At 61.6% G+C, this 47,732-nt stretch carries 46 protein-coding genes and 2 pseudogenes; 28 read left to right on the forward strand and 20 right to left on the reverse strand.

All coding sequences use genetic code 11. The annotated features are described in order from the left end of the window. Nucleotides 1–180: 180 nt before the first annotated feature. Both GIW02_RS16835 and GIW02_RS16840 read right to left on the reverse strand, forming a co-directional pair. Nucleotides 181–1,749 carry a phospholipase D family protein gene (locus GIW02_RS16835; protein WP_236411426.1) on the reverse strand — a complete coding sequence of 523 codons (1,569 nt, stop codon included), beginning with the start codon at nt 1,747–1,749 and terminating at the stop codon, nt 181–183. A gap of 62 nt (nt 1,750–1,811) precedes the next feature. Then, nucleotides 1,812–3,236, reverse strand: a complete 1,425-nt coding sequence (locus tag GIW02_RS16840; protein ID WP_236411428.1) for an aminotransferase-like domain-containing protein — start codon at nt 3,234–3,236, stop codon at nt 1,812–1,814. Nucleotides 3,237–3,402: 166 nt separating this feature from the next. Between GIW02_RS16840 and GIW02_RS16845 the strand changes: the two genes are divergently transcribed. Then, nucleotides 3,403–3,627, forward strand: a complete 225-nt coding sequence (locus GIW02_RS16845; protein WP_236411493.1) for a DUF1127 domain-containing protein — start codon at nt 3,403–3,405, stop codon at nt 3,625–3,627. Here the strand turns inward: GIW02_RS16845 and GIW02_RS16850 are convergent, their stop codons facing one another. After that, nucleotides 3,628–4,920, reverse strand: coding sequence for an NAD(P)/FAD-dependent oxidoreductase (locus GIW02_RS16850; protein ID WP_236411430.1), 1,293 nt, complete (start codon nt 4,918–4,920; stop codon nt 3,628–3,630). 115 nt (nt 4,921–5,035) lie between these two features. On the opposite strand from GIW02_RS16850, the gene GIW02_RS16855 reads away from it, so the two are divergent. Then, on the forward strand, nt 5,036–5,389 hold the full coding sequence (locus GIW02_RS16855) for a YkgJ family cysteine cluster protein (protein ID WP_236411432.1): 354 nt from the start codon (nt 5,036–5,038) through the stop codon (nt 5,387–5,389). A 132-nt stretch (nt 5,390–5,521) separates the two neighbouring features. Here the strand turns inward: GIW02_RS16855 and GIW02_RS16860 are convergent, their stop codons facing one another. Next, nucleotides 5,522–6,010, reverse strand: coding sequence for an Lrp/AsnC ligand binding domain-containing protein (locus GIW02_RS16860; protein WP_003176896.1), 489 nt, complete (start codon nt 6,008–6,010; stop codon nt 5,522–5,524). Nucleotides 6,011–6,166: 156 nt separating this feature from the next. Here GIW02_RS16860 and dadA point away from each other — a divergent pair, with 156 nt between their 5' ends. From dadA to GIW02_RS16890, 6 genes are all read left to right on the forward strand, one after another. Beyond that, on the forward strand, nt 6,167–7,468 hold the full coding sequence (dadA, locus tag GIW02_RS16865) for a D-amino acid dehydrogenase (protein ID WP_236411433.1): 1,302 nt from the start codon (nt 6,167–6,169) through the stop codon (nt 7,466–7,468). Beyond that, on the forward strand, nt 7,440–7,793 hold the full coding sequence (locus GIW02_RS16870; protein WP_236411435.1) for a RidA family protein: 354 nt from the start codon (nt 7,440–7,442) through the stop codon (nt 7,791–7,793). Before dadA ends, GIW02_RS16870 begins: the two co-directional genes overlap by 29 nt. An 80-nt stretch (nt 7,794–7,873) precedes the next feature. After that, on the forward strand, nt 7,874–8,947 hold the full coding sequence (gene alr, locus GIW02_RS16875) for an alanine racemase (RefSeq protein WP_236411440.1): 1,074 nt from the start codon (nt 7,874–7,876) through the stop codon (nt 8,945–8,947). 116 nt (nt 8,948–9,063) lie between these two features. Next, the gene (locus GIW02_RS16880; RefSeq protein ID WP_003176893.1) at nt 9,064–9,612 is read left to right on the forward strand and encodes a cupin domain-containing protein; all 549 of its coding nucleotides are present in this window, start codon (nt 9,064–9,066) and stop codon (nt 9,610–9,612) included. A 181-nt stretch (nt 9,613–9,793) separates the two neighbouring features. Then, entirely contained in the window at nt 9,794–10,207 is a 414-nt protein-coding gene (locus tag GIW02_RS16885) for a c-type cytochrome (protein WP_236411494.1), read from the forward strand. A 137-nt stretch (nt 10,208–10,344) separates the two neighbouring features. Then, nucleotides 10,345–12,267 (forward strand): acetyl-CoA hydrolase/transferase C-terminal domain-containing protein, encoded by a 1,923-nt coding sequence (locus tag GIW02_RS16890; RefSeq protein WP_236411441.1) that lies wholly within the window; start codon nt 10,345–10,347, stop codon nt 12,265–12,267. A 60-nt stretch (nt 12,268–12,327) separates the two neighbouring features. On the opposite strand, the gene GIW02_RS16895 is transcribed toward GIW02_RS16890, so the two are convergent. After that, the gene (locus GIW02_RS16895) at nt 12,328–12,900 is read right to left on the reverse strand and encodes a xanthine phosphoribosyltransferase (protein ID WP_003195447.1); all 573 of its coding nucleotides are present in this window, start codon (nt 12,898–12,900) and stop codon (nt 12,328–12,330) included. A 58-nt stretch (nt 12,901–12,958) separates the two neighbouring features. Continuing rightward, complete coding sequence (gene rep, locus GIW02_RS16900; RefSeq protein WP_236411443.1) at nt 12,959–14,968, reverse strand: DNA helicase Rep; 2,010 nt, start codon at nt 14,966–14,968, stop codon at nt 12,959–12,961. 256 nt (nt 14,969–15,224) lie between these two features. Here rep and GIW02_RS16905 point away from each other — a divergent pair, with 256 nt between their 5' ends. Then, a complete protein-coding gene (locus GIW02_RS16905) occupies nt 15,225–16,889 on the forward strand; it encodes a bifunctional diguanylate cyclase/phosphodiesterase (protein ID WP_236411445.1) in 1,665 nt (554 codons plus the stop codon). 129 nt (nt 16,890–17,018) lie between these two features. On the opposite strand, the gene GIW02_RS16910 is transcribed toward GIW02_RS16905, so the two are convergent. Next, on the reverse strand, nt 17,019–18,422 hold the full coding sequence (locus tag GIW02_RS16910) for a NorM family multidrug efflux MATE transporter (RefSeq protein ID WP_236411447.1): 1,404 nt from the start codon (nt 18,420–18,422) through the stop codon (nt 17,019–17,021). 152 nt (nt 18,423–18,574) lie between these two features. On the opposite strand from GIW02_RS16910, the gene GIW02_RS16915 reads away from it, so the two are divergent. Beyond that, entirely contained in the window at nt 18,575–19,495 is a 921-nt protein-coding gene (locus GIW02_RS16915; protein ID WP_236411452.1) for a LysR substrate-binding domain-containing protein, read from the forward strand. A gap of 177 nt (nt 19,496–19,672) precedes the next feature. Further along, a complete protein-coding gene (locus GIW02_RS16920; RefSeq protein WP_236411454.1) occupies nt 19,673–21,649 on the forward strand; it encodes a methyl-accepting chemotaxis protein in 1,977 nt (658 codons plus the stop codon). A gap of 152 nt (nt 21,650–21,801) precedes the next feature. On the opposite strand, the gene GIW02_RS16925 is transcribed toward GIW02_RS16920, so the two are convergent. Then, nucleotides 21,802–23,298 carry a YifB family Mg chelatase-like AAA ATPase gene (locus GIW02_RS16925; RefSeq protein WP_236411456.1) on the reverse strand — a complete coding sequence of 499 codons (1,497 nt, stop codon included), beginning with the start codon at nt 23,296–23,298 and terminating at the stop codon, nt 21,802–21,804. Between the two features lie 216 nt (nt 23,299–23,514). Continuing rightward, a complete protein-coding gene (locus tag GIW02_RS16930) occupies nt 23,515–23,775 on the reverse strand; it encodes an accessory factor UbiK family protein (protein WP_155582475.1) in 261 nt (86 codons plus the stop codon). 421 nt (nt 23,776–24,196) lie between these two features. Here GIW02_RS16930 and glnK point away from each other — a divergent pair, with 421 nt between their 5' ends. From glnK to sutA, 4 genes are all read left to right on the forward strand, one after another. Next, on the forward strand, nt 24,197–24,535 hold the full coding sequence (gene glnK / locus GIW02_RS16935) for a P-II family nitrogen regulator (RefSeq protein WP_002555808.1): 339 nt from the start codon (nt 24,197–24,199) through the stop codon (nt 24,533–24,535). 34 nt (nt 24,536–24,569) lie between these two features. Beyond that, nucleotides 24,570–25,907, forward strand: a complete 1,338-nt coding sequence (locus tag GIW02_RS16940) for an ammonium transporter (RefSeq protein WP_116626970.1) — start codon at nt 24,570–24,572, stop codon at nt 25,905–25,907. A gap of 211 nt (nt 25,908–26,118) precedes the next feature. Continuing rightward, complete coding sequence (locus GIW02_RS16945) at nt 26,119–26,544, forward strand: secondary thiamine-phosphate synthase enzyme YjbQ (RefSeq protein ID WP_236411462.1); 426 nt, start codon at nt 26,119–26,121, stop codon at nt 26,542–26,544. A gap of 101 nt (nt 26,545–26,645) precedes the next feature. After that, nucleotides 26,646–26,972, forward strand: a complete 327-nt coding sequence (sutA, locus tag GIW02_RS16950; RefSeq protein ID WP_016975879.1) for a transcriptional regulator SutA — start codon at nt 26,646–26,648, stop codon at nt 26,970–26,972. A 208-nt stretch (nt 26,973–27,180) separates the two neighbouring features. Here the strand turns inward: sutA and GIW02_RS16955 are convergent, their stop codons facing one another. From GIW02_RS16955 to lptM, 6 genes are read right to left on the reverse strand one after another with little or no spacing between them, the layout of a single operon-like run. Next, on the reverse strand, nt 27,181–27,876 hold the full coding sequence (locus tag GIW02_RS16955) for an HAD-IA family hydrolase (RefSeq protein ID WP_236411463.1): 696 nt from the start codon (nt 27,874–27,876) through the stop codon (nt 27,181–27,183). Continuing rightward, on the reverse strand, nt 27,873–28,772 hold the full coding sequence (gene xerC, locus GIW02_RS16960; RefSeq protein ID WP_236411464.1) for a tyrosine recombinase XerC: 900 nt from the start codon (nt 28,770–28,772) through the stop codon (nt 27,873–27,875). Before xerC ends, GIW02_RS16955 begins: the two co-directional genes overlap by 4 nt. A 2-nt stretch (nt 28,773–28,774) precedes the next feature. Further along, complete coding sequence (locus tag GIW02_RS16965) at nt 28,775–29,491, reverse strand: DUF484 family protein (RefSeq protein ID WP_236411465.1); 717 nt, start codon at nt 29,489–29,491, stop codon at nt 28,775–28,777. A gap of 13 nt (nt 29,492–29,504) precedes the next feature. After that, the gene (gene dapF / locus GIW02_RS16970; protein ID WP_236411466.1) at nt 29,505–30,335 is read right to left on the reverse strand and encodes a diaminopimelate epimerase; all 831 of its coding nucleotides are present in this window, start codon (nt 30,333–30,335) and stop codon (nt 29,505–29,507) included. 3 nt (nt 30,336–30,338) lie between these two features. Then, entirely contained in the window at nt 30,339–31,586 is a 1,248-nt protein-coding gene (gene lysA, locus GIW02_RS16975; protein ID WP_236411467.1) for a diaminopimelate decarboxylase, read from the reverse strand. A gap of 9 nt (nt 31,587–31,595) precedes the next feature. After that, complete coding sequence (gene lptM / locus GIW02_RS16980) at nt 31,596–31,763, reverse strand: LPS translocon maturation chaperone LptM (RefSeq protein ID WP_017845169.1); 168 nt, start codon at nt 31,761–31,763, stop codon at nt 31,596–31,598. Between the two features lie 238 nt (nt 31,764–32,001). On the opposite strand from lptM, the gene cyaY reads away from it, so the two are divergent. From cyaY to rnk, 3 genes are all read left to right on the forward strand, one after another. Next, nucleotides 32,002–32,334, forward strand: coding sequence for an iron donor protein CyaY (cyaY, locus tag GIW02_RS16985; RefSeq protein WP_236411469.1), 333 nt, complete (start codon nt 32,002–32,004; stop codon nt 32,332–32,334). Nucleotides 32,335–32,336: 2 nt separating this feature from the next. Then, on the forward strand, nt 32,337–32,555 hold the full coding sequence (locus GIW02_RS16990; RefSeq protein ID WP_236411470.1) for a DUF1289 domain-containing protein: 219 nt from the start codon (nt 32,337–32,339) through the stop codon (nt 32,553–32,555). Nucleotides 32,556–32,686: 131 nt separating this feature from the next. Beyond that, entirely contained in the window at nt 32,687–33,100 is a 414-nt protein-coding gene (rnk, locus tag GIW02_RS16995) for a nucleoside diphosphate kinase regulator (protein ID WP_236411472.1), read from the forward strand. Nucleotides 33,101–33,111: 11 nt separating this feature from the next. On the opposite strand, the gene GIW02_RS17000 is transcribed toward rnk, so the two are convergent. The 3 genes from GIW02_RS17000 to GIW02_RS17010 form a co-directional block, all read right to left on the reverse strand. Next, on the reverse strand, nt 33,112–35,952 hold the full coding sequence (locus GIW02_RS17000) for a class I adenylate cyclase (protein WP_236411473.1): 2,841 nt from the start codon (nt 35,950–35,952) through the stop codon (nt 33,112–33,114). Nucleotides 35,953–36,121: 169 nt separating this feature from the next. Next, nucleotides 36,122–36,376, reverse strand: coding sequence for a TIGR02647 family protein (locus GIW02_RS17005; protein WP_010207442.1), 255 nt, complete (start codon nt 36,374–36,376; stop codon nt 36,122–36,124). Nucleotides 36,377–36,471: 95 nt separating this feature from the next. Further along, a complete protein-coding gene (locus GIW02_RS17010) occupies nt 36,472–36,756 on the reverse strand; it encodes a hypothetical protein (protein WP_122675340.1) in 285 nt (94 codons plus the stop codon). Between the two features lie 126 nt (nt 36,757–36,882). Between GIW02_RS17010 and GIW02_RS17015 the strand changes: the two genes are divergently transcribed. Beyond that, entirely contained in the window at nt 36,883–37,542 is a 660-nt protein-coding gene (locus tag GIW02_RS17015) for a glutathione S-transferase family protein (protein WP_236411475.1), read from the forward strand. Nucleotides 37,543–37,641: 99 nt separating this feature from the next. Here the strand turns inward: GIW02_RS17015 and argH are convergent, their stop codons facing one another. Then, the gene (argH, locus tag GIW02_RS17020; protein ID WP_024078056.1) at nt 37,642–39,036 is read right to left on the reverse strand and encodes an argininosuccinate lyase; all 1,395 of its coding nucleotides are present in this window, start codon (nt 39,034–39,036) and stop codon (nt 37,642–37,644) included. 392 nt (nt 39,037–39,428) lie between these two features. Here argH and GIW02_RS27365 point away from each other — a divergent pair. From GIW02_RS27365 to rsd, 8 genes and pseudogenes are all read left to right on the forward strand, one after another. Further along, nucleotides 39,429–39,545: pseudogene (locus tag GIW02_RS27365) on the forward strand (sensor histidine kinase); the annotation flags it as partial. Next, nucleotides 39,542–40,288: a LytR/AlgR family response regulator transcription factor gene (locus tag GIW02_RS17025; protein ID WP_236411481.1), complete on the forward strand. Its 747-nt coding sequence runs from the start codon at nt 39,542–39,544 to the stop codon at nt 40,286–40,288. The pseudogene GIW02_RS27365 and the gene GIW02_RS17025, both read left to right, overlap by 4 nt. Nucleotides 40,289–40,426: 138 nt before the next feature. Further along, a complete protein-coding gene (hemC, locus tag GIW02_RS17030) occupies nt 40,427–41,368 on the forward strand; it encodes a hydroxymethylbilane synthase (protein ID WP_236411482.1) in 942 nt (313 codons plus the stop codon). Next, nucleotides 41,365–42,123 (forward strand): uroporphyrinogen-III synthase, encoded by a 759-nt coding sequence (locus GIW02_RS17035; protein ID WP_236411484.1) that lies wholly within the window; start codon nt 41,365–41,367, stop codon nt 42,121–42,123. The genes hemC and GIW02_RS17035 overlap by 4 nt, the downstream gene beginning before the upstream one ends. Nucleotides 42,124–42,141: 18 nt before the next feature. Beyond that, nucleotides 42,142–43,266 carry a uroporphyrinogen-III C-methyltransferase gene (locus GIW02_RS17040; protein WP_236411486.1) on the forward strand — a complete coding sequence of 375 codons (1,125 nt, stop codon included), beginning with the start codon at nt 42,142–42,144 and terminating at the stop codon, nt 43,264–43,266. A 5-nt stretch (nt 43,267–43,271) separates the two neighbouring features. Beyond that, on the forward strand, nt 43,272–44,513 hold the full coding sequence (locus GIW02_RS17045; RefSeq protein ID WP_236411488.1) for a heme biosynthesis protein HemY: 1,242 nt from the start codon (nt 43,272–43,274) through the stop codon (nt 44,511–44,513). A gap of 236 nt (nt 44,514–44,749) precedes the next feature. Next, nucleotides 44,750–45,268 carry a disulfide bond formation protein B gene (locus GIW02_RS17050; RefSeq protein ID WP_236411489.1) on the forward strand — a complete coding sequence of 173 codons (519 nt, stop codon included), beginning with the start codon at nt 44,750–44,752 and terminating at the stop codon, nt 45,266–45,268. Nucleotides 45,269–45,476: 208 nt separating this feature from the next. Then, complete coding sequence (gene rsd, locus GIW02_RS17055; protein WP_236411490.1) at nt 45,477–45,935, forward strand: sigma D regulator; 459 nt, start codon at nt 45,477–45,479, stop codon at nt 45,933–45,935. Between the two features lie 51 nt (nt 45,936–45,986). Here the strand turns inward: rsd and GIW02_RS17060 are convergent, their stop codons facing one another. Next, a complete protein-coding gene (locus tag GIW02_RS17060) occupies nt 45,987–46,664 on the reverse strand; it encodes an FKBP-type peptidyl-prolyl cis-trans isomerase (RefSeq protein ID WP_236411491.1) in 678 nt (225 codons plus the stop codon). A 192-nt stretch (nt 46,665–46,856) separates the two neighbouring features. Here GIW02_RS17060 and GIW02_RS17065 point away from each other — a divergent pair. Further along, a pseudogene (locus tag GIW02_RS17065) lies at nt 46,857–47,675 on the forward strand (AlgP family protein); the annotation flags it as partial. Between the last annotated feature and the right edge of the window lie 57 nt (nt 47,676–47,732).

Raw genomic sequence — 47,732 nt, forward strand, 5'->3', positions numbered from 1 at the left:
TGGTGGTGCTGTTGCTGCGCCAAGGGGCATTTGGCGCCGCACAGCCGGCCTGACCTTGAAATGCATTCAAAATGTGGGAGGGGGCTTGCCCCCGATAGCGGCGGATCAGCCAGGACTTGTTGTGCCTGACACACTGTAATCGGGGGCAAGCCCCCTCCCACATTTTGAACTGTGATGATTCTAGAGCATGCGCTCAAGGCCGACGCTGGTGGCGAACCAGGCATTGAACCTGCGCCACCAACTGCCCGGCTCACGGGTCAGGGTGTGCAACTGGCCGTTGTCCTCGGTTACCCACACCACTTGGCCATCCTGCAGTTTCGCTTCGTAGCTCAAGGCCGGGGCCATGCCTTGCAGCGCCAGGTTGCGCACGTGCTCGGCCAGCTCGGGGCTGTCGACCAGCACGCCGACTTCGGTGTTCCACAGTACCGAGCGTGGGTCGAAGTTGAAGGAGCCGATAAACGACTTCGTGCGATCGAAGATCATTGCCTTGCTGTGCAGGCTCGAGTCCGAGCCCCGGAAGGTGCCGCGCCGGAACAGGTGCGGTCCACTGCCGGCGCTGGGGTCGCCCGGCTGGCGGCGCAGTTCGTAGAGTTTTACCCCGTGCTCCAGCAGCGCCTTGCGATAGGGCGCATAACCGCCGTGCACGGCGGGCACGTCGGTGGCTTCCAGAGCGTTGGTCAGCAGGCTCACCGACACGCCGGCGTCGGCGCGCCCCGTCAGGTACACCAGCCCAGGCTGCCCCGGTACGAAATACGCCGAGATCATCATCAGCTCATGGCTGACGCCCTCCAACTCCGGGGCCAACTGGGTGGTCAGCAGCAGCCGAGGGTCCGGGTCGGCCTTGGACAGCACCTTGCTCGGCGCGTCCCACAGTGCCTGGTTCCAGGCCCAGATCAGCTCGCGGCGCCAGGTGTCCATGCGCGGCTGGGTCTGGTAGGTGCGCAGGCGGTTGTACAGCGCGTGGTTCTGCTGGCGTGAGTCGGCCAGCGAGGCTTGCAGGCGCACGCGGGCGGCGGCCAGGTCGCCTTTGGACGGGGTGATGGAAACGAAGTCATCAATGGGTTTGCTCAGGGCGCTGTTCCAGTACTGGTCGAAACTGTGGCCGAGCTGCTCGGCCACCGGGCCCACGCTGAGCATGTCGATATCGGTGAAGTTCAGGTTGGGCTCGGCGTCGAAGTATTCATCCCCCAGATTACGCCCGCCGACGATGGCCACGCTGTTGTCCGCCAGCCACAACTTGTTGTGCATGCGCCGGTGTTGCAGCGACAGGTTGAACAAGCGCCCCATGGCCCGCGTCACGCCGGTGCTGCGGCCCAGGTGCAGGGGGTTGAACAGGCGAATCTCGATGTGCGGGTGAGCGGCGAGGGTGGCGATGATCTGGTCAAGGCCGTCGCTGGTGGTGTCGTCCAGCAGGATGCGCACGCGCACGCCACGGTCGGCGGCCTTGAGCAGTTCGTCCACCAGCATGCGTGTACTGATGCCGTCATGCACGATGTAGTACTGCAGGTCGAGGCTGGTCTGGGCGTTGCGGATCAGCTCGGCGCGGGCCATGAAGGCTTCGCTGCTGTTGGGCAGCAGGCGAAAGCCGGAGCGGCCTTGATAGGGCGCGGCCTGGGCCTGGATCGAACGGCCGAACGATGATTGCGCGGCGGGCAGCGCGTCGCTGGGGATGCGCGGTGTCGGCGTGGTGGCGCAACCGCCCAGGGCCAGGGCTCCCAACAGGAAAAACGGTAAAAGCCGTTGAATCATCAAGGGAGTCGCTTCCAGATCAGGGCGGTTGTCGGCATATGACGGCAATTTCCCGCGAAAGGTCAGTCGCTCGCCTCAGCGAGCATGTTGATTGCTGTCGCGCCAACTTTGCGTACCGCCTCTTCAATCTGCGCGGTTGGCTTGGCAGCGTAGTTCATGCGCAGGCAGTTGCGGTACTTGCCCGATGCAGAAAAGATACTGCCCACCGCGACCTGTACGCCTTGCTCCACGAGGGTGCGGTTGAGCTTGAGGGTGTCGAAGCCTTCTGGCAGCTCGATCCACAGCATGAAGCTGCCTTGTGGGCGGCTGGCGCGGGTGCCGGCCGGGAAATAACGGCTGACCCAGTCGAGCATCAGGTCGCGATTACGCTGGTATTGGGTGCGCATCCGCCGCAAATGCGGTTCGAAATGCCCGCCCTTGAGGAATTCGGCAATCGCAATCTGCGGCTGCGTGGCGGTTGAGCCGGTGCTGATGTATTTCATGTGCAGTACCCGTTCCAGATAACGACCGGGAGCCACCCAGCCGATGCGCAACCCGGGCGCGAGGGTTTTCGAGAAGGAGCTGCACAGCAATACGCGGCCATCTTCATCGAACGACTTGATGGTGCGCGGGCGTGGGTAGCTGTAGGCCAGTTCGCCATACACATCGTCTTCGATGATCGCCACATCGAAGCGCTGGGCCAGGGTCAGCAGCGCGCGTTTACGCGCCTCAGCCATGATGTAGCCCAAGGGGTTGTTGCAGTTGGGGGTCAACTGGATGACCTTGATCGGCCACTGTTCCAGCGCCAGCTCCAAGGCTTCCAGGCTGATGCCGGTGATCGGGTCGGTGGGGATTTCCAGGGCCTTCATGCCCAGGCCCTTGAGGGTCTGCATGGCGCCGTGGAAGCTGGGAGAGTCCACCGCCACGATGTCTCCCGGCTCGCAGATCGCATGGATGCTGGCGGACAGCGCCTCATGGCAACCGGTGGTGATCACAATGTCTTCGGCGGTCAGTTGGCAGCCGGAATCCAATGACAGTCGGGCAATCTGCTCACGCAGCTCCATACAGCCGAGAATATTGTCGTAATACAGCCCTGGCAGGTCCTGGCGCCGACTGACGCGGGCGAGGCTGCGTAGCAGGGGTTTGAGGGTCGGTGACAATACATCCGGCATGCCACGGCCCATCTGTATTACGTCTTTGCGCGGCACCGCGCGAATCAGCTCCAGCACCTGGTCCCACTGGGAAATATCCACCGGGCGCTGAGCCGGACGGCCGACTTCGGGCAGCGCCGGCAAGTCGCGGCCAACCGGAACAAAGTAGCCGGATTTCGGCTTGGGCGTTGCCAGGCCGTTGTCTTCCAGCAACCGATAAGCCTGTTGCACGGTGCTCAGGCTGACCCCATGTTCGACGCTCAAGGCCCGCACGGAAGGCAATCGATCGCCGGGGCGATAGAAGCCCTGCTCGATGCGCGTGCCCAGTAATTGCGCGAGGTTGACGTACAGGGTCATGGCGATCGCTCCCAAGAGACCATTACAGATGGGGCGAAAATACAGGATTCAGCCACGTAAAGGCAGCGTCTGTATGGATTTAATAAAGATAGGTTGAATCTGTAATGGTTTTTGCCGCTCGCCCATGCTGTTCACTCATGGCAACAAGCAAATGAGGGGCAGCAAAATGAACGGCATGACGGATGTGCGGCTGGTGTTACACAGTCAGGAACTGCAGGCGGAGCAGGCGCGGGCGACGTCGCCGCGTAACGTCAGCCGCTGGCATCTGTTCTGGCATCGTCGCCATACACGCAAGGCGCTGTTGCAATTGACGGGCGAGCAACTGCTCGACGTCGGTTTGACCGCCGAGCAGGCGCGCCAGGAAGGCTTGAAACCCTTCTGGCGCGAGTGATCAGAGCAGCTCTTTGAGCCGGTGCCAGAGCATCCCCAGCGCCAGCAAGGGTGAACGCAGGTGTTTGCCGCCAGGGAAGGTGATGTGCGGCACCTGGGCGAACAGGTCGAAACGCCCCTGTTGCTGGCCGCTGATGGCTTCGGCCAGCAGCTTGCCTGCCAGGTGCGTGGCGTTGAGACCATGGCCGGCGTAGGCCTGGGCGTAATACACATTGGGTTGATCGGCCAGCCGACCGATCTGCGGCAGGCGGTTGGCACCGATGCCGATCATGCCGCCCCATTGGAAGTCGATCTTGACGTCGGCCAACTGTGGAAACACCTGCAACATCTTGGGGCGCATATAGGCGCCGATGTCCTTGGGGTCGCGCCCGGAATAGTGGCAGGCGCCGCCGAACAGCAGGCGGCGGTCGGCAGACAGGCGGAAGTAGTCCACCGTCACGCGCTGATCGCACACCGCCATGTTCTGCGGCAACAGGCTGGCGGCCTGCGCCGCGCTCAATGGCTCGGTGGCAATGATGTAGCTGCCGGCGGGCAGCACTTTGCCGCTCAGCTGCGGATTCAGCCCATTCAGGTAGGCATTGCAGGCCAGTACCAGGGTGGTGGCGCGCACGCTGCCTTGGGCGGTGTGTACCTTGACCTCGGGGCCGTAGTCGATACGTGTCACGTGGGATTGCTCGAACAACTGCACGCCCAATTGCTGCGCGGCGGCGGCTTCGCCCAGCGCCAGGTTCAACGGGTGCAAATGCCCGGAGCCCATGTCGATCATGCCGCCCACGTAGCGCTCGGAGCCGATCACGCTGCCCATCTCGCCGGCTTGCAGCAGGCGCACTTCATGGCGATAGCCGAGGCTGCGCAGCTCCTCGGCGTCCTGCGCGAGGCCGTGCAGGTCGCGCGGCTTGTTGGCGAGGTCGCAGTAGCCCCAGGTCAGGTCGCAGGGGATCTGGTAGCGCTCGACGCGCTCGCGCACGATCTCCACGGCTTCCAGGCCCATCAGCTTCATCTGGCGCACGCCGTCGGTGCCGATCACGTGGGTGAACTGGTCCAGGCCGTGGCCGACGCCGCGAATCAACTGGCCGCCGTTACGCCCGCTGGCGCCCCAGGCGATCTTGCGCGCCTCCAGCAGCACCACGTTAAAGCCGCGTTCAGCCAGCTCCAGCGCCGTGTTGAGCCCGGAAAACCCACCGCCGACCACGCATACATCGGCACTCACTTCGCCGGTCAACGCCGGGTAATCGGGTTGCGGCACGCTGCTGGCGGCGTAGTAGGAAGCGGTGTGCCGGGCGCTGGCAGTCATGGGGAGCATCCCTGTTTGGAAAATTTGACGCAGGATACAGCGGTCGGACGAAGCTGTCTGCGCAGGGCGTTTTGCGTCAGAATCCACGCCTATTCGCCGTTGGGTATGTGTGTCGATGAGTTGCAACAGTCAGAAAATCAGCGCGCTGCGCAGGCAGATCCCCTCGTTCGAATGCGTTCCGGGTTGCCACGACTGCTGTGGGCCGGTGACCACTTCACCTGAGGAAATGTCGCGCCTGCCGCGCAAGACCGCCGCCGAGCAGGACGCGGCCATGGATGAGCTGAACTGCGTGCACCTCGGCCCCCAAGGCTGCACGGTGTACGACGAACGCCCGCTGATCTGCCGGCTGTTCGGCACTACCAAGACCCTGCCATGCCCCAACGGGCGGGGGCCGGTTGAGCTGATTCACCCACGGGTGGAGAAGCAGATCCATGCGTACATGGCGAGCACCCGGCAGGTGCTGGTCTAGCAGATGTACGCGGTCAAAATGTGGGAGGGGGCTTGCCCCCGATAGCTGTGGGTCAGTCAGAGATTTATCAGCTGATACACCCTCATCGGGAGCAAGCCCCCTCCCACATCTTGACTGAGTTGTACCAGGCAGTTAGTCCGGAATTGGCAGGTTCAGGCTCTCCTTCACCTCTTCCATCACGATATAGCTCTTGGATTCGCGCACGTGGGGCAACTTGAGCAAGATATCGCCAAGCAATTTACGGTAAGACGCCATCTCCGAAATCCGCGCTTTTACCAGGTAATCAAAGTCCCCCGACACCAGGTGGCACTCCAGCACGTGGGGCAGTTTGAGCACTGCGCGGCGGAATTCCTCAAAGGTGTCGCCAGACTTGTAATCCAGGCTGATCTCGACAAATACCAGCAAACTTCCCTTCAAATGCTGCGGATTAAGCCGCGCGTTGTAGCCCATGATGATCCCTTCACGCTCCAGGCGGCGTACCCGCTCGGTGCACGGCGTGGTCGACAGCCCGACCTTTTCCCCCAGCTCAGTGAACGAAATTCGCCCGTCGGTTTGCAGGATGCGCAGGATGTTGCGGTCGATCTTGTCCAGCTCCCGCTTAGTCTGGGTGTTGGTACGCATAGGGGATACGCCTCTGTGAAAAGGGTTTTTGCCGAGAATTGTCGCCAAATATAGGCAGTTATATAGTGAAATGCACTGGAGATTGTTTTTTACACTGCGCACATCATTGCTCGAATAACACACGTCAGCGGCCACGCCCGCGATGAGGATATAAAAATGCGCGTTCTGGTCTTGGGTAGCGGCGTCATTGGTGTGACCAGTGCCTACTATTTGGCTCGGGCCGGTTTTGATGTGGTCGTGGTCGACCGTCAACCTGCCGCTGCCATGGAAACCAGCTTCGCCAATGCCGGCCAGGTATCTCCTGGCTATGCCTCGCCATGGGCCGCGCCAGGCGTGCCGCTCAAGGCTATCAAGTGGCTGCTGCAGCGCCACGCACCGCTGGCAATCAAGGCCACGGCCGATATCGATCAATACCTGTGGATGGCGCAGATGCTGCGCAACTGCACCGCCAGCCGTTATGCGGTGAACAAGGAGCGCATGGTGCGCCTGTCCGAGTACAGCCGTGACTGCCTCGATGAGTTGCGTGCCGAAACCGGCATTGCCTACGAAGGCCGCAGCCTGGGGACTACGCAGCTGTTCCGCACCCAGGCCCAGCTGGATGGCGCGGCCAAGGATATCGCCGTGCTGCAAGACTCCGGCGTGCCGTTCGAGCTGCTCGACCGTGCCGGTATCGCCCGCGTTGAGCCGGCCCTGGCCAGCGTCACGGATATCCTCGCCGGCGCCTTGCGCCTGCCGAATGACCAGACGGGTGACTGCCAGATGTTCACCACGCGTCTTGTCGACATGTGCATGCAGCTGGGCGTGGAATTCCGTTTCGAACAAGACATCCAGCGCCTCGACTACGCCGGCGATCGCATCAATGGCGTGTGGATCGACGGCAAGCTGGAAACCGCCGACCGCTACGTACTGGCCCTCGGCAGCTACTCGCCGAAACTGCTCAAGCCGCTGGGGATCAAGGCGCCGGTGTACCCGCTCAAGGGCTACTCGCTGACCGTGCCGATCACCAACCCGGCGATGGCGCCGACGTCGACCATCCTGGACGAGACCTACAAGGTCGCGATCACCCGGTTCGACAACCGCATCCGCGTCGGCGGCATGGCGGAAATAGCCGGTTTTGACCTGTCACTTAACCCGCGTCGACGCGAAACCCTGGAGATGATCGTCAACGACCTTTATCCTCAGGGCGGCGACTTGGCCGAGGCCAGTTTCTGGACCGGCCTGCGCCCGACCACACCCGACGGTACGCCGATTGTCGGTGCCACGCCGTTCAAGAACCTGTTCCTGAACACCGGCCATGGCACCCTCGGTTGGACCATGGCGTGCGGCTCCGGTCGTTTGCTGGCCGACCTGATCGCGAAGAAAACCCCGCAGATCAGCGCCGAAGGCCTCGATATTTCCCGTTATGGCAACCACCAGGAGTCCGCACGACATGTCAATCCAGCGCCAGCTCACCAATGAGCGCATGAGTCAGATCGTTGTTCACAACGGCACTGTGTACCTGGCCGGGCAAGTCGGTGACGACCTGAACGCCGGGATTGAACAGCAGACCCGTGAAACCCTGGCCAATATCGAGCGTTTGCTGGACCTGGCGGGCACCGACAAAAGCAAACTGCTGTCGGTGACGATCTACCTGAAAGACATTGATGCCGACTTTGCCGGCATGAACGCGGTGTGGGATACCTGGCTGCCCAAAGGCGTCGCCCCGGCCCGTGCTACGGTTGAAGCCAAATTGTGCGAACCGCAAATCCTGGTAGAGCTGTCCGTCGTGGCTGCGCTGCCTTAAACAACGATCCCTCTCCCGGTGCCGATGCTGTCTGTCGGTGCCGGTTTTTTCTTCACTCTGCCGCCTAGAAGCCTGCCGCCATGCGTCCTGCCCGTGCCCTGATCGACCTCCAAGCCCTGCGCCACAACTACCAATTGGCCCGTGCAGTCACGGGGGCCAAGGCCCTCGCCGTGGTCAAGGCCGACGCCTATGGTCATGGCGCCGTGCGCGTGGCCCAGGCACTGGAAGCCGAGGCCGACGGATTTGCCGTGGCGTGCATCGAGGAGGCGCTGGAACTGCGCGCCGCTTGCATCCGCGCCCCGGTGCTGTTGCTGGAAGGGTTCTTCGAAGCTGACGAGTTGCCGCTGATCATCGAACATGATTTGTGGTGTGTGGTGCACTCGCTGTGGCAATTGGAGGCCATCGAACAGGCCCCGCTGAGCAAACCGCTGAACATCTGGCTCAAGCTCGATTCGGGCATGCACCGCGTCGGCCTGCACCCCAAGGATTATCACGAGGCGTACCAGCGCCTGTTGGCCAGCGGCAAGGTCGCCAAGATCGTTTTGATGAGCCACTTCGCCCGCGCCGATGAACTCGACTGTGTGCGCAGCAATGAACAGGTCGCCGTGTTTGACGCCGCGCGCCAAGGCTTGTCGGCAGAGGTCAGCCTGCGTAACTCGCCGTCGGTGATGGGCTGGCCGAATGTGTCCAGCGACTGGGTGCGCCCAGGCATCATGCTGTACGGTGCGACGCCGTTTGGTGAAGACCAGGCCATCGCCGCGCGCTTGCAACCGGTGATGACCCTGGAGTCGAAAGTCATCTGCGTGCGTGAGTTACCGGCCGGCGAGCCGGTGGGTTACGGCGCCAAGTTCATCACGCCCAAACCGATGCGCATCGGCGTGGTTGCCATGGGCTATGCCGACGGTTATCCGCGCCATGCGCCGACCGGCACGCCGGTACTGGTGGCGGGTCAGCGCAGCCAATTGCTCGGGCGTGTGTCGATGGACATGCTGTGCATCGACCTCACCGATGTGCCGCAGGCCGGTCTGGGTTCGACCGTTGAGCTGTGGGGCAAAAACATCCTCGCCAGTGACATTGCGGTCGCCGCCGAAACCATTCCTTACCAGATTTTCTGCAACCTGCGCCGCGTGCCAAGGCTCTATTCCGGCGCCTGACCGCCAGGTACGAACGCCGCTGCCCGGGATTTAGGCCCAAGTGTTGTAAATACTGAACGCTGTCGCCATGATAACGCTCAACTACAACAAAGCCTGAATCCTAGGAGGCTCCTGCATTGGACGTCGGCGAACGACTGCAATCCATCCGTAAACTCAAGGGTCTTTCCCAGCGCGAGCTCGCCAAGCGTGCGGGTGTCACCAACAGCACCATTTCGATGATCGAAAAAAACAGTGTCAGCCCCTCGATCAGCTCCTTGCGCAAGGTGCTGGGCGGCATCCCCATGTCCATGGTCGAGTTCTTTTCCGAGGAGATCCTCCAGGAAATACCGACCCAGATCGTCTATAAAGCCAATGAGCTTATCGATATCTCTGACGGCGCCGTGACCATGAAGCTGGTAGGCCGGGCGCACCCCAGCCGGGCGATCGCGTTTCTCAACGAGATTTACCCGCCGGGCGCCGATACAGGCGAAGAAATGCTCACCCACGAAGGCGAGGAAACCGGGATTCTGGTGGAAGGCCGCCTGGAATTGGTGGTCGGTCTTGAAACTTTTGTGCTCGAAGCCGGCGATAGCTACTACTTTGAAAGCACCAAGCCGCATCGTTTTCGCAACCCGTTCGACGTGCCGGCGCGACTAATCAGCGCAGCCACACCCGCGAACTTTTGACAAAAGAGGCGTCCTGCCAGCGTTGCAGAGACACCCGTAGCTGTATCCGCGAGGCTTAATCTCCCTTTATTTAATAGGGTTGTTTCGGCCGCACGGGCTAACCGTTATACTTTCGCCGCCTGCGAAACCGTGGCCGCAGGCGTGAATAGCCACCATTGAGGGTGAACGCGTGAACCTAATTATGAAAATGCTGGCTGCACCAGCAACCGTACTGGCCCTTTGGGCTGTCAGCGCTCAGGCTGCGACTGTTAACGATGAAATTGCCAAGCGCCTTGAGCCTGTCGGGCAAGTCTGCGTCCAGGGCCAGGAATGCAAGGGCATGGAAGTGGCCGTCGCCTCCGGTGGAGGCGCTGCGAAGACGCCGGATGAAATCATCGCCAAGCACTGCAACGCGTGCCACGGTACCGGCCTGTTGGGCGCGCCGAAAATCGGCGACACCGCCGCCTGGAAAGAACGCGCCGACCACCAGGGCGGCCTCGATGGCATCCTGGCCAAGGCGATCACCGGTATCAACGCCATGCCACCCAAAGGCACCTGCGCGGATTGCTCGGATGACGACCTGAAAGGCGCGATCAAGAAGATGTCCGGCCTGTAACCCGCCGACCTTCGCCAAAAATGCCGCTTACGAGCGGCTTTTTTGTGCCGCGGATTTGGCTTTCGAGGCTGTTCATTGCAGCAAAGACCCGGCAAGCTCGGTCCAACCCCTAATCATGGAATGTTCAGGAGGGTCGGATGGTGCAGTTGTGTTCAATCGAGCAAGCAGTTGACGACGTACTGGCGCGGTTGCCGGCGCATATCCACATGGGCATGCCCCTGGGTCTGGGCAAGCCGAACCTGTTTGCCAATGCGTTGTACCGGCGCATTGCCAAGTTGCCGGAGCGCTCGCTGACGATCTACACCGCGCTGAGCCTGGGCCGCCCTCCATTGGGTGATGGTTTGCAGAAGCGCTTTCTCGAACCTTTTATCGAGCGGGTGTTTGGCGATTATCCCGAGCTGGATTTTCTCGCCGACCTGCACAAGGACAGCCTGCCGAAAAATATCCGCGTGCAGCAGTTCTTCATGCAGCCCGGCAGCCTGCTGCACAGCGAACAGGCGCAGCAGGACTACGTGAGCAGCAACTACAGCCACGCAGCCCGCGACATCAATGCCGCCGGCCTCAACCTGGTGGCGCAACTGGTGGCCAGCAGTGCCGAACACCCGGATCGCCTGAGCCTGAGCTGCAACCCCGATATCACCCTCGACCTGCTGCCGATGATCGCCAAGCGCCGTGAGGCGGGGGAAACCATTCTGGTGGTCGGCCAGGTCCACAGTGATTTGCCCTACATGCCGGGCGATGCCGAATTGGGCATGGATGAATTCGACTACTTGCTCGACGAAAAGGACAACACCACGCTGTTTTCCACACCGAACATGCCGGTGGGGTTTCAGGACCACTTTATTGGCTTGCATGCCAGCACCCTGGTGCGCGATGGCGGCACATTGCAGATCGGCATCGGCTCCATGGGCGACGCGTTGACGGCTGCGCTGTTGGCCCGCCAAGCCGACAATGAGTCGTACCGCTTGCTGCTGACAGACCTCGACGTGTACCAGTGGGCCCCCTTGATCAGCCGTGAAGGCGGCGTCGAACCCTTCGCCCGTGGCCTCTACGGTTGCAGCGAAATGTTCGTCAACGGCTTGCTGGTGCTGGCGGACGCCGGCATCGTGCGACGCAAGGTGTACCCGGATGTGGCGACCCAGGAGCAGGCCAACGCCGGCCTGATCGACGATGCTGCGCAGCCCGATGGGGTGTCGATCCACGGCGGGTTCTTCCTCGGGCCGCGCAGTTTTTACCAGCGCCTGCAGGAAATGACCCACGCCAAGCGCCTCGGATTCAACATGACCCGCATCAGCTACATCAACGAGCTGTACGGCCAGGAAGCACTCAAGCGTTTGCAGCGCCTGGATGCGCGCTTTATCAACAGCGCGATCATGGTGACGCTGCTCGGCGCCGGTGTGGCCGATCAGTTGGAAGGCGGTGGTGTGCTCAGCGGCGTGGGCGGGCAGTACAACTTCGTGGCCCAGGGGCATGCGCTGGAGGGCGCGCGTTCGATCTTGATTCTGCGCAGCTGGCGCGAGTCGGCGGGGGAGGTCAGTTCCAATATCGTCTGGGAGTACGGCCACTGCACGATCCCTCGGCACCTGCGGGACATTGTCATCACCGAGTATGGAATCGCCGACCTGCGTGGGCAGACGGATGCCAAGGTGATCGAGGCATTGCTCAATATCACCGACTCACGTTTCCAGGCCGACTTGATCGAGCAGGCACAAAAGGCTGGCAAGTTACCCAAGGATTTCAAGCTGGACCCGCGCTTTGCAGACAATACGCCGGAGCGGCTACAGGGTATTCAAGCGCGGCATCGCCGGCTGTTCCCGGAGTATCCGCTGGGCAGCGACTTCACGGATGAGGAGCGGGACCTCTTGCGGGCGTTGAACTGGCTCAAGAGCAAATTCAAGCTGACGGAGATTCTGGAACTGGGCAAGGCGGCGCTGGATGCACCGGAGCCGGAGGCGTTTCCCGAGCATTTGAAGCGGATGCGCCTGGATCAGCCGGAGGGGCTGAAAGAAGACCTCTACCAGCGCCTGCTGCTCGCCGGCCTCCAGGCCACCACGCACTAACAATCAACACAAAACCAAATGTGGGAGGGGGCAAGCCCCCTCCCACATTTTGAATCGCGATTACTCGATGAAGGTGACTACACCACCCGCCAGCGACTTCACCCGCGCCAGCGACTCAACCCGATAACCCTGCGCGTCCAGCTCCGCACGGCCACCCTGGAACGACTTCTCGATCACAATCCCCAAACCGGCAACGGTCGCGCCAGCCTGCTTGATGATCGAGATCAGCGCCTGGGACGCCTTGCCGTTGGCGAGGAAGTCGTCGATCACCAGCACGCGGTCGCTGCTGGTGAGGTGGCGCGGGGAGATGGCCACGGTGCTTTCGGTTTTCTTGGTGAAGGAGTACACCGTTGCCGACAGCAGGTTTTCAGTCAGGGTCAGCGATTGCTGCTTGCGGGCGAAGATCACCGGCACGCCGAGGTTCAGGCCGGTCATGATTGCCGGCGCGATGCCAGAGGCTTCGATGGTGACGATCTTGGTGATCCCCGAATCCTTGAACAGCGCGGCGAATTCGTCGCCGATCAGCTTCATCAGCGCCGGGTCGATCTGGTGGTTCAAAAAGGCGTCGACCTTGAGTACCTGATCGGAAAGCACGATGCCTTCTTCGCGAATTTTCTTGTGCAGTGCTTCCACGGAAAGCTTCCTCTAATGGCGCGTTGTGCGCCGAAAGTAGATTAAAAAGTAGTCGATTCTAGCGCTTTAACATCGCGCGTATATCCGCCAGGGCGGTGTTGCCGCGAACTGCTTTCACCTCGGTGGGGGTGTCGTCATTGCCTTCCCAGGCCAGATCGTCCGGCGGTAGCTCGTCCAGGAACCGGCTGGGGGCACAATCGATGATTTCGCCGTATTGCTTGCGCTTGGCGGCGAAGGTGAAGGCCAGGGTCTGACGCGCGCGGGTAATGCCCACGTAGGCCAGGCGGCGTTCTTCCTCGATGGTGTCGGCTTCGATACTGGAGCGGTGCGGGAGGATTTCCTCTTCCATGCCCATGATGAACACGTAGGGGAATTCCAGGCCCTTGGACGCATGCAAGGTCATCATTTGCACCCCTTCGGCGCCGTCTTCCTCTTCCTGCTGGCGCTCGAGCATGTCGCGCAGCACCAGCTTGCCGATAGCGTCTTCGACGGTCATTTCGCCGTCTTCGTCTTTTTCCAGGGTGTTCTTCAGCGCTTCGATCAGGAACCAGACGTTGCCCATGCGGTAATCCGCAGCCTTGTCGCTGGAGCTGTTGGTGCGCAGCCAGTTTTCATAGTCGATGTCCATGACCATGCTGCGCAGGGCGCTGATCGGGTCTTCGCCGGCGCACTGCTCGCGCACCTTGTCCATGAAGCGCTTGAAGCGCGACAGGCGATCGGTGAAGCGCGTATCGAGGTGTTCGCCCAGGCCGATTTCATCGGTGGCGGCGTACATCGAGATTTTGCGTTCGGTGGCGTAGTTGCCAAGCTTTTCCAGGGTAGTCGAACCGATTTCCCGGCGTGGGACGTTGATCACCCGCAGGAAGGCGTTGTCGTCGTCCGGGTTCACGATCAGCCGGAAGTAGGCCATCAGGTCTTTTACTTCCTGGCGTCCGAAAAAGCTGTTGCCGCCCGACAGGCGATAGGGGATCTGATGGTGCTGCAACTTGAGCTCGATCAGCTTTGCCTGATAGTTGCCGCGATACAGGATCGCAAAGTCGCTGTAGGGCCGGTCGGTGCGCAGGTGCAGCGTCAGCAATTCGACCGCCACGCGCTCGGCTTCGGCATCTTCGTTGCGGCAGCGGATCACGCGGATCTCATCGCCGTGGCCCATTTCGCTCCACAGTTGTTTTTCAAACTCGTGGGGGTTGTTCGAGATCAGCACGTTGGCGCAACGCAGGATGCGGCTGGTGGAGCGGTAGTTTTGCTCCAGCATCACCACTTTCAAGGACGGGTAGTCGTCCTTGAGCAGCATCAGGTTTTCCGGGCGGGCGCCGCGCCAGGCGTAGATCGACTGGTCGTCGTCGCCCACCACGGTGAACTGGTTGCGCGTGCCGATCAGCAGCTTCACCAGCAAGTATTGGCTGGCGTTGGTGTCCTGGTACTCATCCACGAGCAGGTAGCGGACCTTGTTCTGCCACTTCTCGAGGATGTCTTTGTGCTCTTGGAACAGCTTGACCGGCAGCAGGATCAGGTCGTCGAAGTCCACCGCGTTGAACGCCTTGAGCGTGCGCTGGTAATGGGTGTAGACGATGGCGGCGGTCTGCTCCTTGGGGTTGCGCGCGGCTTCCAGGGCTTCGGCGGGCAGGATCAGGTCGTTTTTCCACGAGCCGATCATGTTCTTGATCTCGTCCACGCCGTCGTCGCCGGCGTACTCCTTTTGCATGATGTCGGTCATCAGGGCTTTGACGTCGGTCTCGTCGAAGATCGAGAAGCCCGGCTTGTAGCCCAGCCGCACATGCTCCTTGCGGATGATGTTCAGCCCCAGGTTGTGGAAGGTGCACACGGTGAGGCCACGGCCTTCGCCACCCTTGAGCAGGGTGCCGACACGCTCTTTCATTTCTCGCGCGGCCTTGTTGGTAAAGGTCATGGCGACGATGTACTGAGCGCGGATGCCGCAGCTCTGGATCAAGTGCGCGATCTTGCGGGTGATCACGCTGGTCTTGCCGGAGCCGGCACCGGCGAGCACCAATAGAGGGCCGCCGACGTAGTTCACGGCTTCTTGCTGCCGGGGATTGAGTCGGGACATACGGAATTCAGGGAGTCGTTATTCAAAAGGGCGGGCATTTTAACAGGCTGGCAGGATTCTGCTTCCTCAGAACGACAGTGTGACGTACCACTCGATCTAAATTTGCCGCTTTTGATAGTTTGCCGCAGGATGTCGGGGTTGTTTGAGACTAATGTTTACACTTTGCGTATTTGATAACCCCTATCATTGGTGATTATCAGGCCGCACGTCATAATGCCCGCCGCCAACGAAATCTTGCAGAGTCTAGGGAGCTAGCTTGTCTACGCCTGTCGAACCCTTGCGTTTGCTGCTACTGGCCGATATGCCTGAGTGGGCAGCGTTGTTGCGCGAGTGCCTGGCGCCGATGGGCGATGGGGCTGTGCTGATCAGTGCACCCAACTGGGACTCGGTGAGTCGTCTGTTCGATGACGACCACAGCGCCGTGCTGTTGACCACCCCCAGCCTGCAACCCGGCCCCGGCCGTTGCAGCCTGCCGTGTGTGTTGCTGTTGGAGCAGGAGCCGCTGGTTTCGCCGCTGGGCGTCAGCGATTGGCTGGTCCGTGACGGATTGGACACCCATACCCTGCGCCGCTGCCTGCGCCATGTGCGCGAGCGGGGCCTGCTGGAAAACACCCTGCAACGCCTGGCCGAGCAAGACCCGCTCACCGGTATCGCCAACCGCCAGGGCTTCCAGACCCTGCTGGCCGCGCGGCTGGCCGACAACGAAGGCCGCGGCCTGGCCCTCGGCCATCTGGACCTCGATAACTTTCGCCATGCCAACGATGCCCTCGGTCACCAGGCCGGTGATCGGTTGATCCTGCAAGTGGTCTCGCGGCTCAAGAACCAGCTTGAGGCCGGGGACCAATTGGCGCGCCTGGGCAGCGACGAATTTGCCCTGCTGATCGACACCCGCCGCGCGCCTCAGCGCGCCGAATGGATGGCCGAGCGCATCACCGAAGTAATGGCCGAACCCTACTGGGTGGACGGCGAAAGCCTGCTGATCGGCTGCAGCCTGGGGGTCGCGCATGCCCGTGCTCGTGCCGGCGCCGACCCGCTGATGTGGCACGCCCATATCGCCATGCAGCAAGCCAAGAGCACCCAGGGCTGCACCTTTCATATCTTCAACGAACGCATCAACCGCAACGCACGCAGCCTGGCCGACCTGGAAACCGAGCTGCGCCGCGCCCTGCGCCGTGACGAAATGGAGCTGCATTACCAGCCGCGCCTGGACCTCAATGACGGTCATATCGTCGGCCTGGAAGCGTTGGTGCGCTGGCGCCACGGCGAGCGTGGGCTGTTGCCGCCCAGCGAGTTCGTGCCCCTGGCCGAGCAAAGCGGCTTGATTGTGCCGTTGGGTTACTGGGTGATCTCCCGAGCCCTGCGCGACATGCAAGACCTGCGCGAGCGCGGCCTGCCGCCGTTGCACATGGCGGTCAACCTGTCGTTCCGTCAGTTCCAGGACAGCCAGTTGCTGTCCACCCTGAGCCGGCTGATTGCCGAGCGGGGCGTGGAAGCGCAATGGCTGGAGTTCGAACTCACCGAAACCGCCGTGATGCGCCGCAGCGACCTGGTCAAGCAGACCATGGACGCCCTCGGTCGCTTGGGCGTGCGGTTTTCCCTGGATGACTTCGGCACCGGTTTCTCCTCGTTCGTGCACCTTAATAGCCTGCCGATTGCGTTGCTCAAGATCGACAAGAGCTTTGTCGGCGGCATGGAAGAGCGCGAAGAGAACCGCAAGCTGGTGCACGCGATGATCAACCTGGCCCATAACCTCAACCTGGAGGTAGTGGCCGAAGGTGTGGAAACCTCTGAGCAGCTTGCCTTGCTGAGACTGTTTGGCTGCGACCAGGCCCAGGGATATCTGATCAGCAAGCCATTGCCGCTGCCGGAGTTGGTTCAATACCTGACACTCGGCAAAAGCCAGCAGGCGCTGCTGGGCTGATCTGCAAACCCAATCAAATGTGGGAGGGGGCTTGCTCCCGATGGCAGTGGGTCAGTCACCAGATGCAGTGACTGACACTCAGCTATCGAGAGCAAGCCCCCTCCCACATTGTTTGACCGAGCAGAGCACCTACTCTGTTTGGGCAGCCTGAAACGCAGCTTGAATGTCAGGCTCTTGCCGAATCATGCGCTTCATCTTCGCCTCAAACGCCCAGGTCAGGCTCACCGCCGCACAGGCCAGGCCCAGCGCCAGCCCCCACCACACACCGGTCGGCCCCCAGCCCAGGGTAAACGCCATCAACCACGCGGACGGCGCACCAATCAGCCAATAACAACCGAGCCCCACCAGAAACGTGGTCTTGGCGTCCTTGAGCCCACGGATACAGCCCATGGCGATAGTCTGCACGCCGTCGAACAGCTCGAACCAGGCCGCCACGGCCAACAGGCTCACGGCCAGGACGATCACGTCGTGGAATGCCGGGTCGTTATGGTCGAGGAACAATCCGATCAACGGGTCGGAAAACAGCCACAGGATGACGGCAAACCCCAACATCACCGTTGCACCAAATCCAATCCCCACGCGCCCGGCCAGGCGCGCCTGCAACAGGTGCCCGGCGCCGTAATGCTGGCCGATGCGCATGGTCACCGCGTAGGACATTCCCGCCGGCACCATAAACGCCACTGACACGATCTGCAGCGCGATCTGATGCGCCGCCAATTGCGTACTGCCCAGCGTGCCCATGCACAGCGCCGCGAAGGCAAACAAGCCGACTTCGACCGCATAAGTGCCGCCAATCGGCAGGCCCAGGCGCCATAATTCGCGCAAGTACCGGGTGTCGAGACGCAGCAGGCCGGTACTCAGCGGGTAGGCGGCGTAGGCGCGGTTGAGGTGGATGTACCCCATCAACGCCAGCGCCATGCCATTGGCCACTATCGCCGTGACCAGGCCTATGCCCATCAGGCCGAGTTTCGGCAGGCCGAACATGCCTTCGATCAGCGCATGGTTGAGCAGGTAGTTAGCCACCGCGCCGCCGAGGCTGATCACCATCACTGGCTTGGCCTTGCCAATCGCGCTGGTGAAGCCGCGCAACGCCATGAAGCTCAGGAAGCCCGGCAACGCGAAGGGCAGCATCGTCAGAAATTGCCCTGCCGAGTGCACGTTGGCTGGGGTCTGGCCGAACATCAGCAACACCGGCTTGAGGTTCCACAACAGCAGCGCCGCCGCCAGGGCCATCAACCATGCCAGCCACAGCCCGGCTTGCGTCAGGCGCGTGGCACCTTTGATATCGCCTGCGCCCTGACGAATCGCAACCAGGGTGCCCACGGCGGCGATCACACCGATGCAGAAGATCGACACAAACGAATAGCTCGCCGCGCCCAGCCCGCCGCCGGCCAGGGCCTGGGGGCTCAGGCGGGCCATCATGAGAGTGTCGGTCAGCACCATCAGCATGTGCGCCAACTGCGAGGCAATCAGCGGCCCTGACAGCCGCAGAATGGCCCAGAGTTCGGTACGCGCCGGATGCTGCATGATCATCACTCTCGAAATGTCTGAGGGTTGGGGGAGGGTTGATTCTCGGCGCTCTGCGCTGAATGCACAAAGGGATAAAAGCGATTGCTTGCATGATTAAAACTCATGCGATTGCGATTCTGGTAGGGTTTCAAAATTGCGCTGTCGGAGCTTTCCCAATGTCCCGCCGTCTTCCACCGCTTTATGCCCTGCGTGCCTTTGAAGCCGCCTCCCGGCATAACTCGTTTACCCGCGCGGCCGAAGAACTGTCGATCACCCAAAGTGCGGTGAGCCGACATATCCGCACACTCGAAGAGCATTTCGCCTGCCGCCTGTTTCAGCGCAGCGGGCGCAACTTGCAGCTCACCGAAGCCGCACGGCTGCTGTTACCCGGCGTGCGCGAAGGGTTCGCCGCGCTGGAGCGCGCCTGCCATACCCTGAACGCCGAAGACGACATCTTGCGCATGAAAGCGCCGTCCACGTTGACCATGCGCTGGTTGTTGGCGCGGCTCAGCCGCTTCCGGCATTTGCAGCCGGGCAATGAGGTGCAACTGACCAGTGCCTGGATGAGCGTGGACGAAGTGGACTTCAACCAGGAGCCGTTCGACTGTGCAGTGCTGTTGAGCTACGGGCACTTTCCGGCGGATTGGGAGGCCAGCTACCTGTTCCCCGAGCTGTTGATACCGGTCGGCGCGCCGAACCTGTTGAGCGACGGCCCCTGGGACGTGAACCGTCTGGCCAGCGCCGAGTTGTTGCACCCCACGCCTGACCGCAGGGACTGGCGCAACTGGCTGGAGCGCATGGGGTTGTCCTCCCAGGTGTCGCTCAAGGGCGGGCAGGTGTTCGACACCCTCGAACTGGGCATGATCGCCGCCGCGCGCGGCTACGGTGTGTCCATGGGCGACCTGCTGATGGTGGCCGAAGACGTGGCGCAGGGGCGGCTTAGCCTGCCGTGGCCTACCGCTGTCGCCAGCGGGGAAAGTTATTACCTGGTGTGGCCCAAGACCCGCCCCGGCGGTGAGCGCCTGCGCCGCCTGGCGGACTTTCTTCAGAGCGAAGTGAAGGCCATGGTTTTGCCCGCGGTAGAGCACCTGGATTGAAAGAACCCAGGCCCGCAATGCAATCGTTTGCGTGATACCCCTGTAAGCCGCTCAAGTATTGCCTCGCGCCGCCGAAGTAGGTGTGTTGGAACCATCGTGCACCAACGCTACCCACCAGATAATTTGCCGAGCAGCGCTATGAGATCAGGATGATCCTGGCCTCGGCCAGGAGCCCTCATGTCTCAACCTCGCGCCCGGATTGCCTCCCAGTTAGGCCTCGCATTAGCCGTGATTCTGGCTGTCGCCATCGGCGGCAGTACCGTTTTCGCCTTGCGTTCCCTCGACTCCGCCAACCTCGACACCCGCGAGGAGCACCTGGCCAGCGAAGCACGTTTGCTCGCCGACCAACTCAATACGTTCCACAGCACGTTGCGCGAGAGTACGCAGCGCCTGACTGGATTGTTTGAAAAGCGCTTCAGCGCCGGTTTGAGTGTGCAGGCCGATCAACTGGTCACCGTGGCCGGGGTGCAGACGCCGAGCCTGCTGCTGGGCAGCGAAGTGCTCAACAACAACTTCACCGAAGTTGACGAGTTCAAGCAGATGTCCGGCGGCGTGGCCACCGTGTTTGTGCGCAGCGGTGAGGACTTCATTCGCGTCAGTACGTCCCTGACCAAGCAGGACGGCAGCCGTGCCATTGGCACTGTGCTTGACCGCCAGGGCCCGGCCTACCAGCGTGTGCTCGGTGGCCAGGCGTATATCGGGCGCGCCGTTTTGTTCGATCGCTCCTACATGACCCAGTACAGCCCCGTTCGGGACAGCAGCGGCAAAGTGATTGCCGTGCTGTTCATCGGTTTTGACTACACCGACGCGCAGGCCGCTCAGTTTGAAAACCTCAAGCGCTTCCGCATCGGCCAGACCGGCTCCCTGGCGTTGCTCGACGAGCAGAAACGCTGGCTGGTGGCGCCGGCCGGTGTGCAGGCGTTGGATCAGTCGGTTCCAGTGATGCTGGATCTGGCCAAGACCCCGGGCAAAGGCCACTTCTGGAGCGACAAGAACGAAGACTTCTACAGCGTTTCGGTGCCGTTCGACGGTGGCCCGTGGGCGGTGGTCGCGAGCATGCCGAAAGCCGAGATCCGCGCGGTTACCTGGTCGGTCGGTATTCGCCTGGTGATCGGCAGCGTGCTGGCGATGTTGCTGGCAGTCGGTGCCACAGTCTGGCTGCTGCGCAGCAAATTGCAGCCGCTGAGTGACTTGGTGCGCCAGGCCGAAGCCCTGGGTGCGGGTGACTTGAGCGCACGTCTGAATGTGTCCAGCCATGACGAGATCGGCCAACTGGCCCGCAGCTTCAACCAGATGGGGGAAGCGCTGTCGACCATGGTTTCGCACATCCGCAAGGCCGCCGGAGAGGTCAACAGTCGTGCCCAGGCGCTGTCCGGTTTGTCGGGTGGCGCCTATGAAGGCATGGAGCAGCAGTCCGGCGAGATCACCAGCATGGCCGGCGCGGTGGAAGAGTTCAGCGCCACCTCGTTGAACATCGCCGATAACATGGGCAGCACCGAGCGCCTGGCCCAGGAAAACGCCCAGCAAACCCGCATCGGCCGCAACTCGATGCAAGAAGCGTCGTCGTCGCTGGAGCATATTGCGGCAGCGCTGAACAGCACCGCCACGGTGATCAACACCCTCGGCCAGCGCTCCCAGGAAATCGGCGGCATCGTCGGCGTGATTACGTCGATTGCCGAACAGACCAACCTGCTGGCGCTCAACGCCGCCATCGAAGCCGCCCGCGCCGGTGAGCAGGGCCGTGGTTTTGCCGTGGTGGCCGACGAGGTGCGTAACCTGGCGTCGCGTACCCGCGAGGCGACCGATGAAATTTCCGGGATGATCCAGAGCATCCAGAAGGAAACCGGCAACGCGATCAGCACCATGGAGCACGGCAATGTGCTGATGCAGGAAGGCCTGTCGCGCAACGCCGATGTGGCGTCGGCCCTGGCGCGTATCGACGAGCAAAGCCGCTCGGCCGGTCAGCAATTCGCGGCGATCACCACCGCGACCCAGGAGCAGAGCAGCACCGCCACCTTGCTCAGCAGCAACCTGCAAAGCATCGCGCTGGCCAACAGTGAGCAGCGCGAAGTGGTGTCCAACCTGGCGATCACGGCCAAGGAACTGGAAACGCTGGCGGCAGGCTTGCGCCATGAGGTGGATCGCTTCCGCTGAAAACCGGTCTTCCAGGCATAGCTGAGTCAATGTGGGAGGGAGGTTGCCCCCGATAGCGGTATATCAGTCAATTGATGGGTGACTGAGCCTCCGCCATCGAGGGCAAGTCGAATCGTCGCACCGGCCCTCCCACATTTGGACCTGCTTTAGGTTCAAGTTATTGCCGCTGGGCGGTATTGCAAGGCCTCCTTCAGGTGGTTGCGTGTGATGTTGTCCACCTGATCCAGGTCCGCCAGGGTGCGTGCCACCTTGAGCAGCCGGTGGGCCGCGCGCAGCGACAGCGTCAGCCTTTCGCAGGCAGTCTCCAGCCAGCCTTCATCGACTTTCGTCAGTTTGCAGTGCTGGCGTAGCCCCGGCAGGTCCAGAAAAGCATTCGCACAACCCTGACGTCGTAGCTGGCGCTCCCTGGCTTGGGCGACCTCTGCCGAGGCTTTGGCAGTGTTATCCCCAGCCGCTTGGGTCGGGTTCAACGCAGTGGTTTCGCGGGCTACGGTCAGGTGCAGGTCAATGCGGTCCAGCAACGGCCCGGATAGCTTGTTGCGATAGCGCTGGATCTGCTCCGGCGTACAACGACAACGCCCGCTGGGTTCGCCCAGGTAACCGCACGGGCAGGGGTTCATTGCCGCGACCAACTGAAAGCGCGCGGGGAAACTCACACGGTCGCGCGCCCGGGCAATCACGATATGCCCTGACTCCAGTGGCTCACGCAGCACTTCGAGGACCTTGCGATCAAATTCCGGCAACTCATCCAGAAACAACACCCCATGATGGGCGAGGGTGATTTCCCCCGGCTGCGGTTTCGACCCGCCGCCCACCAGCGCCGGGCCTGATGCGGAATGGTGCGGCTGGCGAAACGGGCGGTGCGGCCAATGGCTTAACGGCGCCAGGCTGACCACGGACTGAATCGCCGCGACTTCAAGCGCTTCCTGCTCGCTCAGTGGCGGCAACAACCCCGGCAGGCGGCTGGCGAGCAAGGTCTTGCCGGTGCCCGGTGGGCCGCTGAACAGCAGGTTATGCGCTCCGGCGGCGGCAATCAGCAACGCGCGCTTGGCGCCTGATTGCCCCTGCACTTCACTCAGGTCCGGGTACGGCTTGTTCAAGTACAGCAAACCGTCGGACTTGTAAGGCTCAATCGGCACTAGCCCGTTCAGGTGCGCCACCACTTGCAGCAAGTGATCCACCGCGATCACCTTCAATCCCGACGCCAGGCACGCTTCCTCGGCATTGGCCCTGGGCACTATCACCGTGCGCCCGGCCTTGCGCGCCGCCAGCGCGGCCGGCAACACGCCTTTCACCGCCCGCACTGCGCCGGACAGCGCCAGCTCGCCCAGGCACTCCACGTCGTCGAGCATCAGCGCCGGCACCTGCACGCTCGCCGCCAGAATGCCCAGGGCAATCGCCAGGTCAAAACGCCCGCCGTCCTTGGGCAGGTCGGCGGGCGCGAGGTTGAGGGTGATGCGCCGTGAGGGGTATTGCAGGGCCGAGTTGAGAATGGCGCTGCGCACGCGGTCCTTGCTTTCCTTGACCGCGGTTTCGGGCAGGCCCACCAGCGTGAGGGACGGCAGACCATTGGCCATATGCACTTCAACGGTGACGGCAGGGGCTTCGACGCCAATTTGGGCGCGGCTGTGGACGATGGCGAGGGACATGCTCGTTCCTTGAGGGGGAGGGCCGCTTCCTGCGGTTTTTCAAGGGTAGACGAGGTGGGGAAGAGCGACGCGGGGGAGGTTTTACAGAACGTATCCGTGTGGCAATGCAAATCATATGTGGGAGGGGGCTTGCTCCCGATGGCGGTGTGTCAGTCAATATTTTCTGTGACTGACACTCCCTCATCGGGGGCAAGCCCCCTCCCACATTGACCGCGTTTATTCAGCCGTAGGCGTCAACCGTGCTTCCAGCTCAGCGACCTTGGCCTCCAGGCTCTCCAGGCGCGCACGGGTGCGGGCCAGCACGACCATCTGGCTATCGAACTCCTCGCGGCTCACCAGATCGAGTTTGCTGAAGCCACTCTGCAGCAGCGCCTTGAACTGGCTTTCGATTTCGTTGCGGGGCAGCGGGGTGTCGCCGCTGAACAGGCGAGAGGCGTGGCCGCTGAGGGCATCGAGGAGGTCTTTGGGCGCGAGCATGGGAAACATTCCGGAAAAACTGTTGGCGGGCAGTGTATCACGCAGCGTCTATAGTCTTTTTCACGACCCGGTGCGCACGCTTTTCGCGCATTGAGCCGGGCAGTGGCGCACTGTTTTCGTGCGCATTGGCGCTGCCAACCCGCCCCACCGGTGGGCATAAGTGGGCAAAGGACTGATTTCAGTGATTTTTACGGAGCTGGCAAGGTTTCTGCTTAGACGATCATGACCCATGCACTGATGCAGTCGCTGTGACGAATGCAGTGCGCCGACGGATCAGGGGTACAGGTTTCGTCACCAGTGGTTCGCGGGCGTCGCCAAGGCAACTGCCTGCGACGACGCGTTACAAAGCCAGGCACTGCGCTTAGACTTGAGACGGGTTTGTTTTCCTGGGGCAAGTCCACCAATTCGGGAGAGAGTTTTCATGAAGCTAGTCACTGCCATCATCAAGCCGTTCAAGTTGGACGATGTACGCGAGTCGTTGTCCGAGATCGGCGTGCAGGGCATTACCGTTACTGAGGTCAAAGGCTTCGGTCGGCAGAAGGGTCACACCGAGCTGTATCGCGGCGCGGAATACGTGGTCGACTTCCTGCCTAAGGTGAAGATTGATGTCGCCATTGACGACAAGGATCTTGATCGGGTTATCGAGGCGATAACCAAGGCCGCCAACACCGGCAAGATCGGTGACGGCAAGATCTTCGTGGTCAATCTGGAACAGGCTATTCGCATCCGTACCGGCGAAACCGATACCGACGCAATCTAAGCCGCCAAACCCCAACGCCCCAGGAGAAAACAATATGACTCTGCGTAAATTCGCAGGGCTCGGAGCCCTGTTGTCCATCGTAATGCCAAGCCTGGCCATGGCGGCAGACGAAGTGGCTGCTCCAGTCCTCAATTCCGGCGACACCGCATGGATGCTGACGGCCACCGCACTGGTGCTGTTCATGACCATCCCTGGCCTGGCGCTGTTCTACGGCGGCATGGTCCGCTCCAAAAATATTCTGTCGGTGATGATGCAGTGCTTCGCCATCACTGGCCTGATCAGCATTCTCTGGGTCGTCTACGGTTACAGCATCGCGTTCGATACCACCGGTATGGAACAGGGTGTGGTCAACTTCAACTCCTTCTTCGGCGGCATGGGCAAGGCGTTCCTGGCAGGTGTCACCCCGGCCAGCATCACTGGGCCTGCGGCGCTGTTCCCGGAAGCTGTGTTCATCACCTTCCAGATGACCTTCGCTATCATCACCCCGGCGCTGATCGTCGGTGCGTTCGCTGAGCGTATGAAGTTCTCCGCGATGCTGATTTTCATGGGCATCTGGTTCACCCTGGTCTATGCACCGATCGCGCACATGGTCTGGAGCGGCAACGGCGGCCTGATGTGGGACTGGGGCGTGCTGGACTTCGCTGGCGGCACCGTGGTGCACATCAACGCCGGTGTGGCTGGCCTGGTGGCGTGCATCGTGCTCGGCAAGCGCAAAGGCTTCCCGACTACCCCGATGGCACCTCATAACCTGGGTTACACCCTGGTGGGCGCGGCCATGCTGTGGATCGGCTGGTTCGGCTTCAACGCAGGTTCTGCGGCTGCCGCCAACGGCACCGCCGGCATGGCGATGCTGGTGACTCAGATCGCCACCGCCGCTGCGGCACTGGGCTGGATGTTCGCCGAGTGGATCACCCACGGTAAGCCAAGCGCACTGGGCATCGCCTCGGGTGTGGTTGCCGGCCTGGTTGCCGTTACCCCGGCCGCTGGCACCGTAGGCCCGATGGGCGCCTTGGTGATCGGCCTGGTGGCCGGTGTGGTCTGCTTCTTCTGCGCCACCAGCCTCAAGCGCAAGCTGGGCTACGACGACTCCCTGGACGCGTTCGGCGTGCACGGTATCGGCGGCATCGTTGGTGCGATCCTTACCGGTGTGTTCGCAGCCCCTGCTCTGGGCGGCTTCGGCACTGTGACCGACATTGCGGCCCAAGTCTGGATCCAGTGCAAAGGCGTCGGCTTCACCGTGATCTACACGGCTATCGTGACCTTCATCATCCTCAAGGTGCTGGACATGGTCATGGGCCTGCGGGTTACCGAGGAAGAAGAGGCGGTCGGCCTCGACCTGGCACAACACAACGAACGCGGCTACAACTTGTAAGTATGCGAAAAAAAGATGCCCGGCTTGCCGGGCATTTTTTTGCCTGGCGTTTGTCAGTGGTAAGACGCGGTAACGGTTTTTGTACCCAGTTTGTGAGCGGGCGCACGCGGTACTTTCAGGCATGCGAATGTCTTACAGGCACGTGGGCGTATTCGGCACTTTGTTTTTTCCCAGAGCGCGCTAGAATGCGCGCCGATGGGCGGAGAACTGTATGTGGCAACAGACCCTGATTACCCTGCGGGCCAAGCCCCGGGGCTTTCACCTGGTGACAGACGAGTTACTGGCCGGCTTGCCTGAGTTGAAGGCTTGTCGCGTAGGCCTGTTGCATTTGTGGCTGCAGCACACCTCGGCCTCGTTGACGGTCAACGAGAATGCCGACCCGGCGGTTCGCCGTGACTTCGAGCGTTTCTTCAATTCACTGGTGCCGCAAGGCCAGGCAGGACTGGAGCACAACGACGAAGGCCCGGATGATCTGCCGGCGCACTTCAAGGCCAGCCTCCTGGGCTGCCAGCTGAGTTTGCCGGTGAAGGCCGGCCGCTTGGCGATGGGGACCTGGCAAGGTGTTTATCTGGGCGAGCACCGTGATCATGGCGGTGCTCGTAAAGTCCTCGCCACTCTGCACGGTGATGGGGCATAAGCCACTGGTTAACCAGTGGACGTTGATTTTTTCCGGCAACCTCGACAGAGGGCGAAGCTGGGCTATAACTAATCTGCTTTTCGCAAGTCATGAGGTAGAACATGAGCGACGATGATCTGGAAAACGACGAACTCGAAGTAGGTGACGAAGACGACACCGAAGAAGGTCTTGAAGCGGCGGCGGAAGACGTTGCTGACGACGACGGTGGCGATGATGCGCCTGCTCCTGCTGCCAAGGGCAAGGCCAAGGCTGCCGTGTCGGTAGACGAACTGCCGAGTGTTGAGGCCAAGAACAAAGAGCGCGATGCGCTGGCCCGTGCGATGGAAGAATTCCTCGCCAAAGGCGGCAAAGTGCAGGAAGTCGAGGCCAATGTGGTGGCAGACCCACCTAAGAAGCCAGACAACAAGTACGGCAGCCGACCTATCTGAGGTCAGTCACCCGCTTGTAGGAAAAGCCCGCCGTCGCTGCGGGCTTTTTCATGCCTGGAATAAATTCCTCCAAGCTACTGCGGATCAAATGTGGGAGGGGGCTTGCCCCCGATGGCAGTGGGTCAGCCAGTACATCAGGTGACTGATACACCGCTATCGGGGGCAAGCCCCCTCCCACATTTTGATCTTCAGTGTTGCTGCAATAGCGTTACTGCCAACTACGCAGCAGCGGCGGCAACTCCTTCAGGGTGCGGATCTGTGCATCTGGATGTTTGTCTCCTTCCCACACCTTACCCGTCGGGTTGAACCACACCGCCCGCAGCCCCGCCGCTTGTGCGCCGGCAATGTCATCGCCCGGGTGGTCGCCGATATGTACCGCCGCATCGGCGTCCACGCCGCCGCGCTGCAACGCTTCTTGAAACAGGCGCGCATCCGGCTTGGCAATGCCGATATCTTCAGCGCGCAGGGCAAAGTGGAAGTAGTCCGCCAGGCCCACCCGCTGCACATCGGCATTGCCATTGGTGATAACCCCCAGCAGAAAGTGCTGGCGCAGCGCTTTCAGCATCGGCTCGGCCTCGGGGAACACGCTGATCTGATGCCGCGCGTGAATGAACGCTTCAAAGCACACATCGGCCATTTCCGTGGCCTGGGGCTGTGGGTAACCGGCCTCTTCAAAGGCGTGCATCAGCACGCGGTGGCGCAACACGCTGATACGGTGCTTGAGTTCCGGATGACGCTGCAACACTTGCTGGCGCAGGCTGGCGAAATGCTCAAGCGGCAGGTCGCCGACCTTGGACGCATGGGTGGCCAGCCATTCACGCATCGACGCTTCGGCGCTGATGATGACGGGTACGTTGTCCCAGAGTGTGTCGTCCAGGTCGAAGGTGATCAGCTTGATACTCATGAGTCGCCGCCCTTGATGCGTTTGGCCCGTGGATGGGCGCTGTCGTACACCGTTGCCAGGTGTTGGAAGTCCAGATGGGTATAGATCTGCGTGGTCTTGATGTCGGAGTGGCCGAGCAGTTCCTGCACGGCGCGCAGGTCCTGGGACGATTCGAGCATATGGCTGGCAAAGGAGTGCCGCAGCATATGCGGGTGCAGGTTCTGCCCCAGTTCGCGTTCGCCGGCAGCCTTGACCCGCACCTGAATGGCCCGTGGCCCAAGCCGTCGGCCTTGCTGGCTGACAAACACCGCATCGTCTGCCGGGTTGGTCAGAAGGCGCAGTGGCAGCCACAGTTGCAAGGCCTCACGCGCCTTCCTGCCCACCGGCAGCACGCGGGTCTTGCTGCCCTTGCCGAGCACTTGCACCAGGCCGTCCGCCAGGTCCAACTGGTCCAGGTTCAGGCCGGTAAGCTCCGACAGGCGCAGGCCCGATGAATAGAACAGTTCGAGGATCGCCTGATCGCGGTGGGCGAGGAAGTCGTCCTCCACCGCACCGTCCAGCAGTTGCAGGGCGCGGTCGGTGTCCAGGGTCTTGGGCAGGCGCCGCTCGCCTTTGGGCGGCGACAGACCGTTGGCCGGGTCGTGGTCGCACAGGCCTTCACGGTTCAGGTAGTGGTAGAGGCCGCGTACCGCCGACAGCAGGCGCGACAGGCTGCGCGAGGATTGGCCCGCCTGGTGCAGGCGCGCGACCAGGCTGCGCAGGCTCTGGATATCCAGGGCCTTCCAGCTGGTGATCTGCTGTTTTTCGCAGTACGCCAGCACCTTGTTCAAGTCCCGTCGATAGGCTTCCAAAGTATGGGGCGACACCTGGCGCTCATTGCGCAGGTGAGCGCAGTAAGCGTCCAGTTGCCGTTCCATGGCTAGCGTACCGCGCGCAGGGCGGTGGTGAAGCGTGGCAGTACGCGGCCCAGCACTTCGGCGATGTAGGTCAGGAACAAGGTGCCCACCGAGCTTTTGTAGTGCGCAGGATCCCGGCTGGCGATTGCCAGTACGCCGTGCAGGCCTTGATGGCTGAGGGCGACCACGGCGGTCGAGCCGATCTGCTTGCGCTGTTCGGCACCGAACAGGAAGTCCAGTTCATGCTCGCGCAAGGTGCCGCTGATGGTCTTGCCTTCGGACAACAAGCCGCCGATGGCGGTCTGTGCGTCGCTGCCGCTGACCCAGCGGCCCACCGGCATCGGGTTGTCGCTGAACAGGATCAGGCTGACAAAGGGCACCTGGAAGTCCTGGCGCAGGCTGTCTTCCACAGCGATCACCGTTTCTTCCAGGCTGGTGGCGTCCATCAGGGTAAGGATCAGGCGGCGGGTCTTGTCGAACAGGCGGTCGTTGTCACGGGCGACATCCATCAGCTGCGAGAGCCGGTGGCGCATTTCGATGTTGCGCTCGCGCAGGATCTTCATCTGCCGCTCCACCAGCGACACGGTGTCGCCGCGCTGGTGGGGGATGCGCAGGGCCGGCAGCAGTTCTTCGTGCTCGACGAAGAAGTCCGGATTAGCCTCAAGGTACGCCGCGACAGCAGCGGCCTCCAGACTTTCGCTTGGGGTTGCTTGGGCGGGTACTTGAGGCTTATCGGTCATTAGCTTGGCTCACTCATAGACGGACCTGTCCTTCGTATACACGCGAGGCCGGCCCGGTCATCAGTACCGGGTGGCCAGGGCCTGCCCATTCGATGGACAGGCGTCCACCGGGCAGGTCGATCAATAGGGGCGAATCCATCCACCCCTGGCTGATCGCGGCCACGGCAGCGGCGCAAGCACCGGTGCCGCAGGCCTGGGTTTCGCCGGCGCCGCGCTCCCACACGCGCAATTGCGCGCGGGAACGGTCGATCACCTGCAGGAAGCCCACGTTGACCCGTGCCGGAAAGCGCGGGTGGTGTTCGATCTTGGGCCCCAATTCATGCACGGGCGCGTTGTTGATGTCGTTGACCCGCAGTACCGCATGGGGGTTGCCCATGGACACGGCGGCGATGTCGACGTTTTTGCCGTCGACGTCCAGCGCATAGCTCGCAGCTTGCTCGGTGGCCTGGAACGGAATATCCGCCGGCACCAGGCGGGGGGCGCCCATGTTGACGCTGATCTGGCCGTCGCTGCGAATATCCAGCTCGATCACGCCGCTCTTGGTTTCGACGCGGATCTGGCGCTTGGCGGTCAGGCGTTTGTCCAGCACAAAGCGTGCGAAGCAGCGCGCGCCGTTGCCGCACTGTTCCACTTCGGAGCCGTCGGAGTTGAAGATCCGATAACGGAAATCCACCTCCGGGTTGCTGGGCGCCTCGACGAGCAGCAATTGGTCGAAACCAATGCCGGTATGCCGGTCGCCCCACTGTTTGGCGTGTTTGGGCAGGATATGCGCGTGCTGGCTGACCAGGTCGAGGACCATGAAATCATTGCCCAGCCCGTGCATCTTGGTAAAACGCAGCAGCATGGCTTACTCCGGCAGCAGGCTTTCGCCAGCATACAACTCGGCTACCGTCTCGCGGCGACGCACTTCAAACGCTTGATCACCGTCCACCAGAACCTCGGCGGCGCGGCCGCGGGTGTTGTAGTTGGAACTCATGACAAACCCGTAGGCACCGGCCGAATGCACGGCCAGCAGATCGCCTTCTTCCAGGGCCAACTGACGATCCTTGGCCAGGAAATCACCGGTTTCGCAGATCGGGCCGACGATGTCGTAGGCACGGGCTTCGCTGTCGCGCGGCGTCACGGCGGTGACATTCATCCAGGCCTGGTACAGCGCCGGGCGGATCAGGTCGTTCATCGCCGCATCGACGATGGCGAAATCCTTGTGCTCGGTGTGCTTGAGGTACTCGACCTGGGTCAGCAGTACACCGGCGTTGGCGACGACATAGCGGCCCGGCTCGAACATCAGCGTCAGGTCGCGGCCCTCGATACGCTCGCGCACCGCTTTGATGTAGTCGGCCACCAGCGGCGGCTCTTCATCGCGATAACGCACGCCCACACCGCCACCCAGGTCGATGTGATGCAGGTAGATGCCGCATTCGCCGAGGCGGTCGATCAGCGCCAGCAGGCGGTCCAGGGCATCCAGGAACGGCGGCAGGCTGGTCAGTTGCGAGCCGATATGGCAGTCGACACCCAGCACTTCCAGGTTCGGCAGTTGGGCGGCACGGATGTACACGTCTTCGGCGTCAGCGATGGCGATGCCGAACTTGTTCTCTTTGAGGCCGGTTGAAATGTACGGGTGGGTGCCGGCGTCGACGTCCGGGTTGACGCGCAGGGAGATCGGCGCACGCACGCCCATCTCGGCGGCCACAACCTGCAGGCGCTCCAGCTCATCGGTGGACTCGACGTTGAAGCAATGCACGCCGACTTCCAAAGCGCGGCGCATGTCTTCGCGGCTCTTGCCGACGCCGGAAAACACGATCTTGTCAGCCTTGCCGCCAGCAGCCAGCACACGTTCCAGCTCACCACGGGACACGATGTCGAACCCGGCACCCAGGCGCGCCAGCACGTTCAGGACGCCCAGGTTGGAGTTGGCCTTGACCGCATAGCACACCAGGCTCGGGATGCCTTCCAGGGCATCGGCAAAGCTGCGGTATTGGGCTTCGATATGCGCCCGGGAGTACACGTAGGTCGGGGTACCGAAGCGCTGGGCAATCGCGGACAACGCCACGCCTTCCGCGAACAGCTCGCCGTCCCGGTAGTTAAAAGCGTCCATGGGGTTCCCTTAGTAGGTGTCGTGCTTATGCGCTTTGGCGGGCTTTTGCGACGATTGCGCCTGTTCATTCGGGTCTTTGCTGTCATCGGGCAGGTACAGCGGGCCTTTTTGACCACAGGCACTAACGAGGCAGGCAACCGCGACGAGCGCAGCAAGGGAAGAGATCAGGCGCTTCATGGCGAAATCCTTGAATATGCATTAATTGCGCCCGAGTATACCGACCACCCGCCAGCTTGCCTATGCGCTGAAATACCCGTCCGGCGGGGGTTTGCCGAGACGGTCGGGAAACGTCCTACGCTGTGCGGGGATAATTCATTCCGTCATTCGTGATGAAATCGGTATCCTTTGCAATCAGCGGGGCTCGTCCGTATCGTGCGGCGCTTGAGCAAAACCAGACACTTTTGAGGTTGCCACAATGAGTTTGACCGAAGCCCGTTTTCACGACCTGGTGGATTCGACCCAGCAGGCGCTGGAAGATATTTTCGACGACAGCGGCCTGGACGTGGACCTGGAAAACTCGGCCGGTGTGCTGACCGTCAAGTTCGAGAACGGCACTCAATTGATCTTCAGTCGTCAGGAACCCCTGCGTCAGCTGTGGCTGGCGGCACGTTCGGGTGGTATTCACTTCGACTACGACGAAGAAAGTGGCAAGTGGCAGTGCGACAAAAGCGAAGAGCTGCTGGGTGAGATACTCGCCCGCCTGGTCCAGGAACAAGCCGGCGTCGAGCTGGACTTCGACGAGATTTAACCGTGACCCAACCTGCATCTGCACGCCCGCCCAAGCCGCTGTTCAGCAATGTCAGCCCGGCGGTGCCGTCACCTTGTATCAGTTTGTGTCGCCTGGACGCGCAAAAAGTCTGCCTCGGCTGCTTCCGCCACGTGGAAGACATCCGCGAATGGCGCTCTGCCGACGACGCGCGGCGCCGGGTGATCTGCGCCGAGGCCGAGCAGCGCAGGGCGCACACCTGAGGTCGTCTTGTTTATTTGTGACGCTGTGGTAGTGTCCGGGTACGCCTCAACTCATCGAGGCCCGTGAGAACCCCGCCTTTTTCTGGCGGGGTTTTGCTTTTTTGTGCAGAAAAAAGGAGTCTGCCTGAATCATGACCACCGCACCGTCCATCATCCTCACCCGCCTTGACGTGCAGCGTCTGGAGCAACTGATCGACCGCCTGGGCGACGAGACGCCTGGCGTCGAAGCGCTTCAAGCCGAACTCGACCGCGCCGAAGACGTGGTTGGCCACGATGAAGTGCCTGCGGGTGTCGTGACCATGAACTCCAGCGTGCATTGCCGTGAAGAAGGCAGTGGCAAGGACTATCACCTGACCCTGGTCTACCCAAAAGACGCGAACGCCGACGAAGGCAAGATCTCGATCCTGGCGCCGGTAGGCAGCGCGCTGCTCGGCCTGCAGGTTGGCCAGCACATCGATTGGCCGGCGCCCGGCGGCAAGACCCTCAAGCTTGAGTTGCTGAGTGTTGAAGGCCAGCCCAAAGACGGCGGCGCTTTCTCTCTTTAACAAGCGCCGCTTTAAATCTGGCTCAGCGCCTGGTTGAGCGACAGCTCCAGCTCGGCCTTGTAGCGCAGGTACAGATTGCTCGGGCTTTGCACATCACCGAGCAGACCGGACAGGTCCAGGTCGGTGATGTAGCAGCGGTAGCGTTCGGTTTCCCGGCGCTGCCCGACGATTTCCTGGGCGACCACAGCAAACAGCTGGTCGCCAAACTCCAGTTCGGAAAACTCCCGCTGATTGCAGTACAGGGTAATGCCCACCTGGCCCGGTGCGGCCTTGCCGATAATCGCCTGCACGTCATAAAACGGTTTATTGGCCGGGTTCTGCGGTGCCGGCCGAGGCTCGATAACACGTGCGCGATTTCCGCCTGATGGCAACAGTTGGTAATACAAGGTTTGCACCTCGCCCAGCGGTTGTTGCGGGTCCAGCGGTGACAGTGCATCGCGGCGGTAAATGATCGACTGCAAGAAGCGCTGCAAAGGCGCCAACAGGCTCTGCTCGTCATGGAACGGCAAGCGTTGTTGCCAGAGCGCGTTGAACTCATCCAGCACATACAGCTCGGCGAAGCCTTCATTGACCCGGTAGAACACCTGCACGCAATCCGCCAGGCCCATCGGCAGCAACAGCGCCAGGTCATGGTCCTCCAGGGCCATGGCGTCCAGGTGCAGCGGGCTGTAGCTCGCCAGCTCCTCGCTGAGGTAGGCGACCAGCGCCTCCTGAGTCGCCAGGGAAACGTGGGTAGCCTGGCCCGGCACCAGCTCTATCACGTGGTAGTGCTGCTGCACCTGCAGCAAATAGCGGTGATTGCCTTGAGCCAGCAGCAGGTTTTGCGCGGTATCGAAGATTTCCTCCACACGCTGGGCAATGAATTGCGCACGGTTGTGGCAGAAGCAGCGCACCCGCAGTCGCGGCAGGTGATCGGCCGGCAGTTGGTTGAGGTAGTCGCGCAGGCAGTCGAGCAGTGCATGGGGGCCGTCGTAGCGGCTGACCATCACCTCGTTCCAACTGTTAAGCGTGACCTGGTCTAGGGTCAGCACCAGGTTGTCGCGCACGCCGGCGTAACTCAGCGAGTCGGTGCGCTCGGTGGTCATCAGGATATTCAGGTCGCGATGATGCTTGAGCGGGTCGACGCCGACGTTGATCAGCAACAACACCTCCTCAGGCACCGCCGAGCGCAGCAGGCGCTCTTCATCGACACTGGCCAGGGGCAGGGCGACGGTCTGTTGCAGGCTGCCCAGCAGGTTGAACAGCTCGAACTCGGTCATGTCGCTGGTGCCGGGGTGCAACGCCAGGCGAGTGCTGCTGTCGATCACGCCGTTGCGGTGGCACCAGGTGAGCATTTCCAGCAGGTCACGGCTGCGCTTGATCGGTGCGAAGTGCTCCCATTCCAGCGCCGTAAGGTTGCCGTTGTACAGGCCCCAATGGTGCTGGCCGGGCTCCTTGCGATTGGGCGATTGCACCAGGGTCAGGGTGTCTTCGGCGAGGTCGGGGGCGATGCCGGGGTTGATGAACTCGACCTTGCCGGCCTTGCGCTCAAAGGCTGCATACAGGCGCCGCCCCAGCACATTGAGGTCGCGCTTGTTGATCAGGCTGACGGTCTGCTCGGTGCGGGCGAACTGGGTCAGGAAGCGATAGCTGTAGTTGAGCTCGCTGACCAGCGCGCGGCGCTCGGAGGCGACCTGCCGAACTTTCCATTGGCTGCGGCTGTCCAGCAGGGCCAGTTGGCGTTGGTCCCAGCCCCACTCATGGGCCAGGCGTTCCAGCAACAACCGCTGCCAGCCGCTGCTGCGCTGGCCGACGGTGAGCTTGCGGTTGACCTTGAGGTACAGCGCGCGCCGTACCAACTCCAGGCGTTCCAGCTCGTTGCGCGCCTTGAGGTGTTCTTCGATGCGCCGGTACACCACGATGTAGGGGTCCAGCTCGTCGAGGTCCATCTGATTGGCGAACACCGCGCGCTTGAAGCGCAGGCTCAGGCAGTGCACGTTCGGATGCTCGCTGGCGTAGACCTCGGTCAACAACAGCTTGAGCACCGACTTGTAGGGCGACTCGATGCCCTTGAACAACTGCCACAGCCCGGCGCCAATGAACTCGCCCGGCGGGATGCGCGCCAAGTGGCCAAGGTCGAGGGTTTCATCGGCGCGGATAAAGCGCTTGGAAATCAGCGTGTGGGTAAATTCGGCATAGCGGCTTTCTTCATACACCGGCACCAGCCACCAGATCGGCGTGCGCCCGGCCAACCAGATGGCGGTGCGGTAGAACTCGTCCAGCAGCAGGTAATGCTGGGTGGTGCCGCAGTCGTCGGAGCTGAGCTGGGTGTCGCGTTCGCCGAGCACAAAGCGTGTGGGGTCGATCAGGAAGAAGTGAGCTTCGGCGCCCATGCTCAGGGCCCAGGCCTCGAGCAACTGGCATTTTTTGCGCAGTTCGGCCAGTTCGTTGTCGCCAAGGTCGGGAGCGTGGCAGACCCATACGTCCATGTCGCTCTGATCCGCCTGGGCCAGGGTGCCGAGGCTGCCCATCAGGAACAGGCCATGAATCGGCCGTGGCGGGTTGCCATGGCGAGGCTTGTAGGAAAACGAGCGGGTGAGCCGCTGGGCCTCGGTCAACGCCTGGGCATCGGGTTCGAAATTCGACAGGCCCGCCGGGGTGCTCCCCGACACGTAGCCAGGCAGCAACGGGTGGTTGACGTGGAAAAACAGCGGCAACAGGGTCAGCACACTGTGCTGGCGTGGCGTCAGCCCCTCGACGGCCCGGGCCATGCGGCCTTCATTGAGGGCCATGAATCGCGCGCGCAACTGGGCCAGTACCTTGCGGTCGATGCCTTCGTCCAGGTCGGGGCGGATTTCATGGGTGCGGGTCATGTCGAACTCGTTGGCTCGCAGGGCCCGACGTGGGCGGCCGTGTCGGAGTTTACAGCCAGTAGCGTAGGAGGTTTAGAGGGAAATGGTTTTTGACGTCAGAATTTTGTGTCTGGCACAGCAACGCCCTCGGAATCCGCAGCGGGGCGGACTCCATGGGCGGTATCCGGTATCAGGCAGCTTCTTTGGTTGTGGCAGTGGTCAAGATGGTCAGCAGGGTTTGCGCTTGTTCTGCGGCGTCACGGCCCAGGCTGGTGAGGTAGCCTCCGTCAGGCTGGTCGATAAGCCCTTTGGCATGGAGGCGCTTGGCAGCGGCGATGGCCGTGGGAGCGGCAGTCTGATGGACTTTCAGACCTTCTTTGGTGCTGTCCAGGGGGAAGAGTACAAGGATTTCCAGTTCGGCAACCAACTCAGGGGTATACGACATAAGGACTCCAGACTTTCTAAAATTTATTAGAGGCTAGCAGGCCATAAGGTGAACGCACTTTGCCGAACTGTCCAGCGTGTTACTGCGCGCCGGGATTATTCCTTTTCCGGCGGCAGTTCAGGCAATGCCCGCAGCGCTGTTTCATACCATTCGGTATCGAAAGCGCGGTCCTCGTCCAGCATCGCGTCGATCTCGTACGCCAGCACGTGGGCCATGAGATTGAGGATATCTTCGCGCTCGTAGCCCACCAGTGTCAGCTTGTTGAAAGTCGCTTTGGCGGCCGGCGGGTTGTCGCTCTCGATCTGATTTTCGATGGCCTGGGTCAGCGTGCTTTCGGTGAATTCTTCTTCGTCGTTGTCAATGTCGGTCGGCTCGCTCATGGCAGGCTCCTCAAGGAAAGGCTGCCAGTCTACCTCCATTCAGGCGGGTGATGCTGCTGGCAAGGCCAGGTCCCGGGAGCTATAACGCTTGCAGCCAACCCCATTCCCGGCCTGGAGGCAACCGCGATGCTCAAGCTCTACGGATTTTCAGTCAGCAACTACTACAACATGGTCAAGCTGGCGTTGCTGGAGAAAGGGCTGCCCTTCGAAGAGGTGCCTTTTTATGCCGGACAAACCCCTGAAGCGCTGGCCGTAAGCCCGCGCGGCAAGGTGCCGGTGCTCGGTGTGAAACAGGGGTTTATCAACGAAACCAGCGTGATCCTCGAATACCTCGAGCAGACCCAGGAAGGCCCTGCGCTGCTGCCGGCCGAGCCGTTTCAACGTGCGCAAGTGCTGGCGCTGTGCCGGGAGATCGAGCTGTATATCGAATTGCCCGCCCGTGCGTGTTTCGCCGAAGCGTTCTTTGGCATGGCGGTGCCGGAGGCGATCAAGGAGAAATCCAAGACCGAGTTGCTGCTGGGTATCGGGTCACTGGGCCGGCACGGCAAATTTGCGCCGTATGTGGCGGGGGAGAGCTTCACGATTGCGGATCTGTATTTCATGTACAGCGTGAATCTCGCCTGTGGGGTGGGCGAGAAGCTGTTTGGCCTGGATTTGCTGGCTGAAATGCCAAAGGCCAAAGCGTTGCTGGAGCGACTGCATGGGATGCCCAACGCTCAGAAAGTGGCGGCAGACCGCGAGGCAGCGATGCCCGCGTTCATGGCGATGATCGCAGCCAAAAAGTGATCAAATGTGGGAGGGGGCTTGCCCCCGATAGCGGTGGGCCAGCCAGCACATGTGTTGCCTGACACTCTGCTATCGGGGGCAAGCCCCCCCCCCACATTTTTAGCGGCTGGCCAGTAAGGCCTGGCCACGCACGACAGCTGCCTTCACCTGCGCCGGCGCAGTACCGCCGACGTGGTTACGCGCATTCACCGAGCCTTCCAGGGTCAGCACGGCGAACACGTCCTGCTCGATCTGGTCGCTGAACTGGCGCAGTTCTTCCAGGCTCATCTCTGCCAGGTCCTTGCCGGTGTCCACGCCGTATTTCACCGCATGGCCGACGATTTCGTGGCAGTCACGGAACGGCAGGCCACGGCGCACCAGGTAGTCCGCCAGGTCAGTCGCGGTGGAGAACCCACGCAGCGCCGCTTCACGCATGATCGCGTGCTTGGGCTTGATCGCCGGGATCATGTCGGCAAACGCACGCAGTGAGTCGCGCAGGGTGTCGGCGGCGTCGAACAGCGGTTCCTTGTCTTCCTGGTTGTCCTTGTTGTAGGCCAGGGGCTGGCCCTTCATCAAGGTCAGCAGGCCCATCAGCGCGCCGAATACGCGACCGCTCTTGCCACGCACCAGCTCAGGCACGTCGGGGTTTTTCTTTTGCGGCATGATCGAGCTGCCGGTGCAGAAGCGGTCCGGCAGGTCGATGAACTGGAATTGCGCGCTGGTCCACAGCACCAGCTCTTCGGAGAAGCGCGACAAGTGCATCATCGCGATGCTGGCGGCGGCGCAGAATTCGATGGCGAAGTCACGGTCCGACACGCCGTCCAGGGAGTTGCCGCCCACGGCGTCAAAGCCCAGCAACTGCGCGGTGTATTCGCGGTCGATCGGGTAGGTGGTGCCCGCCAGCGCGGCGCTGCCCAACGGCATGCGGTTGGCACGTTTGCGGCAATCCACCAGACGCTCGTAGTCACGGCTGAGCATTTCGAACCAGGCCAGCAAGTGATGGCCGAAGGTCACCGGCTGTGCGGTTTGCAGGTGGGTGAAGCCGGGCATGATGGTGTCCGATTCACGCTCGGCCTGTTCCAGCAGGCCTTTTTGCAGGCGCGTGATTTCGGCCAGGATCAGGTCGATTTCATCGCGCAGCCACAGGCGGATATCGGTGGCCACCTGGTCGTTACGGCTGCGGCCGGTGTGCAGCTTTTTGCCGGTCACACCGATGCGATCGGTGAGGCGGGCCTCGATGTTCATGTGCACGTCTTCGAGGTCGACGCGCCAGTCGAATGTGCCGGCTTCGATTTCACCGCGAATGGTGGTCAGGCCGTCGATGATGCTGTCGCGCTCGGCGTCGGTCAGCACGCCGACCTTGGCCAGCATCGTCGCGTGGGCGATGGAACCCATGATGTCGTGGCGGTACAGGCGCTGGTCGAAGGTGACGGAGGCGGTGAAGCGCGCGACGAAGGCGTCGACGGGTTCACTGAAGCGGCCGCCCCAGGACTGGTTGGTCTTGTCGGTGCTCATGGATTCGCTCGTGATCTGCTAATGAAGAGGCATAAAAGTGTTCCGGCGATAATAACAGGGTTGCCCGTGGGCGCGGTGCTGTGGGTCGTCGGCATTTTTATTTGCGCAAAGGATGGCTAAGTGCCTTGCCGCCGGACGCGTCCGGGAAGAGACTGAAGACAGAGGCTTATTGATACGATATTTAACGATTGAGCAATGTCGTCTCAGTGAGCGTCTACAGTTGGACTGATAGTGTGTGAATGCACCAAAGTCGGGTGATGCGGTCATAGCCCAGACTATCCATTTTAAACAGGGGGGTATTCGGATTGTGTATCAGCAAACCCTACGACGATGCCCGCAGGCAGCAGGTCTTGGGCGCTATTGAACAAGTCCGGGTAAATATGGGTGCCGCTGTCGGGGCACTTTTTGCCGCTCGCGCTAGTCTTAGCGTGGATCGCTGTGACGCAAGTCACCGCACCTGTCTACGCTATCCTTGTGCGAGACTCACGCAGGAATCCAGCGCAATATGAATGTCCTGATCGTTGATGACGAACCCCAAGCCCGCGAGCGACTGAGCCGTTTGGTCAGTGAACTCGAGGGTTATACAGTCCTTGAACCGAGCGCCACCACGGGCGAAGAAGCGTTGACGCTGATCGACAGCCTCAAGCCGGATGTGGTGTTGCTCGATATCCGTATGCCGGGCCTTGATGGCCTCCAGGTTGCCGCCCGGCTCAGCGAGCGAGAATCGCCGCCAGCCGTTGTGCTGTGTGCTGCCCAGGAAGAGTTCTGCGCCGACACGCTGGAAGCCAGCGGCGTCAGCTTTCTCACCAAGCCGGTAGCGGGCGAGGCGTTGCTCAAGGCCCTTAAAAAGGCCGAGCGCCCCAACCGCGTGCAACTTGCCGCCCTGACCCAGCCGGCCGCCCAAAGTGGTAACGGACCACGCAGCCATATCAGCGCACGCACCCGCAAAGGCATCGAACTGATTCCGCTGGGCGAAGTGGTCTATTTCATTGCCGACCACAAGTACGTGACCCTGCGGCATGAAATGGGCGAAGTGTTGCTCGATGAGCCGCTCAAGGCCCTTGAAGATGAGTTCGGCGACCGCTTCGTGCGAATCCACCGCAACGCGCTGGTGGCCCGCGAACGCATCGAGCGCCTGCAGCGCACGCCCCTGGGGCACTTTCAGTTGTTCCTCAAAGGGCTCAACGGCGACGCCTTGATCGTCAGCCGACGCCATGTTGCCGGCGTGCGCAAGATGATGCAGCAGCTATAGCCCGAGGGCTGTGGCGCGGTCTGCAGCAATTATCCCGGTGCGAAGCGGCCAGGGAGGCCCCGCACTTGCTGATTCAAATCAAAGCGTATTTGCCTGAGCTGTTATTATCTGCCGTATCTATTCAGTACGGATTGATCCATGTCCTCTCGCGAAATCCGCATCGCCACCCGTAAAAGCGCCCTGGCCTTGTGGCAGGCCGAATACGTCAAAGCACGCCTTGAGCAGGCCCATCCAGGCCTCAAGGTGTCCCTGGTGCCCATGGTGAGTCGCGGCGACAAGCTGCTTGACTCGCCACTGTCGAAAATCGGCGGCAAAGGCCTGTTCGTCAAGGAACTGGAAACCGCCCTGCTCGAAAACGAAGCCGACATCGCCGTGCATTCGATGAAAGACGTGCCCATGGACTTCCCCGAAGGTCTGGGCCTGTTTTGCATCTGTGAGCGTGAAGACCCGCGCGATGCCTTCGTTTCCAATACCTACGACTCCCTGGACCAATTGCCCCTGGGCAGCATTGTCGGTACCTCCAGTTTGCGTCGCCAGGCACAGCTGTTGACCCGTCGTCCGGACCTGCAGATCCGCTTCCTGCGCGGCAACGTCAACACCCGCCTGGCCAAGCTGGACGCCGGCGAATATGACGCGATCATCCTCGCCGCCGCCGGCTTGATCCGCTTGGGTTTTGAGGGCCGTATCACCTCGGCCATCAGTGTCGAGGACAGCCTGCCGGCAGGCGGGCAGGGTGCCGTGGGTATCGAGTGCCGAACCGCCGACAGTGAAATCCACGCCTTGCTCAAGCCCCTTGACCACCACGATACCCAAGTGCGCGTCACGGCCGAGCGTGCCCTGAACAAGCACCTCAACGGTGGGTGCCAGGTGCCTATCGCGTGCTATGCCGTGTTGGAAGGTGAAAACCTGTGGCTGCGTGGGCTGGTGGGTGACCCGGAAGGGGGCACCCTGCTGACGGCCCAGGTCCGTGGCCCGCAACGAGACGCCACGGCGCTGGGTATCCAGGTGGCTGAAGAGCTGCTGGACAAGGGCGCTGGCGCCATCCTGCAAAAAGTCTACGGCGAGGCTGGCCCGCAGTGACCGACTGGAGAGTGCTGCTGACACGGCCCGCCGAGGAATCGGCGGCCGTGGCTTGGGCATTATCCGACGCCGGAATTTTCAGCAGCAGTTTACCCTTGCTCGAGATTGAGCCATTACCTGTGACCCCCGACCAACAGGCCGTGTTTCGCGACCTGGGCCGCTATTGCGCGGTGATTGTGGTGAGCAAGCCGGCGGCGCGCCTGGCCGTGCAACAGCTGACCCAAGCCTGGCCGCAGGTGCCGTGGTTCAGCGTCGGTGCGGCCACCGCCCAGGTACTGGCCGAGCACGGCCTCAGCGTTCACTACCCGCAGGTTGGCGACGACAGCGAGGCCTTGCTTCAATTGACTGCGTTGCGCGAGGCTATCGCACGCCCCGGTGCCCGGGTGCTGATCCTGCGGGGCGAGGGCGGTCGGGAGCTACTGGCGGAGCGTTTGCGCGAGCAAGGTGCTAGTGTCGACTATCTGGAGTTGTATCGCCGTTTCCTGCCGGCTTACGACGCCTCGGTGCTGGTGCAGCGCATCCAGTTGGAACGCTTGAACGGCGTGGTGGTCAGCAGTGGGCAGGGTTTATTGAACCTGCAAGCCCTGGCTGGTGCCGATTGGCCGCAGGTAGCGCGGCTGCCGTTGTTCGTGCCCAGCCCGCGAGTCTATGAGATGGCGCGCGCTGCTGGCGCAGAAAAAGTTGTGGATTGTCGCGGCGCAAGTGCTGCGGCTTTGTTAGTGGCGATACGGAGCTATACCGTTCCCACTCTCTGATACGCAAAGGACGGATACGTGAGCGAAACAGCCTTGCCTAAAGATGAAACCCAACCCGCACTTGATGCGCCGGTTGAGTCACCGGTCACCGCGCCGCGCCGTGGCAATGGCCTGGCAATCGTCGCCCTGCTGCTTGGCGCTGCCGGTGTAGCCGCCGGTGGTTGGGGGATCTGGCAGGTCCGTGCCCTGCAAGCCAGCAGCCAGCAACAGCTGGGTCAGGTGCAGACCCTTGATGACCAATCCCAATCCCTCAAGCAAAGCCAGCAACAGTTGGCTGCGCACCTTGCCCAGTTACCTGCGGCGGACGAGTTGGAAGAGCGTCGTCGGCTGGTGGCCCAGTTGCAGGGTGACCAGCAGCGCTTGAGCCAACGCCTCGAAACCGTGCTGGGCGCCAGCCGCCAGGATTGGCGTTTGGCCGAGGCCGAGCACCTGATTCGCCTGGCGAGCTTGCGACTGTCTGCCCTGCAGGACATCAACAGCGCCCAGGCGTTGGTCCAGGGCGCCGACGAAATTCTTCGCGAGCAGAGCGACCCAGGCTCCTACGCGGCCCGCGAGCAATTGGCCAAGAGCCTTGCCGCGCTGCGCAGCACTGAGCAGCCAGACCGTACCGGGCTTTACCTGCAACTGGCGGCGTTGCGCGATCAGGTCGTGCAGTTGGCGGCCATTGCGCCGGAGTACCAGCTCACTGAACCCGCGTCCCAAGGGCGTCCGAGCACCGACACCGACAGCCGTTGGAGTCAATGGTGGGAGCAGATCTCGCGCTACTTCCGCATCGACTTCAACCCGGATGACAACATTCGTCCGCTGCTGGCCGGCCAAGGCCTGAACCAGGTGCGCCTGGCCCTGAGCCTGGCCCTGGAGCAAGCCCAATGGGCGGCGCTCAATGGCGAGACGGCGGTGTACAGCCGCTCCCTCGGCGAGGCACGCAGCGTGCTGCAGGACAACTTCAATCAGGACAACCCACAAAGCAAGGCGATGCTGGCGCGTATCGCCGAGCTTGAGCCCAAGGCCGTCTCCGTGGTGACGCCAGACCTCGCCGCGAGCCTGGCGGCTGTGCAGGCTTACCTTGAGCGTCGTCATCTTTCTGCCGATGAAGCCAAGGCGTCGGCCGCACCCGCCGCCACCCCGGCCAAGCAGGAGTAGAACCGATGAAGCGTTTCTATGTGATCCTGGTGCTGGCCATTGCGATTGCCCTGGCGTTGGCGGTGGGTATTTCGAAACACACCGGCTATGTGCTGGTTACCTACCCTCATGTGCTGCATTACGAGTCCAGCCTGTGGGCGACTGTGGTGGCAGTGTTTGCCATTGGCTTGGCGATCTACCTGGTCCGTGTGCTGTTGGGCCTGGTAACCACCTCCGGTGGCGTGGTCAACCCGTGGTCGCGGCGCAACCGTAGCCGCCGTGTGCAGATCGCCATCGAGCAGGGCCAGATGGACCTCGCTGAGGGTCGCTGGGCCAGCGCCGAACGCCACCTGCACCGGGCCGCCGAAGCCGAGCGCCAGCCATTGCTGTATTATCTCGGTGCGGCACGGGCTGCCAACGAGCAGGGCCGTTATGAAGAGTCCGATGGTTTGCTCGAGCGTGCCCTTGAGCGTCAGCCCCAGGCTGAACTGGCGGTTGCCTTGAGCCATGCGCAACTGCAACTGGACCGTGGTGATACTGACGGCGCGCTGACCACCCTGCAGGCCATGCACGAGCGCCATCCCCACAACGCCCAAGTGCTGCGCCAATTACAGCGCCTGCACCAGCAGCGGGGCGACTGGTCATCCGTGATCCGCCTGTTGCCGGAGTTGCGCAAAGACAAAGTTTTACCTGCCAGTGAACTGGCCGAACTCGAGCGCCGCGCCTGGGGTGAAAACCTGAGCCTGGCGGCTCAGCGTGAAGAGCAGGGCGAAGCCGGTTTGCAGTCCCTTGAGCGAGCCTGGCAGCAACTCACGTCCGCCCAGCGCCAGGAGCCGCAGCTGGTGCTGGCGTATGCCGAGCAACTGCGTCAGTTGGGCGCCGATGCCAAGGCCGAAGAGGCGCTGCGCGGCGCTATCAAGCGCGGTTATGACAGCCACCTTATTCGCCTCTACGGTCTGCTGCGCGGCAGTGATCCGGCAAAGCAATTGAAGTTTGCCGAAAGCTGGCTCAAGGACCATCCAGGCGATGCCAGCCTGTTGCTGACCCTGGGCCGGCTGTGTCTGCAAAACAGCCTGTGGGGCAAGGCGCGGGATTACCTGGAGAGCAGCCTGCAGGTACAACGTAACCCCGAGGCCTGTGCCGAATTGGCGCGTTTGTTGGCCCAGTTGGGCGACACCGAACGCAGCAACCAGCTTTTCCAAGAGGGGCTGGGCCTGCTGGATAACCGTTTGCTGGCGTCGCCGTTGCCCGTTCCTGCGCGGGTTTGAAGTAGGAAATTAGCCAAGAGTTGGCTCAGATGCGTCTGATAACCAGCTCTTGATGCCTCGAAAATAAACAGGCTGGCGCGGTTGTAGGTGTGATCCTACGCAGGAGTGCATGAAGTCCTCCGCATTCTGACGGGTTATCCTTACACTCTCGCGGAATCGTCTGCTCTGGCGCGTATTGAAAGGGGCAAGCCCTTTCCTCTACCGTATCGACCTATATTTCGCGGTGCGGATAAAGCATGTCTTTTGCCCCTTCACGTTCCTGGTTTTTCCTTGCGTTCCTGGCGGGTACGCTGACGTTGGGCGTGTCCTTTTACCTGGAATTCGGTGCCGCATTGCGGCCCTGCTTGCTGTGTCAGATGCAGCGGGCCTTCCTGGCGGCCTTCACGCTGATCAACCTGGTCGCTGCCCTTCACAACCCCAAGCGCTTTGCTATTTACCTGTATGGGGCGGCAAGCATGGGGTGCGCGCTGCTCGGTGCCGCCACCGCCGTACGCCAGGTGTTGCTACAAAATGCCGCATCAGACCCAGCCGATTGCTTGCACAGCCTGGACGATACGATCGACAACCTGTCGCTGTGGCAGGCGCTGCAGGCGGCCGTCAAAGGCACCGTCGATTGCGTTGAAATCAACTGGACGCTGTTTGACTTGAGCCTTCCCGAGTGGAGCCTGCTGTTTTTTGTGGGGATGTTGATGCTGGGGATCATGCAGTTTTCACGGCTGTTTTGGCATCAGCGTTTGCACCACGCGAGGCGTTGAGAGCGTGGCGGAATGTGTAGGAGGGGATTAAACACTTGTATGAACTTTCTCTCCTGCGTACCTTGAAGCCACAGTCATGCGGGCATAATCTGGCCCGCATGCATTATTGAAACCGAGTGTCAGATGCGGCCTGCCAGGCTGTCGCTTTATCGTTGAAGTGATCTGCAGGCACCCGACGGCAGCGCCCCTATAGGGAAGAGAGATCATCATGCTGGAAAGTTGTCAGAATGCTCAGGAACGCTGGGGTGGGGTGCACAAGCTGATCGACAGCTGGTTGAAGGCACGTCACGAACTGGTTCGGGCCTTTGATGCGCTCGGCGCCAAGCCCGAGGCACTGGCGGAAAATCGCAAGCCGTTGCAGGAGTTCTGCGAAGTGTTGGTGGACTATGTGTCAGCCGGCCATTTCGGCGTCTACGAGCAGCTGACCAAGGAGGCGGAAGCCTTTGACGATCAGCGTGGTCTGGACTTGGCCGAGACCATTTACCCGCGCATCGACGTCATCACTGAAAAGCTGCTTGCCTTCACCGACCTGTGTGACGCCGGCAACTGTGTGGCTGAAAAATTCAAGGAGCTGGGCGCGTTGCTTCACGAGCGTTTCGAGCTGGAAGACTGCCTGATCGAAGTACTGCACAACGCTCACAAAGAAGAGTCTGCTACCCAGGCTTGATCCTGAGTAGCCATAAAAAACGGTGCGCATGGCGCACCGTTTTTTTTGCGGTCAGTGGCGGGTGCCGAGCAATTCGATCTCAAATACCAGCGGTGTATACGGCGGGATCAACTCGCCGGCACCGTCGGCGCCATAGGCCTGGGCCGATGGAATCACCAGACGCCATTTCGCGCCCACGGGCATTTGCTGCAATGCACGGCTCCAGCCGCTGATCACGCTGTCCAGGCGAAACCATTGGGGCTGTGTGCTCTTATCGAAGACCGTGCCATCGGGCAATCGCCCGACGTATTTCACTTGCACTTGATCATTCGCGCCAGGCTTGGCGCCGCTGCCGGGTGCGAGCTCCGTGAGCAGGATGCCGTCGGCCAATTCGCGCGTCCCTTTTGCGGCTTTTTCCTGGGTCAGGAATTGCTGTTCGGCAGCCAGGGCCTTTTCGCTTTGAGGGGCCTGTGTATCCGCTTGGTTTTGCGCTTCGTGCTGGGCAAGAATCTGTTCGATACGTGCGTCATCCAGCGCAAGTGGTTTGCCTTGATAGGCTTGCTTGAGGCCGTCGATCAGGGCCTGCAACTGCAGGTCGGGAACCTCCTGGCGCAAGCGCTCACCGAGGCTGGCACCCAGGCTGTAAGCGAGGTCGTGTTGATTCTGGTCAGTGGTTTTTGACGGCACTTGATCGCTCGCATTGGCAACTGAAATTGCCAGGCCAAGCACAATAAAAAGATAACGCGACATGGGCATCCTCCCGCCGAAAGTGCGACGGATTATGCCAGTGTGGATAGGTAAAAAGTGCCGCGTATTTTCGTTATATCGATAAGAATTTTCGCACGGTGCAACGCGAGGCAAATGATACTGTCAACATGCCCTAGCGGCGGTAAGAGCAGAGGGCTAGTATGAGCCGCACCCACGTCAGCCAGGAGGTAAACCATGTCGGCCAAACAGAAGCCTGTTAATACCCCGTTGCACTTACTCCAACAACTGTCGGGCAGCCTGCTCGAACATCTTGAAAGCGCGTGTTCCCAAGCGTTGGCTGATGCAGAAAAGCTGCTCGCCAAACTGGAAAAACAACGCGGTAAGGCGCAAGAAAAGCTGCACAAATCCCGCACCAAACTGCAAGACGCCGCTACTGCCGGCAAAGCCAAGGCACAAGCCAAAGCCAAAGACGCTGTCAAAGAACTTGAGGACCTGCTGGACGCCCTCAAGGATCGCCAAGCTGAAACCCGCAGCTATATTTCCCAACTCAAAAAAGATGCTCAAGAAAGCCTGAAACTGGCCCAGGGCGTTGGTCGTGTGAAGGAAGCTGTAGCCAAAGCGCTGGGCGCTCGCACCCCTGCAAAAGCGGTGGCTGCGAAGGCACCTGCGAAAGCCGCTGCCAAGCCAGCTGCTAAAACGGCTGCTGCAAAACCAGCCGCCAAGCCAACTGCTAAAACAGCTGCTGCGAAACCAGCCGCCAAGCCAACTGCTAAAACAGCTGCTGCGAAACCAGCCGCCAAGCCAGCTGCTAAAACGGCTGCTGCAAAACCAGCCGCCAAGCCAGCTGCTAAAACGGCTGCTGCAAAACCAGCCGCCAAGCCAGCTGCTAAAACGGCTGCTGCAAAACCAGCCGCCAAGCCAGCCGCTAAACCTGCTGCTGCAAAACCAGCCGCCAAGCCAGCCGCTAAACCTGCTGCTGCAAAACCAGCTGCCACGCCAGCCGCTAAACCTGCTGCTGTAAAACCAGCCGCCACGCCAGCTGCTAAACCAGCTGTCTCATAACCAGCCGCCAATGCAGCCGATACTGCTGCGCCTGTGTATACGTACGCG

Origin of the sequence: Pseudomonas syringae, from assembly GCF_021606685.1 — a bacterium.
Classification (GTDB): domain Bacteria; phylum Pseudomonadota; class Gammaproteobacteria; order Pseudomonadales; family Pseudomonadaceae; genus Aquipseudomonas; species Aquipseudomonas syringae_R.

Bases quoted from the DNA above. Each gene is read 5' to 3' on its own strand.
- GIW02_RS16835 (WP_236411426.1), bottom strand. From the start codon at position 1,749: ATGATTCAACGGCTTTTACCGTTTTTCCTGTTGGGAGCCCTGGCCCTG.
- GIW02_RS16840 (WP_236411428.1), bottom strand. From the start codon at position 3,236: ATGACCCTGTACGTCAACCTCGCGCAATTACTGGGCACGCGCATCGAG.
- GIW02_RS16845 (WP_236411493.1), top strand. From the start codon at position 3,403: ATGAACGGCATGACGGATGTGCGGCTGGTGTTACACAGTCAGGAACTG.
- GIW02_RS16850 (WP_236411430.1), bottom strand. From the start codon at position 4,920: ATGACTGCCAGCGCCCGGCACACCGCTTCCTACTACGCCGCCAGCAGC.
- GIW02_RS16855 (WP_236411432.1), top strand. From the start codon at position 5,036: ATGAGTTGCAACAGTCAGAAAATCAGCGCGCTGCGCAGGCAGATCCCC.
- GIW02_RS16860 (WP_003176896.1), bottom strand. From the start codon at position 6,010: ATGCGTACCAACACCCAGACTAAGCGGGAGCTGGACAAGATCGACCGC.
- dadA (WP_236411433.1), top strand. From the start codon at position 6,167: ATGCGCGTTCTGGTCTTGGGTAGCGGCGTCATTGGTGTGACCAGTGCC.
- GIW02_RS16870 (WP_236411435.1), top strand. From the start codon at position 7,440: ATGTCAATCCAGCGCCAGCTCACCAATGAGCGCATGAGTCAGATCGTT.
- alr (WP_236411440.1), top strand. From the start codon at position 7,874: ATGCGTCCTGCCCGTGCCCTGATCGACCTCCAAGCCCTGCGCCACAAC.
- GIW02_RS16885 (WP_236411494.1), top strand. From the start codon at position 9,794: ATGAAAATGCTGGCTGCACCAGCAACCGTACTGGCCCTTTGGGCTGTC.
- GIW02_RS16890 (WP_236411441.1), top strand. From the start codon at position 10,345: ATGGTGCAGTTGTGTTCAATCGAGCAAGCAGTTGACGACGTACTGGCG.
- rep (WP_236411443.1), bottom strand. From the start codon at position 14,968: ATGTCCCGACTCAATCCCCGGCAGCAAGAAGCCGTGAACTACGTCGGC.
- GIW02_RS16910 (WP_236411447.1), bottom strand. From the start codon at position 18,422: ATGATCATGCAGCATCCGGCGCGTACCGAACTCTGGGCCATTCTGCGG.
- GIW02_RS16915 (WP_236411452.1), top strand. From the start codon at position 18,575: ATGTCCCGCCGTCTTCCACCGCTTTATGCCCTGCGTGCCTTTGAAGCC.
- GIW02_RS16920 (WP_236411454.1), top strand. From the start codon at position 19,673: ATGTCTCAACCTCGCGCCCGGATTGCCTCCCAGTTAGGCCTCGCATTA.
- GIW02_RS16925 (WP_236411456.1), bottom strand. From the start codon at position 23,298: ATGTCCCTCGCCATCGTCCACAGCCGCGCCCAAATTGGCGTCGAAGCC.
- GIW02_RS16930 (WP_155582475.1), bottom strand. From the start codon at position 23,775: ATGCTCGCGCCCAAAGACCTCCTCGATGCCCTCAGCGGCCACGCCTCT.
- glnK (WP_002555808.1), top strand. From the start codon at position 24,197: ATGAAGCTAGTCACTGCCATCATCAAGCCGTTCAAGTTGGACGATGTA.
- GIW02_RS16940 (WP_116626970.1), top strand. From the start codon at position 24,570: ATGACTCTGCGTAAATTCGCAGGGCTCGGAGCCCTGTTGTCCATCGTA.
- GIW02_RS16945 (WP_236411462.1), top strand. From the start codon at position 26,119: ATGTGGCAACAGACCCTGATTACCCTGCGGGCCAAGCCCCGGGGCTTT.
- sutA (WP_016975879.1), top strand. From the start codon at position 26,646: ATGAGCGACGATGATCTGGAAAACGACGAACTCGAAGTAGGTGACGAA.
- GIW02_RS16955 (WP_236411463.1), bottom strand. From the start codon at position 27,876: ATGAGTATCAAGCTGATCACCTTCGACCTGGACGACACACTCTGGGAC.
- xerC (WP_236411464.1), bottom strand. From the start codon at position 28,772: ATGGAACGGCAACTGGACGCTTACTGCGCTCACCTGCGCAATGAGCGC.
- GIW02_RS16965 (WP_236411465.1), bottom strand. From the start codon at position 29,491: ATGACCGATAAGCCTCAAGTACCCGCCCAAGCAACCCCAAGCGAAAGT.
- dapF (WP_236411466.1), bottom strand. From the start codon at position 30,335: ATGCTGCTGCGTTTTACCAAGATGCACGGGCTGGGCAATGATTTCATG.
- lysA (WP_236411467.1), bottom strand. From the start codon at position 31,586: ATGGACGCTTTTAACTACCGGGACGGCGAGCTGTTCGCGGAAGGCGTG.
- lptM (WP_017845169.1), bottom strand. From the start codon at position 31,763: ATGAAGCGCCTGATCTCTTCCCTTGCTGCGCTCGTCGCGGTTGCCTGC.
- cyaY (WP_236411469.1), top strand. From the start codon at position 32,002: ATGAGTTTGACCGAAGCCCGTTTTCACGACCTGGTGGATTCGACCCAG.
- rnk (WP_236411472.1), top strand. From the start codon at position 32,687: ATGACCACCGCACCGTCCATCATCCTCACCCGCCTTGACGTGCAGCGT.
- GIW02_RS17000 (WP_236411473.1), bottom strand. From the start codon at position 35,952: ATGACCCGCACCCATGAAATCCGCCCCGACCTGGACGAAGGCATCGAC.
- GIW02_RS17005 (WP_010207442.1), bottom strand. From the start codon at position 36,376: ATGTCGTATACCCCTGAGTTGGTTGCCGAACTGGAAATCCTTGTACTC.
- GIW02_RS17010 (WP_122675340.1), bottom strand. From the start codon at position 36,756: ATGAGCGAGCCGACCGACATTGACAACGACGAAGAAGAATTCACCGAA.
- GIW02_RS17015 (WP_236411475.1), top strand. From the start codon at position 36,883: ATGCTCAAGCTCTACGGATTTTCAGTCAGCAACTACTACAACATGGTC.
- argH (WP_024078056.1), bottom strand. From the start codon at position 39,036: ATGAGCACCGACAAGACCAACCAGTCCTGGGGCGGCCGCTTCAGTGAA.
- GIW02_RS17025 (WP_236411481.1), top strand. From the start codon at position 39,542: ATGAATGTCCTGATCGTTGATGACGAACCCCAAGCCCGCGAGCGACTG.
- hemC (WP_236411482.1), top strand. From the start codon at position 40,427: ATGTCCTCTCGCGAAATCCGCATCGCCACCCGTAAAAGCGCCCTGGCC.
- GIW02_RS17045 (WP_236411488.1), top strand. From the start codon at position 43,272: ATGAAGCGTTTCTATGTGATCCTGGTGCTGGCCATTGCGATTGCCCTG.
- GIW02_RS17050 (WP_236411489.1), top strand. From the start codon at position 44,750: ATGTCTTTTGCCCCTTCACGTTCCTGGTTTTTCCTTGCGTTCCTGGCG.
- rsd (WP_236411490.1), top strand. From the start codon at position 45,477: ATGCTGGAAAGTTGTCAGAATGCTCAGGAACGCTGGGGTGGGGTGCAC.
- GIW02_RS17060 (WP_236411491.1), bottom strand. From the start codon at position 46,664: ATGTCGCGTTATCTTTTTATTGTGCTTGGCCTGGCAATTTCAGTTGCC.